The sequence below is a fragment of the Lacinutrix sp. MEBiC02595 genome, assembly GCF_053601555.1.
The window spans coordinates 56713-114383 of record NZ_JBSHNU010000222.1; the positions used below are offsets into that span (position 1 = coordinate 56713).

Consider the following 57671-nt stretch of genomic DNA (forward strand, 5'->3'; position numbering starts at 1 on the left):
CCCCAATTTAGAGGAGCAACTAATATGCGTTTTTTTCCTTTCATAAAAAACAAAGATAAGCATAAACAAGGCTCGTTATATTTCCTTAATTTTGCCAAAACATTAAATAATTGTGGGAAGTAAAAATAAACTGAAACGTTTTAAAGAAAACGAAACTTTTAAAAACGTATTTGAACCAACAAGAGAAGAGCTTGTAGATGCGCAATACCAATTAAAAGGAAACTGGTGTGCTACCTTTTTTAAAAATGATAACCCTTTGGTTTTAGAACTTGGTTGTGGTAAAGGGGAGTATAGTGTCGCTTTAGCTGAAAAATATCCAAACAAAAACTTTATTGGTATCGATATTAAAGGTGCACGTTTTTGGAGAGGCGCTAAAACAGCAATCGAAGAAAATATACCAAACGTAGCTTTTATTCGTACGCAAATAGAATTGGTAGAACATGTTTTTGCTGAAAATGAAGTCGATGAAATTTGGATCACTTTTCCAGATCCACAAATAAAATATAAGCGTACCAAACACAGAATGACAAATTCTGATTTTTTAAAACGCTATAAAACGATTTTAAAACCAGACGGAATCATGAATCTTAAAACCGATAGTGAGTTTATGCATGGCTATACTTTAGGTTTATTACATGGTGAAGGTCATGAAGTATTATACGCAAACCATAACGTGTATAAACAAGAAGGAAGTCCGGAAGAAGTAACCAGTATTCAAACCTTTTATGAAAGCCAATACCTTAAAGATGACAAAGCAATTACGTATATTCGTTTTAAAATAAAATAGTTTGACAATAACCATTACATTTTTTTTAGGATTACTTGTTGCTTTAGTTGGTGTAACTCCTCCTGGATTACTCAACATGACCGCTGCAAAAATTAGCCTAAAAGATGGGTATTCTAGAGGGATCACTTTTTCTATTGGAGCCTGTGTTATCATTGTCATTCAAACATATCTTGGAGTGCTTTTCGCACGCTATTTGAGTAATCATCAGGATGTTGTAGACGTTTTGCAACGGGTTGCATTTATACTGTTTGTATTGATAACTATATATTACTTATTAATCGCCAAAACAGAAGATAAGCCCAAAGCAGAACTAAAAGTGAAAAGTAAAAAGAGTAGGTTTTTTCAAGGTATGCTACTTTCTGCTTTAAATGTATTTCCAATTCCGTATCAAGCGTATATGAGTATAACGCTTGCTTCTTTTGGTTGGATGAGTTTTGAAAAAACCAGTATTTTTTCCTACGTCGCCGGAGCTGCAACAGGTAGTTTTGTAATCTTTTATATCTATATTTTCTTTTTCGATAAAATTAAAAGCAAGACGCTTACTTCGCAAAAAAGCATGAATTATCTTATTGGTACCGTAACCGGAATAATTTCTATTATTACCTTGTTTCATATTCTTAAAGATTTGTAATGCAGGAAAAGACTTTAAATTTTTTCGAAAAAGTATATGAAGTGGCTCGCTTAATACCAGATGGTCGGGTTACAAGTTATGGTGCAATTGCCAAATATTTAGGTGCTGCAAAAAGTGCTAGAATGGTTGGTTATGCCATGAATGGTTCTGGCGCAAAAGATGTTCCTGCACACCGCGTAGTAAACAGAAAAGGATTGCTAACTGGAAAGTTTCATTTTGACGGTACAAACCTCATGCAGCAACTTTTAGAAAACGAAGGTGTTACGGTTATTGAAAACCAAATTCAAAACTTTGAAACGCTGTTTTGGGATCCTGCAAAGGAGTTATAATTGTTTGTTTAGGTGTATTTTTATTTAAAATTATCAAAAATGAAGAAACTATTACTTTTCTTATTTGCTGCGTTATGTATTAATATCGCCGTATTCGCGCAATGTAGTATTAATCCATATATACAAGATAATTATGAGTTAGATGCGAAGTTGTTAACGCTCAGAGCTATTTTAGCAGATTCTTCAGATCCAGATTTTGATAATCCTTTTTTACCAGAAGAAAGAGTTACACCTTATTTAGAAAAGCTTTCTGCTATTTATGAAAACCCAAATAACGATCCAGAGATCGATATGCTTTTTAGTTATTTTAATTTTCATGCCAATCAAGAGATTAGCAACCCTATTGAATTTAAAACGCTAGTTTTTAATGTGCCTACCGCTTTACCTTGGGTAGAAAATTTTAAAAATACAGCGGTGTCTGGTGTTTCTCCATTAGACAACTTAATGAGTACATATCAATTTACAATAGATACTTTTATAGATTTCACCTCTTCCTCTAGCACTGCTTTTTTTATTAAAACGAATTATGATGTATTAAATTTATATGCCTTAATAGACGACTTTGAAGCTATAGATAATTTTAATTATGCGGAAGTTTTTTTACAAGATATAGGCGTTAGAACAAATTATACTGGTCAACCATATGGCATTGAGTTTTATGAATTTGGAGCGCCAGCTGGAGAATATCCTACTTCCGCTTGTGATATTGTTTATATGGAAAATACATTTCACTTTTCCGTTTTTGGAGGAGATTGTTTCTCTGGGTGTCAAGTTGGTGAAACTATAGCTAGTATAACCGTTTCCGAGGATTGCCAAGTATTAGCAACACCAACATTTGAAGAAAATATTTTTTCTTTTTACCCCAATCCTGCAAACAATTACATTAATATAACAAGCAATAATATTCAAGACGAAACTACGATTCGCATTTTTGATATTACAGGAAAGCAAGTTTTAAAGCAAACTTTAATAGAAAGCATTTTAGATGTTTCTATGTTGTATTCTGGCGTTTATATCATTAAAATCAATCAAAATAATAAAGAAGAAACCCAAAGATTGGTTATTAAATAATTGATAGCAGTACGCTACAATTTTGTGTTCCAGCATGTAACTTGTCATTATTAAAGCATGTAACAATCTATCCGTATTTCCTAATTTTTGTAAAATTCACAAAGAATAGCAAATCCTTGAGTAATAGCTTTTTCTAATAATAACACAAAAAAACTTCCAGCCGCAATCTTCCGTCTTACAGCAATATTAATTATATTTGCTGTTTAGAATAAATCTTAATAGAATTTGAAAGTTTTGTCTATAATATTAGACTCTATTTTCAATAGATATAAAATATGAAAATCAACAAACAAGACATATTAAAAGCATTAGAAACCATTTCTGCACCTGGCGAAGGACAAAACATGGTAGAAAGTGGAGCGGTAACCAACGTAATAACTTTTGGCGATGAGGTTGTTGTAGATATTACAATTACAAACCCAAGCTTACAAGCAAAAAAGAAAACCGAAGTAGAAATACTACAGACGATTCATAGATTAGTTTATGAAAAAGCAAAGATAACCGTCAACATCAAAGTAGAAGCACCAACAAAATCTGCTCCTAATGTAATTAAAGGAAAATCGATTCCTGGAATTCAAAACATAGTAGCAGTAGCTTCCGGAAAAGGTGGTGTTGGTAAATCAACAGTTACCGCAAACCTTGCCGTTACTTTGGCTAAAATGGGATTTAAAGTAGGAATCTTAGATGCCGATATTTATGGGCCTTCTATTCCAATTATGTTTGATGTAGTAAACGAAAAACCGTTAGCCGTAAATATAGACGGAAAGTCTAAAATGAAACCTGTAGAAAATTACGGCGTTAAAATTCTATCTATTGGCTTTTTTACAAAACCGGACCAAGCCGTAGTATGGCGGGGACCAATGGCAGCAAAAGCATTAAATCAAATGATTTTTGATGCCGCTTGGGGAGAATTAGATTTCTTACTTTTAGATTTACCTCCAGGAACAGGAGATATTCACTTAAGTATCATGCAATCTTTACCAATAACAGGAGCTGTTATAGTAAGTACACCGCAAAACGTAGCGTTAGCAGATGCTAAAAAAGGAGTAGCAATGTTTCAACAAGAAAGCATTAACGTTCCAGTTTTAGGAATCATTGAAAATATGGCTTACTTTACACCAGAAGAATTGCCAGAAAATAAATACTATATCTTTGGTAAACAAGGAGCAAAAAACCTTGCCGAAGATTTACAAGTACCGTTTTTAGGTGAATTGCCTTTAATACAAAGCATTCGTGAAGCAGGAGACATTGGTCATCCAGCAGCATTGCAAACGGCAACAGCTTTAGAGCAGGCATTCGAGAAAATTACGCAGAACGTTGTGCAAGAAGTGGTACGAAGAAATGATGATTTACCGCCAACCGAAGCAATTAAAATAACAACAATGGCTGGATGTTCAGCGGTAAAAAAATAGTAAATGACTACAGAAGAACTAAGATTAAATATAGAGAAAGCCTTAGATGAAATTCGTCCCTTTTTACAAAGTGATGGCGGCGATATCTCCCTACTTTCTATTGAAGATGATAAAGTGGTAAAGGTGCAGTTAGAAGGTGCTTGTGTTGGTTGTAGTGTAAATCAAATGACCCTAAAATCAGGTGTAGAAATGACCATTAAAAAGTATGCACCGCAAATAGAGCAGGTTATTAATATAGAAGCTTAGTTGGGCGTGACCGCAAGGGTCAGGCTTTCACTACTCGCTCTCTGCGAGGAGCTCAAACAAGCCGTTCAATCCTTCACGCAAACTGATAAAAGTCATGAAATTTGGCAACTAAAAACGAGTACTTTGCAAAAACAAAGTTGAATAATAATATATAATGTGTACTCCTGTGCGGTTTTTAAAACCGCACAGGTTTATGCGTATTAAAAGATACCCACTTTTGTGGGCATTTATATGATTAAAACAGATATACTTATAATAGGAGCTGGTCCAACAGGGTTATTCGCCGTTTTTGAAGCTGGCTTATTAAAATTAAAATGTCATTTAATTGACGCGTTACCACAACAAGGCGGACAATGCTCAGAGCTATATCCTAAAAAGCCTATTTATGATATTCCAGCATATCCAGAAATTCTTGCTGGCGATTTAACACATAAATTAATGGAACAATGCAAACAGTTCGAACCAGGATTTACACTTGGTGAACGCGCAGAAACCATAGAAAAACAAGAAGATGGTAGCTTTATTGTTACCACCAATAAAGGAACAAAACACCAAGCACCAGTAGTAGCCATCGCTGGTGGATTAGGAAGCTTTGAACCTAGAAAACCTTTAATACATAACATTGCACATTTTGAAGATAAAGGTGTGGAGTATATGATTAAAGAACCAGAATTTTACAGAAATAAGAAAGTAGTTATTGCTGGTGGTGGAGATTCGGCGCTAGATTGGAGTATCTTTTTAAGTGATATTGCAAGTTCAGTAACTTTAATACATAGAAGAAGTGAGTTTCGCGGACATCTAGATTCTGTAGAAAAAGTACAAGAACTTAAAAATGAAGGAAAAATAGATCTAATTACACCAGCAGAAGTAATTGGCATTTTAGGCGATAAAAAACTAACAGGAATAGTTGTTAAACAAGCAGAAAATATAGAAAAAGAGTTTGAGTTGGAATGTGATCATTTTATTCCGCTTTTCGGACTTTCACCTAAACTAGGACCCATTGCAAATTGGGGATTAGAAATAGAAAAAAATGCGATTAAAGTAAATAATGCATTAGATTACCAAACAAACATACCAGGAATCTACGCTATTGGAGATGTAAATACCTATCCAGGGAAATTGAAATTAATCCTTTGCGGATTTCACGAAGCAACATTGATGTGTCAATCTGCGTATCAAATAATTAATCCAGGAAAAAGGTATGTGTTAAAATATACTACCGTTGCTGGAGTAGATGGTTTTGATGGAACGCGTAAAGAATCACCAAAAGCAGTCGTAAAAAAGATTGAGTAACAAGTAAACAGTTTTCAGTAGCAGTTAGCAATGCTTGCTCGATTGCAAACAAAAGATATGCTAAAAGTTGTAAAATAATTAATTTCACCTCTGAGTTTTTCTGCGAAAACTCCGAGATTCTCAGTGTAATAATAAAAAAGAGGTTCCCACTTTCGTGGAAGGGAACAGGAAACATGGAACAAGATATAAACATAAAAATAACAGATAGAGATGGTGTAACACATGAAGTGCTTGCGCCAACAGATATGGCAATGAATCTAATGGAAGTCGTTCGTTCTTATGAGCTTGCTCCAGAAGGAACTATTGGTATTTGTGGTGGTATGGCTATGTGTGCTTCTTGTCAATGTTATGTGTTAAGCGAAACCGAATTGCCAGAAATGCAAGACGACGAAGAGGCGATGTTAAGCGAAGCATTTAATGTGAAAGAAAACTCTCGTTTAGGTTGCCAAATTCAAATGACTCCAGCAATGGAAGGTTTAGAGGTAGTACTTGCTCCAGAAAGTTAAATCCCTTCTAAAATAGGATTCTCCTAATCGGAAAACTTATGGTATAATCCATATAATTTGGAGTGCGCTGTTTGCAGATCAATGAATGGATTTCTGTCCTCTTAAAAATGCAATATGCAATAAGACCTAAACATGAGAATAATAGACATGGCAATGCTTGTGATGAACATGGTCATGAATACAAACTTATTTCCTGCATATGCAATACTCTTCATAAAGGAATAAAATCACGTAGTATCTTCAAAGTGAAGCGGTTACCGTAGTAATCGCAATTCACAATTTTAAAAACGCTCATTTTTATTTAGACTAGTTAAAAATAAGTTAAGTTTTTATTTGGATTTAGTCTAAATAAATATAGATTTGCAGCTTATTTAGAATTAAAATGAAAAAAATTATAGTTATTCTTCTAGTGTTAATTACAGCTAGAATGCATTCGCAAGTAAAACAAGACGCTGTAGCTTTAAGTCAGCTTAAGGAAGAAATTAAAAACGAGCTTAGAGAAGAGTTAAGAATCGAAGCTGCAACAAAAAAAGATCCGTTATTACGATGGAGTAACTTTAGTCTTAGAGGTTACGGAGTTGTAAATTACTACAATAACGACTACGATACAGATCCTACGCTAAAAGATAAATTTGATGCAGAGCGTTTAAACCTATACCTAGAGTATAAATTTACAGACAGAATAAGTTTAAAAACCGAAATAGAGTATGAACACGGTGGAACAGCTTCTGCTTTAGATTTAGACACGCAAGAAGAGTTTGGTGAATTCGAACAAGAAATTGAAACTGGTGGAGGTGTTAAGTTAGAGCAAGTACATATCAACTTTAAAATAAGACCATACTTTAATGTTCGTGCTGGTAAAATGAAAATGTATTTTGGCTTACACCAAAGTTTAGATACACCAGTACAGTATTTTACTACCACACGTCAGGAAATGGAAAATGCTATTATTCCTTTAGGTTGGTATGAAACAGGTATTGAGTTTTATGGTACTTTTGCAAAAAGGTTTAACTATAGAGCATATATCGTTAGTGGCTTAGATGCTTCCGGATTTTCTTCCAGAGGATGGATCAAAGATGGTTACCAACAACGTTTTGAAATGGCTAATGCAGCATCTTTAGCATTTTCAGCACGATTAGATTATAAATTTGGTACACATAAAGATACCTATGTTGGCATTGCGGCATATATTAATGATGCGGCAGCAAATAGACCTAAAGATGATATGAGCGAGAGTGCTTATGTTACCATTGTAGAAGGGCACGTTACCTATAACGAAAACAATTTAAGATGCAACGTAATCGCACTTTACGGAAACCTAGAAAATTCAAATATTGTTTCTCTTCGTAATGCAAATTTATCCAATAATTTAGGAGTAAAAAGAACACCTGTTGGTAAAAACGCTTTAGGGGTTTCAGCAGAAATCGGGTATAATATTCTGCCATTAATTAATACAAATACTACACAACAATTATTTCCTTTTGTACGCTATGATTATTATGATACCATGCAAGACGTAGAAGGAAGTATCATAGATAATCCGCGTTGGGAACGAAACGTCATTACTGGAGGAATGAACTGGTTTGTGCATCCGCAAATAGTTGTAAAAGCACAATATTCAGATAGAGAATTAGGTTCCGAAAACTACGATTTATCTACACTAGAATACACAGGAGAAAAACAACACGACAGAACCTTTTCAGCAGGAATAGGTTTTAAATTTTAATAAATATAACACACACACTTAATATGAAAAAAAGCAATTTATTTTTAAGCCTAGCCACATTAGCAGCCGTAAGTTTTACTAGTTGTAGTGATAATGAAGAAAATTCGGAAACTGTAGATCCTAACGCTGGAATATACACCGAAGTATTAACAGACTTAGCTATAGACGTAATTACAGAAACGTATAATAGTTTATATACTAATTCGGTAACATTAGAAACAGCCGTTAGTAATTTAACGATTGGAAATGAAACGGAATTAGACGCTGTAAAAGCAGCATGGCAAAATACAAGAGCGCCTTGGGAAAAATCGGAAGGCTTTTTATATGGTCCAGTTGATACGGACGGAATTGATCCAGCTATAGATTCTTGGCCTGTAGATGTTAATGCAATTGACAATATTTTAAATAGTACGAATGAAATTACTTCTGCTTTATTAGAAAGTAATAACGAAGCTAGAGGATTTCATACGCTAGAGTATTTTATTTGGGGATTAAATGGAAATAAAGCGGCTTCCGAATTAACAACAAGAGAACTAGAATATTTAGTCGCAGCAACACAAAACTTAAAAACAAAAACACAAGAATTATATTTTGGTTGGCTAACTTCGGAAGGGGATTTTGCTTCTAACTTTGTGAATGCAGGTGCATCAGGATCTATCTATACTTCTCAAAAAGGTGCTTTGGAAGAAATAGTAGAAGGTTTAGTGATTATTACAGATGAGGTTGCAAATGGTAAAATTGAAGAACCTTTAAATGGTAATAATGGAGGGGCAAAACCAGAAGCGGAAGAATCTCGTTTCAGTAACAACTCCAAATTAGATTTTGCTAACAACATTAGAAGTATTCAAAATATCTATTTAGGAGATTTCAATGGTAATAATGGAAACGGAATTACGAATGTGGTTGCTTTATCTAATGCAACATTAGATGCTGAGGTTAAAGTTGCAATAGCAGCTGCAATTGCAGCTATCGAAGCAATTCCTGGTACATTCACAGATGCGATTGTAAATAATAGAACAGCAGTACAAAATGCGCAAACTAAAGTAGCAGAATTACTAATTGTTTTAGAATCAGATTTAACACCGTTTATTACTAGTTTATAGAAGTAAATATAGTATTATAATAATTAGAAAGAAGAGTATGTATACGTGTATATTCTTCTTTTGCATATAACGTATTATTTTGAAAAGGAGTATTTATTTATTAGGATTACTAGTTTCTTCGTTTACATTTTTCACATCTTGTTCCGACAACGAACCGGAAAATTATGTGAATTTACCAAGCATTGAAAATCGTTTGTTGGCAGGAGGAGAAACCACTGTTTTTTTAACCTCTAGTAATGCTTTTAGTACGCCAGCAGCGAATTTAAATGGTAGTGATTTGGAGATGCACTTAGATGGTGATTTTCAATTCGAAGCTGCTTTTGTTACCGCGCCAGCAACGGTTAACGGAGGTATCGGTCCCATTTTTAATAATACGTCTTGCGTAAGTTGTCATCCTAAAGATGGTAGAGCAAAATTTCCGGATAATCTAAATAGTTTGTCTGGCTTTTTTCTAAGATCTAGTATTCCTGGAGAAACTGCAAATGGAGGTCCGGTTCCAGCGCCTAACTTCGGACTCCAAGTACAAAATCAAGCCATTTTTGGTTATGAACCGGAAGCAAAATTTCAAGTCCATTATACCGCGATTGTGGAAACTTTAGCAGATGGTACAGAAGTAATCTTACAAAAACCAGATTACATGTTGGTAGATGCGTACGTTGCTGTACCAAGTTCTATATTATTGTCGCCAAGACTTGCACCTCCAGTTTTTGGTTTGGGTTTATTGGAAGCAATTTCAGAATCTGAAATATTAATGCATCAAGATATTAATGATATCGATCAAGATGGTATTTCTGGTAAAGCAAACTATGTGTATGATGTTGTTTCTGGTACAACGCAAATTGGACGCTTTGGGTGGAAAGCAAATACCGCTACTATTTTAGAACAATGTGCAGGAGCCTATCTTCATGATATGGGAATTACAAGTGCTATGTTTCCGCAAGAAACAGGTTTCGGACAAACAAACGGAAGTGATGGTTTAGCAGATGATCCTGAGATTACCGAAGAAATTTTAAACCAAGTAGTATTTTATTGTCAAACACTAGCCGTTCCCGCTCCAAGAGATTTAGAAAATGAATCGGTAAGAAGAGGTTCTCTAATTTTTGAAGAGCTACAATGCGCTTCTTGTCATGTACCAAGTATGACAACTTCTAGTAATGCTATTTCCGCAATATCCAATCAAACTATTTATCCGTATTCCGATATGCTTTTACATGATATGGGAGAAGGTTTAGCAGATAATAGACCAGATTATTTAGCGAATGGAAACGAATGGAAAACAAGACCGCTTTGGGGAATTGGTTTAACACAAGTGGTTAATGGACATACCGATTTTTTACATGATGGAAGAGCAAAAAATATAACCGAAGCTATTTTATGGCATGGTGGTGAAGCATTAAATGCTAAAAATATGTTTAAAGAATTGGCTCCTTCAGAAAGAACAGACTTATTAAACTTTGTGAATTCGCTTTAGTGTTATTCCGTTTTGTAATCTATTAATTTTTTAGGGCCTTCCAATAGAACACGTACAATTTTTAGCGTACCATCTTCTGTAGTGGCAATTTGCCATTTGATTAGGGAGATTTCGCCATTTTCAATTTCAATTCCCGTAATGCTTCTTGGATGTACGCAACTACCATCATTAAAAAAAGCAATATCTCCAGGCGCCGGAAAACGTGGTCTGTGTGTATGGCCAACCACCGTAATTATGTTGTTGTTTTCTGTGATCCATTTTTTGGTTCTTCGTTCTACTTTAATAAGTTCTTTGTAGTTTTTTGCTGGTGTTGTAGGATCTGCAATGCCCATAACATTCAGGGGTTTCCAAAGTACTCGGACTAAAAATCGACTCCATTTCCAAAAGGTATAGTTCCACCAGTCTGCTTGATGGCCATGCGTTAAAAAAATTTCTTGTTGGGTTTCTGTATTTTTTAATATAATGCCTTCATGGTATTTAATACCACAAAAAAGTTCGACATCCTCACCAATTTTTTCATCAAAATAGGTAGAAAGATTTTTTTCCACATACTTCGGGTCGCGATATACCATATCATGATTTCCCCAAATCATATGCAATCTATTTTGCTCATGAAATAACTTCATAAGTAGGTATACATTTTTATGTGCTTCTAGTATTGGTGTAAAAGATAAGTTCTCCCAAAGTTCATCACCATCGCCAATTTCAGCATAACTAAATCCTTCGGCATAATAATTCTTTAAAGCATGAAAGTAAATGTTTCTATTATTCGCAAAATCATCTGCAAAACTATTATCTCCACGATGACAATCACTAAAAAGAATGAATTTGGAATCGTTATCAAAATCTAAAATCTTTGCTTCTTTATAAGCTCTGTCTAATCGTTTTTTTGCTGAAAACATGTAGCGTTTTTAAAGAGAACAATATATGGATTATTTTCTTTTAAATTTCCAGTGTGTTATGCTGATCGGTACTATACGTTTTTATGAAAACTATAGCTGTTTTTAAATGAGAAATAGGAAAATAGTTTACATGTACATAAAACGATTATTAATAAGATAGATAGTAAAGAGGATTTCTTTTTAAAAGGACTTTTAGTTTTTAGTCTTGCACAAATTATAAGGTCTTAATTATGAGTAGTAATCTTTAAATGTTATTTTTACTATATGAAAATAGCTATTAAAAGGTCTTTACATGCAGGATAAGAAATGGTATGTATTATATGTGAAGCGCAATCATGAAAAAAAAGTAGAAAAACTTATTAATGCTTGGGGTGAAGCCGTACTTGCATTTTGTCCAACGCGAACAGAGTTAAGAGTTTGGAGTGATCGAAAGAAAAAAATACAGGTTCCTTTGTTGCCTCGCATTATTTTTATTCATGCCACAGAAGAGACGCGAGCAAAAGTTTTTGATATTCCTGGAACTGTGAATTATTTATATGATCAAGGGGAACCAGGTGTAGTTAGAGACGTGGAAATTGAATTTTTAAAAAATAATTTGGAATCTCTTGATGTTAAATCACATACTTTAGAAGCGTTTACTCCGGGAACTACCCTATTTATGGATGATTTTGGATTAGATAATCAAAAAGGTCTTATTGTTAAATCTACCAAAAATAACCTTTGGGTTGTTTTGAAGTCGGTAGGATTTGTTGTAAAATTGCAGCTTAATTAAAAACGCCCAAATCTAAATAACCAACTGTTTAAAAGAGTATTACGATTATATCCAAATCATATCTAGTAAATTATTAATAAAATCTATTTTAGGTTTTTCTATATAATTTATGAAACTACTTAAATTCTAAATTCATGTTATTCTAATCCTAAAAACTGGAAGGTATTTCAGGATTAAGATACATCTTTTTTTTAACATGCAGTCACCCATTTTATTTTTTGTTCGTTACGGTTATATTATACCTCAAAGAGAAGTATTTTACTTTTCTTTATAATTCTAATGACAACTTGCAATGGGACAAGTAAGGGCGAAGCCACGTCAATTTGTTATTATAGTATAGTATTTCTTCTAGTTCTAATCAGATATAGCTATTATTATGATTTCAGATTATTTACCAACGAATCACGAGGAGATCACCGCCTTGTTACACAATTATAAAGGAATCGCAGTGGTGTGTACTGCAGCTTTTTCTTTAATAGTTACTCTAATAGTAATGCCTAAAGTGGTAGCGATAAGCAAAGAGAAAAATTTAACAGCGCTGCCAGATGGTAGAACGTCTCATAAAGGCATCGTTCCCACACTTGGTGGCGTTGGTGTGTTTACGGGTTTAGTACTTACTATTAATATTACAGCTATATTATTTGCAAACTATGGCCAACTTATTGACTTATTAATTTTTAATGCTCTAGTATTGTCCCTATTATTAGTGGGGATTTTTGATGATATTATGAAGATGGCACCTCGAAAAAAATTGGGGTACCAGACCGCTATAGCTACGGTATATGTTATTGGAACAAATGTTCATATAGATTCGTTTAAAGGATTGTTTGGTTTAGGAGAGTTACCTGCAGTGCTTGCCATAATTTTTTCAGTTTTTGTAATTGTTTTAGTTATTAATGCCTACAATTTAATTGATGGTATAGATGGATTAGCAGGAGTATTAGGAGTTTTGATTTCTAGTTACATGGCTGTTGTTTTTTATTATAGTGGTTACTTTTTTTATAGTTTAGTGTGTCTCTCGTTGGTAGGTTCTTTACTCGGGTTTTTAGTATTTAACTTTTCGCGGCATCGCAAAATATTTTTAGGCGATACAGGTTCTATGATCGTTGGTTTTTTACTGGCTATTGAAATCGTTACCTATTTGAGTGTGAGTGCTTACAATACGGAGTTGTTGTTGTTCAGAAATGCTCCTGTTATTGTTATGGCTTTATTATCTTATCCTTTATTTGATACCTTGCGTGTGTTTTGTATCCGGATATGTAATAAGCGTAGTCCGTTTTCAGCAGATAGAAAGCACATACATCATCGTTTAATAGATTTAGGTCTAAAACATAAATATGCTACACTAATTATAGCGCTTTATACCATTATAATTACAGGTTTGGCATTTTCTCTTAACCATTTACCAATAAATGCAGCATTTGCTATTACGCTTCCTATAGGAATACTACTTTTACTATCCCCTTTTATGGTAAAAATAAAAGTAGGTAAACTGAAATGGGTGGTGCCTACATTGTAAAGGGACAATAAAGAAAGGATTAACAAGGTTATTACAATATATCCATAAAAAATAAAAACCCGTTAGATTACGGTACTTATATATATGAAAAAAATAGCACTAATTACCGGCGTTACAGGGCAGGATGGCGCATATTTGACAGAGTTCTTATTAAAAAAAGACTATATCGTACACGGTATTAAACGTCGTAGTTCGTTATTTAATACCGATAGAATTGATCACCTGTATCAAGATCCACACGTGGATAACCGTAATTTTATTTTGCATTATGGTGACATGACGGATAGTACCAATTTAATCCGAATAATTAAAGAAGTACAACCGGACGAAATTTATAATCTAGCAGCAATGAGTCATGTTGCTGTATCTTTTGAAATTCCCGAATATACTGGTAATGCAGATGGTTTAGGGACTTTACGTATTTTAGATGCAGTACGATTATTAGGATTAGAGAAAAAAACGCGTATATATCAAGCGTCTACTTCCGAACTGTACGGAAAAGTGCAAGAAGTACCACAGACGGAAACTACACCTTTTTATCCACGCTCCCCATATGCAGTTGCAAAAATGTATGCCTACTGGATGACGGTCAATTACCGAGAAGCATACGGTATGTTTGCTTGCAATGGTATTTTGTTTAATCACGAATCTCCTTTACGTGGAGAAACTTTTGTAACCAGAAAAATTACTAGAGCAGTTGCTAGAATAGGATTAGGGTTGCAAGATCAATTGTATTTAGGAAACCTAGATGCGCAACGCGATTGGGGTCACGCCAAAGATTATGTACGTATGATGTGGATGATTTTACAAGCAGATGAAGCAGAAGATTGGGTAATTGCAACTGGTAAAACGACTTCTATTCGTGATTTTGTCAAATTTGCATTCCAACACATTGGTGTAGAATTAGAATTTACAGGAACAGGTGTGGATGAGGTAGCAACTATCAAATCAAGTACAAATCCAGACTATCTATTAGAAATTGGTAAACAAGTACTAGCGGTTGATCCAAGATATTTCAGACCTACAGAAGTAGACTTGTTAATTGGAGACGCAACTAAAGCAAAAGTGAAATTAGGATGGACACCCAAAATTGAGTTGCACGAATTAATTGAAGATATGATGACGTCCGATTTGAAACTCATGAAAAAAGACAGATATTTAAAAGAAGGTGGTTATCAAACGCTAAACTATTTTGAATAATAGGGTACACCTTCAAAAACAATAAGACATGACAAGTACGCTTTCAAAAGATACTAAAATATATATCGCAGGTCATAAAGGGATGGTGGGTTCTGCTATATGGCGCGCATTAACAGCAGACGGTTACACCAATATCATAGGTAAAACTAGTAAACAATTGGACCTACGTAATCAAGAAGCAGTCACAACCTTTATGGCAACCACAAAACCAGAAGTGGTTATTGTAGCAGCAGCAAAAGTAGGCGGGATTTTAGCAAACAGCCAATTTCAATACCAGTTTTTATTAGAGAATTTACAAATACAAAATAACCTGATTGATGCTGCGCATACCAATGCAGTGCAAAAATTAGTGTTTTTAGGCAGCTCTTGCATCTATCCAAAATTAGCCAAACAACCACTAAAAGAAGCGTATTTACTAACAGGACCATTAGAGCCGACGAACGAAGGCTACGCGATTGCAAAAATAGCAGGCGTAAAACTCTGTCAGCATATAAAAAACCAATACAATAAAGATTTTGTAAGCCTAATGCCTACTAATCTATATGGTACAAACGATAATTTTGATTTAAAATCCTCGCACGTATTACCAGCTATGATTCGTAAGTTTCATGACGCTAAAAACAACAACAACGCAACAGTAACGCTATGGGGAAGTGGGACACCAATGCGCGAATTTTTATACGTAGATGATTTGGCAAAAGCAGTTGTTTTTGCCATAGAAAACAAGCTGTCAGACCATTTGTATAATGTCGGGACAGGAACAGATGTAACCATTAAGCAGTTGGCGGAAACGATACAACGTATTGTAGGACATACAGGAGAGATTGTTTGGGACAGTACCAAGCCCGATGGAACACCTAGAAAATTAATGGATGTCACCAGAATGAAAAATGCAGGATGGCAATACACTATAGATTTAGAAGAAGGTATTAAAAAAACCTACGATTGGTTTCTGTCTAATAAATCCTCTTATAAAGAAGTCAAATTATAAAAAATAGTACTATTAGTATGCATACCCAAATAGATAATATCCAGAATTCTTCCGTTTTAAAACCTAAAAAAATCACATCCATATGTTGTATTGGTGCTGGTTATGTTGGTGGACCAACGATGGCGGTTATGGCTCAAAAAAATCCAGATATCAAAGTTACCGTGGTGGATCTTAATGCACAACGTATTGCAGATTGGAATGATAGCGATGTAACCAAATTACCCATTTTTGAACCAGGATTAGATGTAGTGGTTCAGGAAGCTAGAGGACGCAATTTGTTTTTCTCTACCAATGTGGAAGATGCGATTGATGAAGCTGATATGATTTTTATTTCCGTAAATACACCAACCAAAACCTATGGCGAAGGGAAAGGGATGGCAGCAGACTTAAAATATATCGAGCTGTGCGCCAGACAAATTGCAAAGGTTGCAACTACAGATAAAATTGTAGTCGAAAAATCAACACTACCAGTAAAAACAGCACAAGCCATAAAAAGTATTTTAGACAATACCGGAAACGGAGTCAAATTTCAAATATTATCCAATCCAGAATTTCTAGCAGAAGGTACCGCAATGACCGATTTGGCAAATCCAGATCGCGTATTAATTGGTGGAGACCAAAGCCAAGAAGGACAACAAGCTATGCAAGCCCTAGTAGACGTGTATGCTAGTTGGGTACCAAAAGCACAAATATTAACCACCAATATATGGTCGTCTGAGCTATCTAAATTAGTAGCTAACGCCTTTTTAGCACAACGGGTATCGTCTATAAATGCCATTTCGGAGTTATGCGAAGCTACAGAGGCTGATGTAGAAGAAGTTGCCAAAGCCATTGGGATGGACTCGCGTATAGGATCAAAATTTTTAAAAGCCTCCGTAGGTTTTGGAGGCTCTTGTTTTCAAAAAGACATTTTAAACTTAGTCTATATTTCTAAATCTTTAGGCTTACAAGAAGTCGCAGACTATTGGGAGCAGGTTATTATAATGAATAATCACCAACGTAACCGCTTTGCAAAAAACATTGTTTCTACCTTATATAATACCGTATCCGGAAAAAAAATAGCCTTTTTAGGATGGGCGTTTAAAAAAGATACTAATGACACCAGAGAATCTGCAGCAATATACGTCGCAGATAAATTAATAGACGAGCAAGCCAATATTAGCGTGTATGATCCTAAAGTGACTGCCATACAAATGCAATCGGATATGAATTATTTAAATACCAGAACCGAAACCCAAAATAGCACCTATCTAAACACAGAAAACAACCCTTACGATGCTGTCAAAGATGCACACGCTATTGCCGTGCTAACGGAATGGGACGCGTTTAAAACCTACGACTGGCAACGCATTTATGATAGCATGAGTAAACCCGCGTTTGTTTTTGATGGACGAAACGTATTAGATAAAGATGCTTTGGAAGCGATTGGGTTTCAAGTGAAAGTGATTGGGAATTAATAGAATAAATAAAGGAGTATTAAATCTTGCCTCATAATAAATTTTAAATGCCCAACAAAACAAAAGTATATTTTGAAAATCTAAATACTTTAAGATTTATAGCAGCGTTTTTAGTAATAATTCATCATATAGAATACCGTAAATTTTTATTTAATGTAACACCAAATTTATGGGTTGATAACAAACCAATAAGATTGATTGGTAGTTTAGGAGTAGTGCTGTTCTTTGTTTTAAGCGGGTTTCTTATAACTTATTTGCTTTTTGTCGAAAAAAAAGTCACAAAAACTATTGATATAAAAAAGTTTTACATTCGGCGAATATTAAGAATATGGCCTTTATACTTCTTTCTAATTATAGTAGCAGCTTTTATTTTACCTTATATAGGTTATTTTGAAATACCAGGTTTTGAATCGGAAATGGTGTCTGAAAATTTTGTTTTCAAATTGATACTTTATGCCTTTTTTTTACCAAATTTAGCATTGACCTTATTAGGCGGGATACCATACGCAACAATGGCGTGGTCTGTAGGTGCTGAAGAACAATTTTATTTAATATGGCCGGTATTAAACAAATATATCAGAAATAAATGGAAGTTGATGTTCAGTGTTATTAGCATATATTTAATCATTAAGTTGGTATTGAAATTTATAAGAGCAAATCCATTTTTTAATGAAGTTGACAAGTTTTGGGAAGCTGCCCCTATTGATTGTATGGCAATAGGAGGCCTTTTTGCTTTGATTTTGTTCGAAGAGAAAAAACACACACAATATATTAGGAAATTATTATTTACGAAAGTAACACAGTATAGTGTTTTGTTTGTCGTATTTGTTTGTATTGGATTTGGTGTTTTTATTCCGTTTTTTCAAAAGGAATTCTATTCTATTTTATTTGGTATTTTGATCATAAACTTTGCAGCAAATGACAATAGAATATTTTCAATGGAAAATAAAATCACAAATTTTCTTGGAAGAATATCTTATGGTTTATATATGTTTCATTTAATTGCAATAACTATTGCGATTAAATCAAGTCAGTATTTCAACTTTAGTAACTTTATAATTTATCCAGTAACTTTTATTTTATCTATATTATTTGCTTCGATTTCTTATTACTATTTTGAGCTAAAATTCATTAATAAAAAGAAAAAATATTCACCTATTTTAAGTGGTGATAATGCGAAATAATTTATTGATAATAATATTGCGTTAAACTGTACTTTTGATGTTTATAATTTAATTATGACTACTTACAAAAAGAGAATACAATCTAGAAGTAAATTAAAGTTTATTTTAGGAATCATTACGAGATTAAAAAAACACATAATCAATCGTTATATAAATTGGTTAGCAAAAAGAAAAGGAGCTATTATAGGTGAAAATGTTACACTTAATTATAAGCTCGCAAAAAAAGCAAATTCAAATTTAATCGTAGGAAATAATACTTCTATCCAAACTGATTTAATAGATTTAAGAGCAAAAGTAATAATAGGAAATAATGTTATCATAGGTGGGGGCGCTGAGATTTTAACATGTAGCCATAATGTAGATTCCATAAACTGGGAGTTTAAGCCATACGGAATAACAATTGATGATTATGTTTGGTTAGCCACTAGAGTTTTTGTTTTACCATCTTGTACGCATATAGGTAAAGGTGCTGTTTGCGCTGCGGGTTCTGTAATTGTTAAAAATGTAGAATCTCTAAGTATAACTAGTGGTAACCCTGCAAAGCATTTAAGGTTTAGAACACAAACTCATACGCATTTAATAGTTGAATCATTATTAGGAAATGATTTGTCGACTTATATTAAGACTTACTTAGCAAAATGAGTACAAATCCAAATATATTTAAGAATGTGATTTCTAGTGTTTTTTCTAAGTTTTCACAAACTATTTTACGAGTCATACAAATCCCTTTATTGATATATTTTTTAGGTGTTGATGATTTTGGTAGATGGACTGTTTTATATACCATCCCTTCTTGGTTAACATTGGCGAATTTTGGTTTTGGAACCGTAGCTTCTAATCAAATAACTATGCTAGTTGCTGATAATAAATTAACAGAAGCTATAAAAACGTATGCCTCTACTTTTTTTTTATTATTAATTATCTTTATAGTTGGCTCGCTATTGACGACCTTAATAATCCCAGTGGTAAATTGGGATTTATTATTAAAAACGAATAATATAGCATCTAGAAATACCGAATTTAGTCATGCAGTTATATTTATGTCAATTTCCGTGTTTTTATCTTTTTTTTATGGTCTTTTAGGAAGTGCCTTTAGAGCAAAAAGAAAAATGCACCGTCAAATATACATATCCACTTTGCTTCCCTGGCTTAATTTAGGAGCAATGATTATTTCTTTAAGCATCACAAAAAGATTTGATTATTTATCATTTGCACTACTCTTTTCAAATATAATCTATGCCATAATATTTTACTCTTTAAGTAAAAAAACATTCCCGAGTCTAGTTTTGTCAGGAAAATATATTGATACTAATTTGTTTAAGTTGTTATTTAAAAAAGGCATTGCATTTCAAGCTATGCCTTTAGGTAATGCTTTAAATATCCAAGGTAGTATTATTATTATTCAATTTATATTAGGTCCTGCTGCTGTGGCTCTATTTAGTACCCTTAGAACACTTATTAATATTATTAAACAAGTCATAGATATCATAAACCAATCTACTTGGTCAGAATTAAGTTATTTAATTGGTGAAAAAAATTACATCAAGGCTTCAAAAATACATGCGTTTGGAATTAGTGTTGCCATAATAATGGCAATATTAGGCTGTATATTTTTATTATTTTTTGGAGAATTTATCTATAATATTTGGACGGATAATCAAATTACCCTTCCTTTTATGTTATTACTAACAATGTTAGCTTCTATTCCTTTAAATGCCTTATGGGTTACAAGCAGCGTCGTTTTAATGGCCTCTAATAATCATGAGAAGTTAGCTAAAACGTATATACTAGTTTCTTTAATTACTTTTGCTCTAACTTTAATTCTAACTTATTTTTACCACCTAAATGGGGCAGCTTTTTCTATGATTATTTTTGAGCTTCTTTTAGTACCATTTGTAGTAAAAAACTCTATTATAATTACTAATGATAATTGGATTAATTTTAAAAAAGAAGTTATTAAATCATTCAAAGTAATACCGGTATTTATATTTGCTAAACTTAAGCTGCGTTAAAATGAATATGCTTTTTGTGCACCCTCCCGAAGGAAATGCTTTAGAATTATTTAAGGCATTTGAACTATTAGATAATACAACAATAGAATTTTTATCAAATAAAAAAGGGAAGATCTTTACTTTTATAGATAAGGTTAAGTTTAAATTGAAATTGCCTTCTGATAAGTATAATTATAACAAATTACTTTTAACTAAAAACTTAAGTCAAATAGATGTCATATTTATAGTCAAGGGTGTTATGATTTATCCTAAAGTTTTAAAAAAAATAAAAACGAGTTATCCGAATCTAAAATTAGTAAGTTTTTCTTTAGATGATATGTTTGCTTGGCACAATAGAAGTATTTACTACACCTTAGGATTAAAGTATTATGATTTAGTATGTACAAACAAAAGTTATAATATGACAGAATTGAAAACTTTAGGTGCTAAAAAGATGTATTTCTCTAATAATGCATATTCAAAAAATATACATTATCCTATTTATAAGGAAAATAGTAAATATGCACATGATGTGTTATTTATTGGGACATTAGAAAAACAACGTTTTGAAAGCATGAATTTTTTAGCAAAAAATGGTATTCAAGTTCATGTATATACGGATTCTTTTGATAATGTAGAATTTGCAAATCATGATTCAAATTTAATAATACATAAAGGCGGATTGTATTATGATAATCATTGCGAAGCTATTACTAACTCAAAAATTACTCTTTGCTTTTTACGTAAAATAAATAGGGATTTACAAACAACACGTAGTGTTGAAATTCCGGCTTGCGGTGGTTGTATGTTAGCAGAAAGAACAGAGGAGCATTTGAGATTGTTTGAAGAAGGTACAGAGGCTGTTTATTTCAATACAGATTTGGATTTACTTAAAAAAACACAATATCTTTTATCTAATGATTTGGATAGAGTTCAAATCTCAAAAAAAGGAATTCAAAGATGTGAGATTAGTGGTTATTCATACCAGCATTTAGCGTCAAATTTAATTAATCAAATTAATCAATTATAATGAAGGTTTTAATATCTGTAGTAGGCAGGTTCCATGCATTCGATTTAGCTAAACAGCTACAAAAGCATAATCTCCTTTATAAAATAAATACGACTTACCCAAAACATATAACAGCGCAATGGGGTATCGATAAGGATAAAATATCAAGTAATATTGCATTAGAGTTAATTAACCGTTATGTAAAAAGGTATGTGCCTAAAGTATTAAAAAAACGCATAAATACTTTTGTAAATAAGCGTCAAGCAAAAAGCAACATTAAGTTGTTAAAAGATGTAGATATCTTTATAGGTTGGAGTGGCTCTAGTTTAGAAGCACTAATAGAAGCAAAAAAGAGAGGCGTTATTACAATATTAGAGCGTGGTAGTAGTCACTATAGTTATCAAATGGATATCTTAACTAAGGAATATAAAAAACACAATAAAAATTTCTCTCCCGATTATGATACCTGGAAACGCGAATTGTTAGAATATGAATTAGCGGATTATATATCGATATCCTCTATTTACGTAAAAAGAACCTTCATTGAAATGGGGATACCAGAATCTAAATTACTATTAAACCCGTATGGTGTTGAAATCACTAATTTTAAACAAATTCCCAAAACAGATGCTACTTTTCGAGTTGTTTATGCTGGAGGATTTACTTTTCAAAAAGGAGTTGAATATTTATTAAAAGCTTTTTACGAATTAAACCTACCCAATAGTGAATTAATTCATTTAGGATCAGTAAATAATGAAACACAAGATCTTATTGAAAGGTATAAAAAAGATAACATTAAATTTTTAGGTCATCAAAAACAAGATGAATTATACAAATACTACTCACAAGGAAGTGTTTTTGTTATGATGTCCATTCAGGATGGTTTTGGTATGGTTTTACCTCAAGCTATGGCTTGTGGTTTACCCATTATAGCTACTAATAACACTGGGGGTCCGGATTTATTAACGGCTAACGGAGAAGAAGGTTATGTTATAAATATCAGAGATGTAAATGCTTTAAAAGAAAAATTACGTTATCTGTATAATAACCCCGAAGTTTGCATAACTATGGGGCAAAAAGCTAAAACCAGAGTTAGTCAAGGCTTTTCTTGGGATGATTATGGCACGCGCTATTTTAACAATTTAAAAGAAGTTTCAAAATAACATTGAAAATTAATTTTAAAATATACGTTTTTTTGAAAACAGCAACTTGGTTACTGTTTAGCATTTACCTACTATTTGGTTTAGTTGTGTTGGAGCATAATTATTTAAAATACACATTACTTTTATGTATTCCAATAATTAGACTAACGGTTATTGAGTATATTAATAAATGGTATAAATTGGGGCGTCCTAAATTATTAGATTGGTTTCGTTTAGCGACATTATTGTCATTAGTATTGCCTCTTTTAGGTATGATTTACACTTTAGATACAACAGATACAACGTTGGTGTTTCAGGCTATTTTAATAGAAAATCAATATGCTTTGGATTGTATTTTTGCAATATTAATAGGTTTGTTGGCTATTTCTTTTGCCGAATTTGCAATAAAATTAGTGCCAATTAACATAAAAAGGAAAAGAGAAAAACAGACGGTGTTTAAATTAAAAAAATATAGTTTGTTTGCAGTGTCAGCAATAGTTGTAATGTTAGCCAACGTGTTTTTAGTTTTGGGTGATATAATAGGTTTTGGAAGTGCTGGAGTAGACCTAAATGCTAGTTTTTTAGTACAAATACTAAATATCCTTTCTTCAATTTTTTTAGTAAGTATTGCCTATTTTAAGTTTTTTAACTTTTATCCAAAAAAGAACATTACTTTATTATTATATGTTTGTCTTACTTTATCTATAATTGAAGGGTTTTTATCGGGTATGAAAGAGAATGTTATTGTACCACTACTTTTGGTTTTAGTACCTTATTTTTTGGCGGGTAATAAACCTAAACTAAAGCAAGTATTAATACCTGTATTTATACTGTTATTTTTATATCCATTAAATAATAATTATCGTTCTGCTTTAAGTTTGTATAATAGTAAGCCTGTTGCTTTTTATCAGGCATTGGACAAAACGTTTTCTAGCGAGATATTTTCGGATAAAGAAGAAGAATATAGTATTACAAGTCGTTTTCAGGGCTTTTTACCATTTTTATATGGTGTTTCCATTGAAGAGGATTGGCAGTCTTTTAAATATTTAAATAGATATGTCTACTTACCTGTAGCTTGGTTTGCTCCAAGGTTTTTAATACCTAGTAAGCCTATGGCAAATACAGGTAATGAATTGTATAAAATAATGCGTAATACAGATGTTACATCTGTTTCTATTACGCCTACGACTTACGGTTGGTCTTATCTGGAAGGTGGTTATTTACCTATGTTTTTAACCTTTTTTATTTATGCTTTTATAATTTGCTTATTGGAAGGGAATTTATATTTAAATAATTTGGTGCCTATTATAATTTACACAGTACTATTAACAGCAATGATAAAAATTGAATCAGATATTTATTTTAGGATTAACTCTGTATTACAATTGCTTTTTATAGTCTTCATTTTTAAAAAAGTGTTTCTAAAAAAAATGAAAATCGTACAGTATGCTAGTTAATTACATTTTTCGAAGTAAAGATAGTGGCGGACATAGTATTGAAGAGCTTTTTGCATCTGTAAGTAGTGCATTGCCCAAAGAGGTTGAGGTTAATATGGTGCAGTTACCTTACGCTGGTGTGTCACTTAAAGCAATGGTTTTAAATATTTGGCATGTTATAAAGCTAAAAGGTATAATTCATATTACTGGAGATGTACATTACATTGGTTTAATTCCTTTAAAAAAAACAGTATTAACCATACACGATGTTAATTCAATTGTAAAAGGTTCGGCTTTAAAAAAAATTATATTTAAAACGTTTTGGTTTACATTGCCTGCTTTTTTTGTAAAAAAAATAACAGTAATATCTCAGTTTTCAAAACAAGAAGTTTTACAAGTTATTCCTTGGGCAAAACAAAAAATTAAAGTGATTTACAATCCAGTAAATCCTATGTTTGCTGCTACTCCAAAAATTTTTAATCCAAGTAATCCTACTATTTTACATATTGGGACAAAAACTAATAAAAATCTAGAAAACACGATTAAAGCTTTACAAGATATACCTTGCACTTTAGTTATTGTTGGTGCTTTAAATACACATTATAAAACACTTTTAAAAACAACAGGTGTAACGTATGTAAATTATAATAATTTATCCTTTGATGCTATTGTAAAGTGTTACCAAAACTGTGATATTGTAAGTTTTATATCCTTGTATGAAGGTTTTGGGCTACCAATTATTGAGGCTCAAAAAACAGGACGCGTTGTAATTACAAGTAACAAAGCGTCTATTCCAGAAATAGCTGAAGATACAGTACATTATGTAAATCCGTTAGACGTTGACGCGATCCAAAAAGGGTTCGAAAAAATTATAGCAGATAATAATTACAGGGAAGCTTTAATAAATAAAGGATTTAAAAACGTAACCCGTTTTAATTTAGATAACATTACAAAACACTATTTAGAAGTGTATAAAACAGTAGTAAATGCAAATTAATCACGTTATAACCTCAATAGATATTACAACTGGTGGACCAGCAAGAAGTGTCACGCACTTAATTGCAGCCATGTTAGGTGTTGATAAATCATTAGCTATTGGATTGGACACTTTAAAAAGTGAAACTCCAATTACAACTACTTTTAATACGGTTAATAGTGGGATTAGATTTCATGCTTTTGAGAAATTACAACGCTCTAAAAGTTTAGTAAATAGTTTAAAACAATCGGATGCTACTTTATTACACGGTCATGGGTTGTGGCAAATGCCAGTGCATCAAATGGCTAAAATAGCACGTCAAAAAAACATACCGTATATTATTACGCCAAGAGGCATGCTGGAGCCTTGGGCGTTAACACAAGGTAAATTAAAAAAGCAATTGGCTTTACAGCTGTTTCAGTATAAAGATTTAGAAAAAGCCACCTGTTTGCATGCTACCGCACCAATGGAAGTGGACAGTATTAGGGCGTTAGGTTTAAAAAACCCTGTAGCCATGATACCCAATGGTATTAATTTGGAGGATTTTCCGAAGCAAAAACCAACCAAAGCAAAACAACCGTTTAGACTGTTGTTTTTGTCTAGGATTCATAAAAAAAAGGGGATTGAAAATTTAATCGAAGCGTGGCAACAAGTAAGCACTGGATTAAAACAAAATTGGGTTATTGATATTTACGGTAATGGCGATCAAGCATACATTAATAGCTTAAAAGAAAAAATAAAAGCTGCTAATTTACAAGATCAAATTAGTATTAAATCGCCTGTTTTTGATGACCAAAAATTAAAAGTATTTAGAGAAGCTTCGATTTTTGTGTTACCAACTTTTAGCGAAAATTTTGGGATAGTAATCGCAGAAGCTTTAGCCAGTTATACGCCTGTAATTACTACAAAAGGCGCACCTTGGCAAGAATTAAACACGCACGATTGCGGACAATGGATTGATGTTGGTGTTGCGCCATTAGTGGATGCGCTTAATACCATGATGGCAAAACCACCAGAAGTATTGCAACAAATGGGCGCAAATGGTAGGCAATTAATTGAGCAAAAATATAGCATGCAAGCAGTTGCAAAACAAATGTTAGCGTTGTACGATTGGATTTTAAATAAAGGAGAAACACCTGATTTTATAGATGTAGTATGAGCAAAGTAGATTTATCACAATATAAAAACAGTTTAAGTCGCAAAAACCAAATAGCACGGTTGTTGTGGACTATGGTTTGGTTTGTTTTTGCAAGACCATTACCACGCAGTATTGGTAATACTTGGAAATTGTTTTTATTACGTCTGTTTGGTGCAAAAGTACACGCAAAAGCAGTGGTGTATTCTTCGGTTAAAATTTATGCACCTTGGAATTTAGAAATGCACGCATATGCGTGTTTAGCGCCAGAAGTGGATTGTTACAATGTTGCTAAAATTACTATTGGTGCGCATACTACGGTGTCGCAAAAAACATATTTATGTGCCGCATCGCATGATATTAGTAAATCAAATAACCCTTTAATTGTTGCCCCAATAATTTTAAAAGACCAATCTTGGGTTGGTGCAGCTGCTTTTATTGGTATGGGTGTTACAATTGGTCAAGGTGCTGTAGTTGGTGCAACAGCTTCAGTGTATAAAGATGTTGAACCTTGGGCTATTGTTGGTGGTAATCCAGCAAAATTCATTAAAAAAAGAAATCTAAATAATGAATAAAGCTTCAATTACAGTTATAATATTAACGTTTAATGAGCAAATTCATTTACAACGCTGTATAGACAGTGTCAAAGATATTTGCCAAAATATTGTTGTTGTGGATTCATTTTCAACAGACAATACGGAACAAATTGCAATTAAAAATAATGTTCAGTTTGTTCAGAACAAATGGACTAATCATGCAGTTCAATTTAATTGGGCATTGGCTAATGTTAATATTACGACAGATTGGATTTTACGTTTAGATGCAGATGAATATTTAACGGTAGCGCTTCAAAAAGAAATTCAAAAGAAATTATCAAGCATTCAAACACCAATTAACGGTATTGTGTTGCCTTTAAAACGTGTTTTTTTAGGCAGACATATAAAACGTGGTACAGGTGTAATAAAGTTATTACGATTGTTTAGAACAGGTTTAGCAAAATCGGAGTCTCGTTGGATGGATGAACATATTGTATTGTCAAAAGGTCAAACCATAGATTTTTCTGAAGCTTTTGCGGATGATAATTTAAATAACCTTAGTTGGTGGACGCAAAAGCATGTTGGTTATGCGATAAGAGAGGCAATTGATTTATTAGATATTGAATTGGATCTAATTCCAACGCATAAAACGGAAGGCAGTTTAAGTAAACAAGCTTCAAATAAAAGAGCTTTAAAAAAGAGCTATTCCAAAAAACCATTGTTTTTACGCGCATTTATTTACTTTATTTATCGCTATATATTTCGACTTGGATTTTTGGAAGGAAAAGAGGGTTTTTTATGGCATTTTTTACAAGGTTGGTGGTACAGGACTTTAGTAGATGCTAAAATTTATGAAATTAAAAAAGCATGTGGTTCTGACCCAATAAAAATAAAAAACTATTTAAAAGAACAGTATAGTATTAGTCTTTAAGATTTAATCTTTCGGATTTAGAAACAATTCAAATGAAAATTTCAATAATAACAGCAACCTACAACAGTGGTGCAACTATAACCAGTTGTATGGCGTCTGTATTGGCACAAACGTATCCAAATATCGAGTATGTAATTATTGACGGAAACTCCACAGATAATACCATTGCTACGGTAAAACAAATCCAATCGGAAGCGCCCAACGCTAATATCGTCATTCAATCTGAACCCGATAAAGGAATTTATGATGCCTTGAATAAAGGAATAGCTTTGGCGACCGGAGATGTGATTGGTTTTGTGCATTCCGATGACTTGCTAGCTAATCCAAAAACCCTAGAGACCATTGCGACTATTTTTAAAAACCAAACCGTGGATGGTGTGTACGGCGATTTACAATATGTTAATAAATCGGACATTACTAAGGTGATTAGGTATTGGAAAAGTGAAGTATTTACAAAACGCTTGCTTAAAAAAGGGTGGATGCCCGCACATCCTACGTTATTTTTAAAACGTGACGTGTATAAAAAACATGGCCGATTTAATTTAACCTACAAAATAGCAGCAGATTACGACTTTATTTTACGCGTGTTTAAAGATGATAGTTTGGCGTTTAGTTACTTGCCAGAAGTTATAACAAAAATGAGAGCTGGTGGCGCAAGTAACCGCAGTCTAAAAAATATCCTTATAAAATCGAAAGAAGATTATAAAGCAATTACCACTAATAACATAGGCTCGATTTGGACCATATTACAAAAAAATGTGTCTAAATTAAATCAGTTTTTTAAGAAAGACTAAACGAAAACTATTACTATTTATTTACAGTAAGACTGTTTATGTGTTATTTAGTTACTATTTTTGCCGCCAAATTCAAGTGTAACGTATTGTTTTATACTTTTTTATAAGTTGGTTTAAAACATAAAATAGAAGTACCCCCAAATAATAAATTACTTAATCTAAAAAAAAAGAAACCATTACCCATGAGTATACCACAAAAATTAAAAGGGCTTTTACTAATCCTATGTGCTGTATTTTGCAGTAGTTGTGTGAGTAATAAAGAAATTTTATACTTTCAAGATGCCGATACCTACAAAGAAACTAAAATCGAGTATCGCGAAAACACTATTCAGCCTAACGATATATTGTCTGTAACCATAAGTGCTGCTATTCCAGAAACAGCCATTCCGTATAATCGTATCACGAGTACTAATGCCGCGTCTAATACTAGTTTAGAAATGCTAAAACTGCAAGGGTATTTAGTAAACCCAGATGGAACCATCTCTTTACCAGTGTTAGGTAAAGTGGTCGCAAAACAATTAACCAATAGTCAATTAGAGACTGCTATAGGTAATCAATTAGAAACAGGAGGGCATTTACGTAATCCTATAGTAACCGTACGTTTGTTAAATGCAAAAGTAACCGTATTAGGAGAGGTTCAAAGTCCAGGGACATTCACGTTTACAGAGCAATACTTAAGCGTGCCACAAGCTTTAGGCTATGCAGGAGATTTAACTATTAATGGTCGTCGTGACGATCTGTTACTTATTAGAGAAGTAGACGGCATCCGTAAAATTAAGCATGTGAATTTAACCACTGCCAATTGGATGGATGATGCAGAATACATGCTAAAACCTAACGATGTGTTAGTAGTACAACCTAATCGTGCTAAAGTGAAAACAGCAGGATATATAGGTAATGTTACCACTATTGTTGCTATTGCTTCCTTAGTGGTAAGTGCCACTATTTTACTGACTAGATAATCCCTATTTATGAATACGCAATTAGAATACGACTCAGAAGACGAGCAATTAGATATTAAAGGTATTGTTAACCGTTATCTAGCATATTGGCGTTGGATTGCTTTATGCGCCATTATAGCGGTAGTAGTAGCATTTTTATATTTACGGTACACACCAAATAGTTATACAACCACAGCAAAGGTTAAGATTTTAACGGATAAAGAGGCTACAGATTTTGCCTTAGATTTAGATAAACTGTTAGGTAAAGGGAATGTAAACCTAGAAAACGAACGTGCGGTTTTACAATCGTTTCGCTTAAATCGACAAGTTGTAAACCAATTAAATTTACAAGTCGCTTACTTTAAAGAAGGTCCTCTTAATCAAATACCAGTATTTGATGCTCCATTTAAAGTGGTATATGTACCAAATTTAGTTAATGAAAAAGCACTACTGGATTTTAAAATCACCGTGTTATCCAGAGGTTATATGCTGATGAATATGGATACAGAGGAAACCATAGAAATACCAACCTTTTATTTTAATGCACCTACCACAAGCTTTCCATTTAAAATAACACCAATAGATACCGAAACTATAATGCCTGGGGAAAACCCAGTATATACGGTTGTTATTGCTAGCGAAAGTAATGCGGCGCAAAATTTAGTTAAAAACATAAGCGTCGCGCCAGATGGTAAAAACAGTGATATTTTAGTGTTGAGCTTGAAAGCAACCAATAAAGTGCAAGCACAAACTATTTTAAACACGCTTATTGAAGCATACACGGCAGATGGGATATTGGACAGGCAAGAAGTATCCAAACGCACGATATCTTTTATAGACGAACGTTTTAAATACTTAACAACCGAGTTAGATTCGATTGAAGGCGCTAAAGGAAGCTATAAGCAAAATAATAACTTAAGTATTTTTGAAGCAGATGCAGCTTCGGTTATTGAAAAAAAATCGATTAAAGAGGAACAATTATTTGAAGTAGAAACACAAATTTTGTTAGCGGATGTGTTAGCAAAAAGTATGATGAATTCAGGAAATGTGAGTTTATTACCAGCAAATATTGGTTTAAATAGTGGTGCAGTTAACACCTTAGTAAGTGATTATAATACGGCGGTTTTAGAATACAATAAATGGAAAGCTAGTGCTGGAGATAATAATCCTAAAGTCAAAATATTAAAACAAACTATTGTAGATCTTAATAATAATATTGGAAGTTCTTTAGTCGGTTACAGAAGCCAATTAGAACAATCGTTAAAACAAAACAAACAGGCACAAGGTGTTGCACAACAGTCCTTCAAAACATTGCCTAATAAAGAAAAAATACTGCGAAGCATTGAGCGTCAACAATTACTAAAAGAGAATTTGTATGTATTGTTATTGCAAAAACGTGAAGAAGCAGCAATAACTATGGCTGTGACCTCTGCCAATGTTAAGGTGATAGATTATGCCATTACCAATTCGATTCCTGTAGCGCCAAAACGTAAAATAGTGTTATTAGGTGCTTTATTAATGGGATTAGGATTGCCAATTGGCTTGTTATATTTAAAGTTTTTAACCAATACAAAAATCTATACAGGGAAAGACGTAGAAGCAATAAATGCGAATAACCCTATTGTAGGTGAAATACCTGTAATTACGAATGCAAAAGAGGTGTTGAAAACAACTTCTGGAAACTCACAAACTGAAGAAGCCTTTAGAACATTAGTGAATAATTTAAACTTTACACTAGGGAAGCAACAAGGTTTGGGAGGACAGGTTATTGGAATTACATCCTCAGTAAAAGGAGAAGGTAAAACAACGGTTGCATTTAATGTTGCAAAAACCTATTTTACACTAAAAAAGAAAGTACTATTGGTTGGGGCAGATTTAAGAAATCCCCAATTACATACGCTAATTAATGAGTCTAAAAATACAGGAGGATTATCTAATTATTTAAGTGATACAACCTTTAAGTGGGATGAAGCGGTATTGAATATGAATACAGGTAGCAAGGATTTTGATTTGTTATTATCTGGTCCAATTCCTCCAATGCCAACAGTGTTATTATCTAGTACGCGTTTTCAAGACTTTATAAGAGAAGCACGATTGCAATACGATTACATTATAATAGATACAGCACCAACCTTGTTAGTTGCAGATACATTAACCTTTATTAATGATATGGATTTTACTGCTTACGTCGTGCGATCTGGTATCACAGAAAAACCACTTGTAGAGTATTCTAAAAAATTAGTAGATCAGAAAAAGATAAACAATATGGGATATATCATTAACGATATCGATCATAAAGGATCTTATGGATATGGCTATAATTATGGTTACGGTTATGGTTATTCTGCCGAAGCACCTAAAAAAAGTTGGTATCAATTCTGGAAGTAAATAAGGAAAGTTATCAATGCGTAGTCTCCAAAAAAAATCCAACTGCTAAAGAGGAATATGAAGGGTGTTAATAAAAATATATTGAAACAACAACGTCTTATTATCACTGTTTTTACCATATGGTTTGGTATTAGCACACAAGCACAAACAGAGGTGAAGTTTAATGTGGCATCGGCAGTTTTGTTAATGCCTAATTTTGGTATTGAAATACCTTTAAGTGACCATTCTAGTGCGCAACTAGATGTTTTAGGCGCTTTTTGGGATAGTTTTCAAGGAGTTCCCTTGCAGGTTATTCAAGTATTTCCTGAATATCGCTATTATTTTAAAGAAAACAGAAGGAGTTTTTTTATAGGAGCACATGTTGGTTTTGCTATGTTTACGTTACAAAAACCAAAGGGTTTAATTCTTTATGATCACTATCAAGATCCGGATACGTATCCAGATTTAGGAGAAGATAACTATACTTCTGGAAGAACTACATTTTATGGATTGACTACAGGATACAAGAAAAAATTTAATGAACGCTGGGGATTAGAATTATTTTTGGGAGGTGGCTTATCACAAACCAATTACAAAGGTTACGAGGGTTTAACTAGAACAGATGTTGATGAAGAAAATTATAGAGACTTTAATGGTAGTGGTGAAGTATTGTTGTATCGTGGCGGTATTATGCTAATATATATGTTAAAATAAATAAAATGGACTCGTAATCTAATAGTAACGATTATCTCTTAAAAATTTGGAGAAGGCTAAAAATAAATAAAAAAAACGCTTCTAAAAGAAGCGTTTTTTTTATTTATTTAGAGTGGAATAATCAAATGTCGCTCAATATACTTCCGCAACAACCCCATAAGAGTAGAATAATCAAATGTCGCTTAATATACTTCCGCAACAACCCCATAAGAGTAGAATAATCAAATGTCGCTCAATATACTTCCGCAACAACCCCATAAGAGTAGAATAATCAAATGTCGCTCAATATACTTCCGCAACAACCCCACAAGAGTGCAATAATCAAATGTCGCTCAATATACTTCCGCAACAACCCCATAAGAGTGCAATAATCAAATGTCGCTCAATATACTTCCGCAACAACCCCATAAGAGTGCAATAATCAAATGTCGCTTAGCGACCTATTTGAAGGCGTTTAGGCCAGTAACATCCATTCCTGTAATTAGTAAGTGAATATCGTGCGTACCTTCATAAGTAACCACGCTTTCTAAGTTCATCATGTGTCTCATAATAGAATATTCGCCACTAATTCCCATACCACCTAACATCTGTCTAGCGTCACGAGCAATCGTTAAAGCCATATCCACATTATTTCGTTTCGCCATAGAAATTTGTGCGGAGGTAGCGGTTCCATTCTCACGCATCACACCAAGACGCCAAGCTAATAACTGTGCTTTTGTTATTTCGGTAACCATTTCTGCTAATTTCTTTTGTTGTAATTGAAACTGTCCAATTGGCTTACCAAACTGAATACGCTCTTTACTGTAACGTAAAGCAGTATCGTAACAATCCATGGCAGCACCAATCGCTCCCCAAGCAATACCAAAACGAGCAGAATCTAAACACCCTAAAGGAGCGCCAAGACCAGATTTGTTTGGTAATAAGTTTTCTTTTGGCACTTTTACGTTGTCGAAAATTAATTCGCCAGTAGCACTCGCACGAAGAGACCATTTGTTATGTGTTTCCGGCGTAGTGAAACCTTCCATGCCACGTTCTACAACAAGACCATGAATACGTCCGCTTTCATCTTTTGCCCAAACGACAGCGATATTACAAAAAGGTGCATTAGAAATCCACATTTTTGCACCATTTAAAAGATAATGATCTCCCATATCTTTAAAATTGGTAACCATTGCGCCCGGATTACTACCATGATCAGGTTCTGTTAATCCAAAAGAACCAATCCATTCTCCCGAAGCTAATTTTGGTAAGTATTTATTGCGTTGTTCTTCGTTTCCGTATTTCCAGATTGGGTACATCACTAAAGACGATTGTACAGAAGCTGTACTACGAACTCCAGAATCACCACGTTCTATCTCTTGCATGATTAAACCATAAGAAATTTGGTCTAATCCAGCACCTCCATATTCTTCCGGAATGTAAGGTCCGAAAGCGCCAATTTCGGCCAATCCTTTAACTATTTGTGTTGGGAATTCTGCTCTTTGCGCATAATCTTCAATAATAGGAGAAACATCACGTTTTACCCATTCTCTTGCGGCATCACGAACTAATTTGTGCTCTTCGGTAAGTAATTCATCAAGGTTGTAATAATCTGGTGCTTCGAATAAATCGGCTTTCATTCTAATTATGATATTTTAAGCTTCTAATTTTTGAGAATTACCCAAAATAGAAGGCGTTATTTTATAAGTTTAACAAAAGTAACGAAATCGTTTTCATTGCCAAATATAAATATCACATTTTAAGATAAAAATCTTTCGTCAAATTTATGTAGTCTTCTGTGTATTGGTGTCTTGCGGTTTCTATAATGAGTTCTTCTTTCTCTATATCGCTTTCGCGGAAAGAAAATTCTAAAAGACTTCGTTTAATTTCGGAAGTAGACGAACCCTGAACATGTAAAATTCTATTCGGAAATAATTTGGACTGGGAAGCCAACGCTATAAAATTTGCTTCTTCCTTAAACGGAATAATAACCGAGAAAATACCGTCTTCTATTAATAAGGAAGCAACACTTTCTACTAAATGATCAAAAGGCATGGCATCTTGAAACCTTGCTAAATCACGTTGTACGTTTTCAGTTTTAAAGTCTTCGGAATAAAAAGGAGGATTTGATATAATCAAATCATATTTATCTTCAATCTCTTCGGTGAACTCTTCTAAAGCAGCGTGATAACAAAAAAGGCGGTCTGCCCAAGGTGCATTTTCAAAATTATCAACACATTGTTCATACGCATTTTCATCAATCTCCATCGCATCTATAACTTCTGCTTGACTGCGTTGTGCCAACATAAGAGACAGAACACCTGTTCCTGCTCCAATATCCAGAATGGCAAAAGGGTTTTGTTTTACAGAAGTCCAAGCACCAAGTAATACCGAGTCTGTACCAATTTTCATAGCACATTGATCTTGATTTACTTGAAATTCTTTAAATTGAAAAGGTTTGCTCATAATAAAAGGCCTTCCTTTTGGGAAGGATTTAGGATGGGATTATTCTTCTAAATACAAATCAATCAATCCTTCAGGGGTTTCCACAAGAATTACTTTATTTTCTTTATCCACTTTTTTAATAAAATGGTCGTTCATCGGAATTAAAATTTCAATACCATCTCTATCTATTTCAAAAAGAGCCTGTGCTGTGGTGTCGTTAATTCCTGTAATAATTCCAACATCACCAAAGTTGGTGTCTTTTACAGTAAAACCTATAATCTCATGAAAGTAGAATTTATCACCTTCTAGTTTTGGTAGAAATTCTAGAGGTAAATATAGATTACTCTTTAATATGGCATCTGCATCTTCTTCTGTGTTTACGTCTTCAAACTTGATACGTAATAATTCCGATTTATGTAATTGTGCATTTTCAATAAAAAAAGGAATAAGGTTTCCTCTTAAATCTATAAAAACAGATTCTAAACCATCATAAATATCTGGTTCATCTGTATCTAGTTTTACTAGAATTTCACCTTTAAAACTGTATTTTTTTACAATTTTACCTAGAAAAAAACAATCTTCTTTTTTCATAATAATGCAATTATTTTGTCACACTGAGCGCAGTCGAAGTGTTTCGTACTAGTATAACATAAAGGTTTCGACTGCGCTCCACCTGAAATGGATTGAAAAGTGGAGTGTTTATATATGTAATAAACAACATTATTTCCAATAAAAAACTCCAATACAATTGTATTGGAGTTTAAAAGTATAAAAAATATTTTTTTTATTCTTCTTCGTTAGATGCTTCTTCTGCAGGAGCATCTTCTGTAGTTTCTTCTACAACTGGAGCTGCTGCTGCAATTCTAGCTTCGTTAGCTGCTTTTTCAGCTTCAAAAGCTTTCGCTTTTGCATCTGCTTCCACCTTAGCTAAACCATCTGTTTTTGCACCAACTTTACCTTCTTTTTCTTCTAACCAAGCAGTAAACTTCGCTTCTGCTTGCTCTTCTGTTAAAGCACCTTTAGTTACTCCACCTTTTAAATGTTTTTTTAACAAAACACCTTTGTAAGATAAAATAGCTTTCGCTGTATCTGTTGGTTGTGCACCATTTTCTAACCATGTTACTGCACCATCAACATTTATTTCAATAGTTGCTGGGTTAGTATTTGGGTTGTAAGCACCTAATTTCTCTAGGTATTTACCATCTCTTTTCGCGCGAGCATCTGCTGCTACGATCCAGTAATAAGGTTTTCCTTTTTTACCGTGTCTTTGTAATCTAATTTTTACAGGCATAATAATTAATTCATTGAGGTTCTCGACCTCTGGTTATTAATAAGTGTGCAAAGATACTATAAATAATTTATATTCAACTTTTTATATTAATCATTTTTTTATGCTATTTTTATGCTCTCAAATTATATAAAATTTATGAAAAAGATATTCCTATTTGTTATTTCCGCTTTATTTATGGTGAGTTGTGGTGAAGAACTTGAATCTAATACGCCAGCTTTACAAGGTAAAAAAGATGGTACGTTATGGAAAGCAGATTATTATAGTGCTGAAATTAATAGTAGCGGACAGTTAATCATTAACGGAGGGAGAGGAAGTGAAATCGTTACCTTAAAAATGGGAGCGGCTGTTGGTACTTATGTTTTAGGAGAAGGAAGTGCTAGTGAAGCTGTTTTTACAAGTATTCAAGATGTGATGCATTCTACAAATAATGAGCCAGATGAAATTATTCAAATTTATCCGGCGGATGGGGAAATTGTAATTACAGATTATGCAGATTCTGGTAATAAAGTGTCGGGTACATTTTGGTTTAATGCATTTTCGGACTCTGGTTTGAATAAAGTGAATTACAGTCAAGGAGTTTTTTACCAAATCCCAGTTTCTGGAGGTGGAGGTTCTACTGTTGTTGCTTGTGATGATGCGGTTGCTGCTACCGAAGCGGCTTTAGTAATTTATAATGCTACAGATAATACTAGTTCCAATTATCCTCCTGCGTGTAATGCGTATAAAGCGGCATTAATGCAACAAATTACTAGTTGTGGTGATGATACAAATACTTTACAAGATATTATAGATGGTTTAGATTGTACACTTCCTTGTGATGTAGCTACCGCTAATACCGATGCAGCTTTTGCAATTTACGATGTTACGGATAGCTCAAGTGCTGATTTTGCTTCCGTGTGTAATGCGTATAAAACAACATTAGAGCAACAAATTACTAGTTGTGGTGATGATACAAATACCTTACAAGATATAATAGACGGTTTGGATTGTGGTGTAGGTACAACTCCTGGCGTATGTCAAACCTGTTCTATCACTTCATTTCCAGATACAGAATATTGTGATAATGGTGATGGGACAATGACGGTGTCTATTGCTGGAGCTCCGGGATCTACTTTAGATGTTCCAGGAGGTTCTTTTAGTGCTTATATGCAAGCACTAGAAGGGGCAGGGTATTCTTGTAACTAAAAGATTTAAAATATATATTTAAAAGCGCAATCCATTTGGTTGCGCTTTTTTTTGTTTAAAACTGTTTATAACTTTCCGCCGCTAAAAGGGCAATTTTTCGTAATTTTATCGTTCTCATTTATTCAGAAGAAAACACCTTTATGTACTTAATTTTTGATACCGAAACTACTGGTTTACCGAAACGTTGGGACGCTCCAATTACCGATACCGATAATTGGCCTCGATGTATACAAATAGCTTGGCAACTGCACGATGCTATGGGAAACTGTATCGAAAGTCAGGATTATTTAGTACAGCCAGAAGGATTTAATATTCCGTATGATGCAGAGAAAATTCATGGTATTTCTACCGAACTAGCACAAGAACAAGGTGTGCCTTTAGCAACCGTTTTAGAAAAATTTAATGAGGCTTTAGGTAAAACGAAGTTTGTTGTTGGACAGAATGTAAAGTTTGACCTGAATATTATGGGAGCGGAGTTTGTTCGTGGAAACGTAGTAAATCCATTACAAGAACTTCCTGTTTTAGATACCTGTACCGAACATACCGCAAGTCTGTGTGAGCTTCCAGGTGGTAGATACGGTAAATTTAAATTACCAACCTTAACCGAGTTGCATCAGTTTTTATTTGATGCTCCTTTTGGTGAAGCGCATAATGCAACTGCCGATGTCGAGGCAACCACGCGTTGCTTTTTTGAGTTAGTTAGAAGAGAAGAATATACACAAGAACAGTTAGATGTTCCCGATGATTATTTTCAGAAGTTTTCCGAAGAGAATCCAAAAACCATAGCGTTAATAGGTTTAAAACATATTAATCTGAAGCGCGAAAGTGCTAAGATTAATGAGCGATTACAAAAAGCACAAGCGACAGATATTTCTTCCGAAGAAATAAAAGAAAATATAGCGAGTCTGCAAACTGTAGATTTTACGCATTTGCATAATCATTCGCAGTTTTCGGTATTACAATCTACTATTAGTGTTCCAGATTTAGTGGCTTCCGCAGCAGAATATAATATGTCTGCAGTCGCACTTACAGATCATGCGAATATGATGGGGGCTTTTCATTTTGTGAAAGCGGTAAACAATCATAATAAAAGTGTAAAAGCTAAAAATGAAGAAGCTGTAGCAAGAGGAGATGCGGCAACATTAAACGAAATGAAACCCATTATTGGTGTGGAGTTTTTTGTTTGTGAAGACCATTTAGATAAAACTAGAAAAGATAATGGGTATCAAATTGTACTTATTGCTAAAAATAAAAAGGGGTATCACAATTTAGCCAAATTATCGTCGCATGCCTTTGTAAATGGATTTTACTATTTGCCAAGAATTGATAAAAAACTGATAGAAGAATACAGGGAAGACCTTCTTTGTTTAACAGGGAATCTTTATGGTGAGGTACCAAGTAAGGTTTTAAATGTAGGAGAAAATCAAGCGGAAGAATCCTTATTATGGTGGAAAGAACTGTTTGGTGATGATTTATATATAGAGTTAATGCGTCATAATCAAGATGACGAAAACAGAGTGAATCCTGTTTTAATTAATTTCGCTAAGAAGCACGATATTAAACTCGTAGCTACCAATAATACCTACTATTGTAAAAAAGGAGATGCGAATGCACACGATATTTTGCTGTGTGTAAAAGATGGTGAAAAACAAGCGACTCCTATTGGTAGAGGACGTGGTTATAGATATGGAATGCCAAATCAGGAATACTATTTCAAGTCTCCTGATGCCATGAAAAAATTGTTTAAAGACGTTCCGGATGCGATTTCAAATATACAGGAAGTTGTAGATAAAATTGAACCTTTTCAGTTGGCTCGTGATGTATTATTGCCGGCGTTTGATATTCCAGAAGAATTTGTTTTTGAAGAAGACAAAGCCGATAACGGAAAACGTGGTGAAAATAAATTCCTTAGACATTTAGTGTATGAAGGTGCTAAAAAGCGCTATGGCGAAGAACTTTCAGAAGAAGTTGTAGAGCGTTTGGATTTTGAGCTTAGCGTTATTGAAAAAACCGGATATCCTGGGTATTTCCTAATTGTAGAAGATTTTATCCGCGAAGCCAGAAATATGGATGTTTCTGTTGGTCCTGGTCGTGGTTCGGCAGCAGGTTCTGTGGCAGCATACTGTTTAAAGATTACCAACATTGATCCTTTAAAGTATAACTTGCTTTTTGAGCGTTTCTTGAATCCGGATCGTGTAAGTATGCCGGATATTGATATCGATTTTGATGATGAAGGTCGTGGTCGTGTGATGGATTACGTTATCGAGAAATACGGAAGCAATCAGGTGGCGCAAATTATTACCTATGGTACGATGGCTGCCAAATCTTCTATTCGTGATACTGCACGTGTTTTAGATTTACCATTATTTGATGCGGATAGAATAGCTAAGTTAATTCCTAATATGTCTAAATTAGGAAAGATTTTTGGAGCCGACGAAAAGAAGCTGAAAAGCATGTTTCGTGCGGAAGATTTAGAAAAAGTAAATGAACTTTTAAATATTTCGGATGGAGATGATTTACCTGCCGAAACCGTAAATCTAGCAAGAACACTAGAAGGTTCGGTTCGTAATACCGGAATTCATGCCTGTGGTGTAATTATTACACCAGATGATATTACCAAGTTCGTTCCAGTTTCTGTAGCAAAAGATTCTGGTTTATATGTCACACAATTTGATAACTCGGTTGTAGAAGATGCCGGACTATTAAAAATGGATTTCTTGGGGTTAAAGACTTTAACTTTAATAAAAGATACCGTAAAGATTGTAAAGGCAAAACATGATATTCTATTAGATCCAGATAGTTTTCCTTTAGATGATGTAAAAACCTACGAACTCTTCCAAAGAGGAGAAACCGTTGGTGTTTTTCAATATGAATCGCCAGGAATGCAGAAGCACCTTAAAGATTTAAAACCAACGGTTTTTGAAGATTTAATTGCCATGAATGCATTGTATCGTCCTGGTCCAATGGAATATATTCCTAGTTTCGTAAAACGTAAACATGGAGATGAAGAGATAGAATATGACCTTCCAGCCATGGAAGAATATCTAAAAGAAACCTACGGTATTACAGTATACCAAGAGCAGGTAATGCTACTTTCCCAAAAGCTAGCAGATTTCACGAAAGGGGAAGCCGATGTACTGCGTAAAGCGATGGGGAAAAAGCAAATTGCGGTTCTAGATAAGATGAAACCAAAGTTTATTGAGCAAGCAAGTGCGAAAGGGCATGATGCCAAAAAACTAGAGAAGATCTGGAAGGATTGGGAAGCCTTTGCAAGTTACGCCTTTAATAAATCGCATTCCACATGTTATGCTTGGATTGCCTATCAAACCGCATATTTAAAAGCACATTATCCTGCAGAATATATGGCAGCGGTACTTTCAAATAATATGAACGATATCAAATCGGTTACCTTCTTTATGGAAGAATGTAAACGTATGAAATTAAATGTTCTTGGTCCAGATGTCAATGAAAGTTTCTATAAGTTTTCTGTAAATCAAGATTATGCCGTTCGTTTCGGAATGGGCGCAATTAAAGGGGTTGGTCATGGTGCTGTAAAAACCATTGTAGATAATAGAGAGAAAGAACCCTATAAGTCCATTTTCGATTTAGCAAAACGAATCGATTTACGTGCAGCCAATAAAAGAGCTTTCGAAAACTTAGCATTAGCAGGAGGATTTGATGGTTTTGGAGATGCGCATAGAGCGCAATATTTTCATGATGAAGGCGACGGCATTACCTTTTTAGAAAAAGCCGTAAAATATGGTGCAAAACACCAAGAGAATGAAAACTCAGCACAGGTAAGTTTGTTTGGAGCCGCTAGTGATGTGCAAATAGCAGAGCCCGAAATTCCGCCATGTGAAGAATGGGGAACCATGGAGAAACTAGCGCAAGAAAGAGAAGTAGTAGGTGTTTATATTTCGGGACATCCTTTAGATGACTTTAAAACAGAAATGAAAACCTTCTGTAATGCCAATATTTCGTTATTTAATGATCTAGATACTTATGTAAATCGCGAACTTACTTTTGGTGGTGTAGTTAGAGATATACAACATCGCGTAAGTAAACAAGGGAAAGGTTGGGCGATGTTTACTATCGAAGATTATACCGATAGTTTTGAGTTTCGAATGTTTGGGGAAGAGTATCTAAAATTCAGACATTTTTTAATGCAAAACAATTTTGTGTATGTGAAAATATTTATCCGTGAAGGTTGGGTGAATAAAGACACCGGAAAGAAAAGTGATCCTAGAATGCAATTTAATAGTTTTCAGCTGTTGCACGATGTGATGGAAACCTACGCTAAAAAGCTATCTATTCAATTAAATATTAAAGAATTAGAAGTCGAAAAAATTAGAAAACTAAAGGAGTTATTACAAATGCATCCTGGAAATCAAGCGTTAAATTTTGTGGTTTATGATAATGCCGAACAAATAAAGCTTCCTATGATTAGCCGAAAACAGAAAGTAAAAGTAAGTCAAGAATTGTTGAATGAATTAGATGATCAACAGGTGTATTATAAGTTGAATTAGAACGCGCGCAAAGGATGGATGCGGCATCCTTTTTTGCTATTAAAAGCAAAAAAGATATAGTGGAAAGCCTGGTTTATGCGCCCAAATAAAAAACGAATATAGACATAACCAATAAAGCGATAAATAGAACAAATTGGCAGTTTGTAAGCTTTGGCAAAATTTTTGACTAATATTGCATATTAACATGAAGTAAAACTCAATTAAAACATAAAATTATGGCATTAGAAATCACAGATGCAAACTTTGAAGAAACAGTATTAAAAAGTGACAAACCAGTAATGGTTGACTTTTGGGCAGCTTGGTGTGGACCATGTAGAATGGTAGGACCAATCATTGACGAAATAAGCACAGAATACGACGGTAAAGCAGTTGTAGGTAAGTTAGACGTAGATGCAAACCAAGAATTTGCAGCCAAATATGGTGTGCGTAACATACCAACGGTTTTAATTTTTCAAAACGGAGAAGTTGTAGGTCGTCAAGTAGGTGTTGCTCCAAAAACTGCGTATGCAGAGGCAATCGATGCGCTTTTATAGTATATAAAGTAAAAGAAAAGATAAAAGGTTTGCTGTTATGGCAAACCTTTTTTAGTTTAGGGCTATTATAATTATGGCGTTTTTTCGTTTGCAAAAAAAGCAAAAGAAAACCAGGCTTGGAGTTTATCCTGAGCGGAGTCGAATGGGCTAAATCTTTTTATTTGACTACTTCTCGACTAGTTATACTAGCTACCTTCAAACAAAATATATGTTGTTTGAAGGTAATGCTCGAAGAGACAAATAAAAAGGATATCGCTGCAATCCTTAACGCAAACCACCTCGACTTTATGCTTTTGTATAAAGCCACTCCTTCTTAAAAAAGGAGGAGAGTAACACATATAAAATGAACTTAAGAGACGAACTTAATAAAGCTGGCGGATTTAAAAACCTGGAACTCCTTGCCAAGCAAGTGGTAGAAGGTTTTATTTCTGGTATGCATAAAAGTCCGTTTCACGGCTTTTCAGCAGAATTTGCAGAACATAAAATTTACAATCAAGGTGAAAGTACTAGACATATTGATTGGAAGCTTTTTGCAAAAACAGATAAGCTATACACCAAACGTTATGATGACGAAACGAATCTGCGTTGTCATATTATTCTAGATAATAGTAGTTCTATGCATTATCCTGAAATGCAAGATTTTTCTATTAACCATTTAAATAAAGTGGCTTTTTCTGCATTAGCGTCTGCATCATTAATGCATATGTTAAAAAAACAACGGGATGCAGTAGGATTAAGTATTTATAGTGATGCGTATGATTTTTATGCGCCAGAAAAAGGAAGCGAACGTCATCATCAAATGTTGCTAGGTCAACTTAGTGATGCGGTAGTTACAAAGGCGCTAAACAAGAAAACCGAAACGTACAACTATTTACACCTAATAGCTGAAAAGATGCATAGAAGGTCTTTAATATTCCTTTTTACAGATATGTTTCAAACTAGTGAAGATGAAGTGAAGCTATTTGAAGCATTACGCCATTTAAAGCATAATAAACATGAAGTAGTGTTATTTCATGTATTTGATAAAAAGAAAGAGCTAAGCTTCGATTTCGATAACAAACCAAAGCGTTTTATGGATGTGGAAACTGGAGAGTACATAAATTTATACTCAGAAACGGTAAAAACCAATTATGAAAAGGCAGTTTCAGAATATTTTGATACCCTAAGATTGAAATGTGGTCAATACAGAATAAAATATGTGGAAGCAGACATAAATAAAAATTTTGATAATATACTGACAACCTACATGATAGAGCGACGGAATTTTATTTAATGATTTTTTTTAAAAAAAAACCTTAAAAAATGTTTGAAATACTAAATAAGCAATGTATATTTGCACTCGCAATAAAGCAACGGTCTGGTAGTTCAGTTGGTTAGAATACCTGCCTGTCACGCAGGGGGTCGCGGGTTCGAGTCCCGTCCAGACCGCGAAAATTGCTAAAGCTTCTCTTCGGAGAAGCTTTTTTTAGCAATACCATTTAGTTGTGTTGTTTGATAGATGTTAAAGTCTATCAATGGTTTAAGTAGTTAAACCGATGGAAAGCTTTCCTTTTTCACTTGTGAAATTGTGAAGCTTTTTTATTTTAAAGCATTTTCTATTTCTATATAAAATCTTAAACCTGAATGCCTTCATTCGGGTTTAAGATTTTATCATTAGTCAATTTACGTTCTAGAATAATGCAAGTCTTCAAGTATGGAACTACAAAATATGGAGGTATTTATAAAGCTCTATTTCAAAGTCTCCCAAGTAAAAGAAGCTAGTAAATTAGATTTTTTTTGTTTAAATATATTGTGTTGTTTGATAGGTGTTTAGGTCTATGGAGTGGTTTACATAATGAAACCAATACATAGCCTTCTTGTTTTACTTGTGAAATTGGGTTGCTTTTGGATTTTAAATACTTTTTTTGCACAATATAAATATAAATTGTACATTTGACCGACGAAATAAGCGTTTTGTCGTATTTTTTGTTTTCTTAATTTAGTATTTCTATATATTTGATAACCTTAATTGGATTTTTCAAAAAATTAGAAATCAACCTATTAAGGTTCTTTAATTCATTTTATTTATTCCCTCAATAAATTCAAAATAGATTTAGTGTCTACTTTGTTTTTTTACAGTAAGTTTTCTATTTCTCTTGTATAAAGATATTTGCCTTAGCAGATGCTTTGTATAAAGTATATATAAAAGATTATTAACTATAAAATTAAATAAAATGAAATCCCTAAAAATTACAGTATTAGTAGCAGTAGTATGTGCAATCTTCGCATCTTTAACTCCACAAGACAAACCAGCTCACGAAAAAGATAAAAATAGCGAGACTATTGTAAAAGTGACTCTTAAAAAAGAAAAAAAAGGAATTAAAATTCCACAACAAAGTTAAAATATATTATTTTTAAAAAAAGGGTGTTTCTAAAGAGATATGGAAACCCCTTTTTTATTTAGCTATTTATTTATTTTGAATGCTGTTTAATTAAAAAAGTATAAATTTGATTTAATACATAAATAAGTCATTGAATAAACTTTTACTTTTTATCATTACAGTGCTGTATGCATCTAATTTATTTTCTCAAAATAAAAAAGTAGATAGTATTGTTATATTACGAAATCTTGCGAATAACAACGAGATTGAAGTTGATATGCGTTTTGAATATGCTAGAAAAGCGATTAAGAATTCTATAGTTACCAATCAGGACTCTACGGTGTTAACTAGCAAAAGGGTGCTCTCTTACCTGTTTCTTATCCATGGAGACTATGATTCGTTATTTAAAATTAATCATGAAAATTTAAAATTAGCAACTAAAATACAAGATTCTATAGCGCTTGCAAATACAAACAATATTCTTGGTTTGTATCACCATATCAATGAGAAGCATGATAGTGCTTATTACTATTATTTTAAAGCCGTTAAATTATTTGAATCTTTAGAGGATATAAAGAATCAAGGAGAAGTATTAGCCAACATGGCAGATATACAAGAAACGGAAAGAGATTATATAGGTTGTGAAAACAATGCTATTCGATCCATTGCTTTAATAGAACAGTTGCCTGAGAACGATTATAACCTAGAAACCTTATGGTACGCAAATAATCTAATAGCAATAGTTTCTGCCGAATTAGAACAGTATGAGAAGGCATTAGAATATTATAATAAAACACTTGCTATTTGTGATAGAATGAAGGATTCTTACGAGAAAAGATTGTTTTCTAATATCAATATAGCTGCTTTGTATAGAAGAAAAGGAGATTATATTACAGCAGAAAGACTTTATGAAAAGTTATATAAAGATACTACTGTTTTTGAGTATGATCCAACTTCTTATTCTATAATTCTGTCTGGATTGGCTAATGCAAAATTTATTAATAAAACAGCTAGCAATAGCGAAGTGCATCAATTATTTAATAAAGCGTACGCTATTAGTAAAAAAGAAGCCGATGATGTTGGCCTTTTATCTATTAGTATGGATGTATCCGAATTTTATTTAGAAACTAAAAATCTAGATAGCGCTAGATATTATGTAGATAATGCGTATCAAATTGGTAAAGAATTAGTAGCAAATGAAACGATATTAGAAGCACTTCTATTAAAATCGAAAATTGAAACAGGAGAAAAAGTTAAAACAAGTCTAGATGCCTATATAAAATTAAGCGATAGTTTACAAAAAGCAGAACGCTCTATTAGGAATAAATTCGCAAGAATAGATTATGAAACAGATCAAATAAAAGCAGAAAAGGAGCAAGTTTCCAAAGAACGATTTTTGTTTTTATTGCTCTCCATAGGTTTGTTTGTAACGCTTGCTCTATTGTATGTGGTAATTACACAACGCTCTAAAAATAAAGAATTAAGGTTTGTTCAAGAACAGCAAGAAACGAATGAAGAAATTTATAATCTCATGCTTTCACAACAAGATAAAATTGATGAAGCTAGAAGTACCGAAAAGAGAAGAATTTCTGAAGAACTTCACGATGGTATTTTAGGAAGACTTTTTGGAACTAGGCTGAGTTTAGATAGTTTAAATAGGAGTACTACCGAAGATGCTATGAAGTCTAGAGAGAATTATATAGATGAGTTACAAGCTATCGAGCAGGAAATTAGAAAAGTGTCTCATGAGTTAAATACCGATTTTGTTTCCGGGTCCGGTTTTGCAGATATTATTAAGGCATTATTAGAAACGCAAACAAGAGCTTATGAGTTAGACTATAAGCTTATCCACAGTGATTCTATACATTGGGATAATGTTACCAATAAAACTAAAATTCATATCTATAGAATATTACAAGAATCCCTTCAAAATATATATAAACACGCTAATGCTTCCTTAGTAGAAATTAGCTTTAGTATAAAAAATAATGTAATTTGTATCGCAATTTCAGATGATGGTTCTGGTTTTGAAGTAAGCAAATCCAAAAAGGGAATTGGTATTAAAAATATTACCTCCAGAGTCAAAGAAATTAAAGGAGTATTAAAAATTAAATCGCAAATAAATAAAGGAACAACCATTACCATTAAAATTCCAATCTAGCAAAAACGCCCTAACTGAATGCAAGAAATAATTAAAATATTAATGACAGATGACCACCCTATGATTATAGAAGGTTATCAAAACACACTGTTAGCGACCAAAAAAGAAACCCAAGAATTGCAAATAGATATTGCAAATACCTGCGATCAATCTATTGCGTTAATGCAAAAGTCTAAAGAGGAGGAAAGTCCTTATGATATTTTGTTTATGGATATTAGCTTACCTCCTTCGTCTGACGGAACCATAACTTCGGGAGAAGACCTTTCTAAATACGCTAGAGACCTTTTGCCAGATGCTAAAATTGTTATCCTTACCATGTTTAACGAGCCATATAGAATACATAATATCATTAAAGAAATTAAACCGGAAGGTTTTGTTATAAAAAGTGATTTAACTTCTAGAGAATTGGCTAGTGCATTTCAGGCCGTTTTAAATAATCCTCCATTTTATAGCACCACGGTTACCAAATATTTAAAAACAGCTTTAGAATCTGAAATTGAAATAGACGACATTGATCGAAGAATTTTGTATCTACTTTCTCAAGGGATAAAAACAAAAAGCTTAACAAAACATCTTGGTATTTCTACTAGTTCTGTTGAAAAAAGAAAAAAGAGCTTAAAAGAAGTTTTCTCTATCACAGATAGCCAAGATGAAACCTTACTAAAGGAAGCTAGAAATAAAGGTTTTCTATGATTTTTGTGCGAATTATCTTTTTCTAAATGTTAATTTTTGAAATTTATTCATTTTTTTGAAACCTTCAAAGTCTTGAAAAGCTTGAATAGTGTGGTTTTTCCGTAAGTCAATTACGGTTTTTCCGTAAGCGTGTTCTGTATATTATATCTATCTTAGTACTATCAACAACGCATAGTTAGTTAATCCCCTCAGATAAAATTATGTTGATTATAGCATGAACTAAGTCTTATAATTTCATTTTTATGAAATTGTAAGACTTTTTCTATTCCCACGTGTTTGTTAAAAGCTGAAAATACTGGCTTTATATTCCCAAAAAGTCATAATAAAAAATCCAAAGTAAACGATAGCAACAATAAACTTTAAAAAAGTTCCTGTTAAAAAACCTAAAAAAGAACCAAAAGCCGCTTTTATGGCAGTTTTAGAATCTGCTTTATTAAGTAGTTCTCCTATAAGTGCACCAACAAAAGGCCAAATTATAATACCAAAAACACCAAATATTGGAAAAAATATAGAAATCAATAAGCCAACAGTAGTACCAATCATGCCCATTTTACTTCCTCCAAATTTTTTAGTGCCAAGCGCAGGTATGATATAATCTAAAGCAAAAACAAGTAGTGCTATTATTAAGGTAATAACCAAAAACCACTGATCATTTGGTACCGCTGTGGTAAGATGTAAAAGTAAAAGTCCAATCCAACTCATTGGTGGGCCAGGAAGCACAGGAAGAAAACTACCAACGAGTCCAATAATTATAAATAGAAAGCCCATAAAGGCTAAAAATATATCCATGTATTTTTTCTTATAAGACGAAGATAATTAAACAATGTTACATTTTTGTAACTAAAAAATTAGTTCAAACTAAAAAATTAGTTATATTTGTATTGTTGAACTAAAAAGTTAGTTATAAATATGAAGCAACTTACAAAAGCAGAAGAAGATATAATGCAAGTACTTTGGCACCTTGAAAAGGCGAATGTAAAAGCAATAATTGAAGAGCTTCCAGAACCTAAACCAGCGTATAATACAGTATCCACAATTGTTAGGATTTTAGAAAGTAAAGGCTTTGTAGATTATGAAAAAAAGGGAAAAGGACATATTTATTTCCCATTGCTTCAACAACAGGAATACAGTAATCAATCTATAAATAAATTAGTAGATAATTACTTTCAAGGCTCTTTTAAAAGCATGGTTTCTTTTTTTATGAAAAAGAACGATATAAGTTTAAATGATTTAGAATCGGTACTTAAAGAAATAGATAAACAAGAATAATATGTTGCACTATATATTACAAACCATCGTTTTTCAATTGCTGTTTTTAGTAGTTTATGATCTGTTTTTAAAAAGAGAAACCTTTTTTAATTATAATAGAATATATCTGTTATCCACGGGATTGCTTTCTTTGATATTGCCTTTTATTCAAATGGAAAGTTTTAAAAATATAGTTACTCAAAAATATAGAATACTACTTCCAGAAGTCATTTTAGGTGATGCTAATAATGTCAATGCAATAACGGTTGTAAATCAAGATGTGTATGCGATTTGGAATTATATTTTATACATAGGGATCTGTATTGCAGCATTCGTATTTGCTTATAAAATCATTCAAATAATACGGTTGATTATTGATAATCAGAGATATAAAAAAGGGAATTTAATAGTTGTAAGATTAAAAGAAAGTAATACCGCTTTTTCCTTTTTTAATTATGTGTTTTTGGGTGAAGATATTGAAGAGAAAGACCATGATGCAATTTTTAAACATGAGCAAATTCATGTACTACAAAAACACACCTTAGATTTATTGTTTTTTGAAATATTACGAATTCTTTTCTGGTATAATCCAATGGTTTATATGTATCAAAATAGAATAGCAAACGTGCATGAGTTTATTGCCGACAAAAAAGCAGCTAAAAACAATAACAAGAAATATTATGAGAATTTATTATCGCAAATTTTTAATGTGAAACAAATCTCATTAGTCAATCCATTTTTCAAACAATCATTAATCAAAAAACGAATCGTTATGTTACAAAAATCAAAATCAAAAAAGAGAAACCTTATCAAGTATGCTATGCTATTGCCAGTACTTGCGTGCATGTTAATTTACACTTCCTGTTCACAAGAAGAAGGAACAGCAGTACCATTAGATCAGGATATGGAGCAAGTGGTTGAAAAATTTAGAAACCAATTACAAACAGAAAATAGTACATTAACAAAAGCAGAGCGTCTGGAACTAGCAGAATATATTATTGACGAATTTAAAGCCAATGTTGAAGATAATGGTAAAACAAGTTCTGGAAGTATTAGTGCATCTAGCATTACTAGCAGTGATGAGGTCCCTTTTTCCGTTATAGAAAACGTTCCTGTTTTTCCTGGATGTGAAGGAGAAGTAGATAACAAGGAAAGAAAGAAATGTATGGCTGGAAAAATTAGCAATTTTGTAAACAAGAACTTTAATATAGGTTTAGCGCAAGAATTAGGATTAAAATCAGGGAAACACAGAATTAGCGTTCAGTTTATAGTAGATAAAAACGGGGATGTAGTCGATGTAAAAGCAAGAGCACCACATCCAAAATTAGAAGTAGAAGCGATTAGAATTGTAAGCTTATTACCTAAAATGAAACCGGGTATGCATCTGGGTAAAGCGGTGTCGGTTCCTTACGGATTTCCAATACAGTTTCAAATAAATGAATAAACTTCTTTCCTTTTTTTGTCTATTTATAATTTTTAAAACGGAAGCGCAAACTTCGGTTTTAAAAATTGCAGATAGTTTATATGTTTATGGTAATTATTCTCTTGCTATAACAAATTATAAGCTACATAAAAAACAACAAGAAGTATCTTATAAATTAGCGCAAGCATATCAAGCAATAGGGAACTATGAGGAAGCTTTAAAATATTACAAACGAGATGCTCTTTTTAGTCCAGAAAATCAATTAGCGAAATATCAATATGCTAAACTATTAGCAAAAACAAAAAAATTTAATGCAGCATCTGGTTTGTTTTATGAGCTTATAGATTTAGATTATAAAAATCCAGAGTATCATTATCAACTAGGTTTAGTTTTAGAAAAATTAAAAGATTCTTCTAGTCAGAATAGATTTTATAGTGCGTATCAATTAGATAGCACGCACCAAAAAGCTATTTATCAATTGGCTAAGTTTCAGCTTAAAAATAAAAATTATGCACTTGTAGAAAAGTATACCAATATTGGACTACAAGCATATCCTAATAATGCAGAGCTTATCAGTCTAAAAGCGCAAAGTTATTATAGCCAAGAAGAATATAGAAAGGCAATAGAAAGCTTGGTTCGATTAATTAATTTAAACGAAACTTCTTTATTTATATATGAAAAATTGAGTTTTAGTTACGCTAAAATCGATGCTTATGATAAAGCAATAGAACACCTTTTGATTGCTTTAGAAATGGAACCTCAAAATGCTTCAAATGTATTTATATTAGGTCAAATGTATGATAGGAAAGGAAATCCTGAAATAGCAGAAAAGTATATGAAGCAGGCTCTGGATTTATTCGATATTCCATTGGATGATAAATTTATACAGTTAGCGGTTGTACTCAATCAGCAAAAAAAATATAAGGAAGCTATAGCTATTTTAAATACGGTGATACATGAAAATCCAGGTAATATGCGCGCATGTTTTTTTATGGTAATGGCAAAAGATAAGTATTATAAAGATGTAACAGCCAAGTTAGAAGCCTTTCAAGCCTTTGAAAATAGTTTTCCTAACAATATATATTCTTCCATTGTAGAACAGCGAATATCCCAATTGAAGTCCGAAGAATTTAATACCATAGAAAATTAAAATTGTAAAATTGTGTTTTTATACTATCCAATATTGGATAAAGGTACTTCATCGTATTTTCGTGCATTTCCTTTGTTTTTTTTATAATTCGGAATTTTGTAGCGTTAAAATCTATTTTTTTTATTTATTTCGTAGAATGAGAAATAAGGTACTATTTATAATTGGGCTGTTATTTTGTACAATAACGGTGTCTTCGCAAGTAAATTTAAATTGCCAGCAAACGTGTGTTGTTGAAAAAACAGAATATACAGGAGCGCTTTTAGGCGTGCGATTAAAACCAAATTGTGGAGATAAAGGAGCTTATATTGCTGAAATAGTAACTAATTCTGCGGCAGACAAATCTGTTTTAGAAGTTAATGATTTGATATTGTATGCAGAGGATATAGAAATAAAGTTTCCTAAGCACTTTATAGACATTGTTGCAAAAAGCAAACCATTTCAGGAAATTCATTTGGTTTATGAAAGAAATGCAAAGGTATATTCTACACAAGTAGTTTTAGACGCCAAAACTTCAAAAATAGTAAAACAAGAAGTGTGTTGTGATACTTTTAATTTAAAGGAAAGCATAGCGATTTATCCTAATCCTGCAGTTAAAAACCTACATGTAACCTTTAAGGAAGCCGTTCAAGAAAACTATACTTTTGAAATTTTCAATTTAAATGGAGTCCGTTTTTTTAGCGAAGAAAACGCCAAATTAAATAACAACCTTACAAAAGCTATTTCTGTAGAAAATTTAGAAGATGGTGTGTATGTTTTAAAGATCCAACAAGGTTCTAACGCGCACTCTAGTATGTTTGTGGTTAAGAAATAATCACATTTAATTTATAAATTGTACATTTCGGTTTTCTTTAACATATGCAAAGGATTCTGCTTTTTTTATTGTTTTTAGGAGTAACTTCCTGTAACTATTTTAATGTGAAGAAAACATCTTCAGAAGCTATTCTTGAAGAAGAACTACAAACGTTTAACTGGAATGAAGTGGACGTGTACCCAAGTTTTGAAACCTGTACTACTTCTTCAGATCAAGAAAACAAGAAAAAGTGTTTTCAAAATACCTTAACCGAAGCTATTTATAAGCATTTAGCTGCAGAGAAAATAGTAGTGACGCAAGACATTCAAGATACTATTTTAGTGCATTTTCAAATCTCTGAAACTGGCGAGTTACATCTTATGGATGCGAAAATGGATTCTGTAACGATTCTAGAAATCCCCAATATGAAAGTTTTATTACATCAAAGTTTAGATTTTCTTCCGGAGATATATCCCGCAATTAAAAGAGGACAACAAGTAAAAACGCAGTTTACACTTCCTATTAAAATTCAAGTAGATTGATTTTTTAATTCTTGAAATTGAAATTCGGAAGGATTTTTAATACCTAATCGCTAGCTTTTTCATCAACCTTAAAATTTCTACATACAACCAAACTAAAGAAACTAAAAGGCCCCAAGTGGCAAGCCATTCTTTACTTTTTGGAGCGCTATTTTTTTGTCTTTCTATATATTGAAAATCTAGAAGTAGTGTTAATGAAGCTACAATTGCAGCAATAACATTAAATGCAATAGCGATTAAAGAAGTCCCCCAAATAAAGGACTGAAATCCAAAAAAGTTTAAAATCCAAGAAATAATATATACTAAAAATATACTGGAAGCCGCGGTGATAATAATGCTTTTTAGTTTTTGTGTAACTACTATAATTCTAGTTTGATACAGCAAAAGTATGGTAAAAAAAGTGATGATAGTAACACCAATTGCCTGGTAAGGCATATTCGGAAATTTGGCATGCGCAAAACTACTTATTCCTCCTAAAAAGAAACCTTTGGCAATGGCATATAAAGGCACCAAAAAAGGAGCCCAATTGTGTTTGTAAGATATAATAACGCTAATAATTATAGAAGAAATTATTCCGCCATAAAGAAACCATTGCATGTCAAAGCCAGCACTGTAAAGACTCCAAACATATACGGTGATTACTGCAATAATAGCGATGCAAAAAAGCGATTTAATAACAATACCAGAAACTGTCATTTTAGGAGCAGACGATTTTTTATCCTTCCAAAAGTAATTAGAAAAAGCAGGATTGGATGTTTTATCTAAACGCATAGTGTATTCATATTTCGTGTAAAACTACAAAATATAAAGGGGAAAACAGTTATTTGCTGAAAGCCCTACCTTTCCATTTATAATTAGAAAAAATGGAAACAAAAACAACGTAAACACTAAAAAAGGGATATAGAAAACAGCTGAATAAATAAGACGATAAAAAAGATTCTTGATGATAAAAACGAACCGTTTTAAACAACAATAAAAAGTCGATACTACACTTGATTAAAAATAGATATAAAAGTATTTTAAAATTAAAAACACCAGCAATACTAACTGTCAATGCAGCAATAAGGGAAGCATTCATTAGTAAAACAATTAGCCCGGCTATTTTAGCAAAACTATTTTTATAATTAGCAGATTTTGAAGCCCAACGTACACGTTGCGAAATTAATTTGCTAATCGTTTTTTCAGCTTCGGTAGTTACAACTGCGTGTTCACATTTTAAATAATGTACTTTTTTAGCATCTTGTTTTACAGCCTTTTCCAATAAGAAAATATCATCTCCACTTGCAATATTCGTGTTCCCTTGAAAACCGTTCACCGTTTTAAAAAAATCTTTTTTATACGCTAAATTTGCGCCATTACATAAAAAGGGTTTGTGTATCCCAAAACCACCAATGGTTGCACCTTGAAGGCTTAAGAAATCTAGTAATTGAAAGCGATCTAAAAATGAATTTACATGGCTATACGTGACGGGAGCAACTATAAAATTCGCATCGTTTTTCTGTATAAACGCATCTAAAGTATCTAGCCAAAATTTGGATACAATACAATCTGCATCTGTGGTAAGGATCCAATTGTGTTTCGCAATTTGTATGGCAGAAGTGATAGCATCTTTTTTAGGTGAATTACTTTTTCGTTTGTTCTTAATAATCTTTATTTTAGTTCGAGTGTATTTGTCGGCAGATAAATGGGTGTCGAGAATGTTTTTAATAACTGCAACCGAGTTATCTTCAGAAGCATCATCTATCAAAATAACTTCAAATAAATGTTTCGGGTATTTTAAGGCTGCAATAGATTTTAAAAGTTTCGGTAAATTTTCAGCTTCGTTTCTAAACGGAATTAGTATAGAAAACATAGTTTTAACTTCTACATCTTCCAAAGAAAAAGGCTTTACTTTATCAAAACCAATGGCTAAACTTCCTATTAAAAATAAGTAAGCAATGGTAATAGCAACAAATAGTAAAAGGATCATTCTGCTTTGTTTTTTGGAAGTTTAAAGGTAAGCACATAAAAGCTCCCAAGTATACTTGGGAGTACGAAATTTAAAATCCACATGAGTAGAATAATACTTAGAATGGTAAATGCATCGATACCAATTTTGGTAAAAATATAAACAGCTACACTTCCTTTAATAATAACGTCTAATATAAATATGGAAGGAATTACAGACGAAATTAAATACATACTTGTTATGGCAATCATGGCTTGAAAATACGAAAGGCCAACACCAAAAAGATCAAGTAAAAAATAAAATTGAAACGAAAAAACCAAGTATCTTAAAAGCGATACTATAAAACTGGACACTATTATTTTTCTTGCAATATTTTTAACGAAACTTTTTACTTTCTCTATAGAAAACCCTTTTATTTTAAAACGTTTTTGTTTTAACCCTAAAACAGAAAATATAGAAATAACGGCTATAATAATTAAGAATCGCGGTACTCTTGAAAAGTTAAAATCGACCGGATATGCTATGGCAAAATAGTACAAACCAAAAATACCAAAAAGCAAGGTGATGGACATTTGCATCATGTTTCCAATAAAGTTTAAAAGGACAACCCGTTTTCTGTGTTCAGTAGTAAAATATAAAGCTTTAGCACCATAATCACCTATTCGATTTGGTGTTAAAAGTGACGCTGTTAAAGCACCTAAACTTTGTTTTAAGGCTTCATAAAAAGATATTTTTTTAATAGAAGATACTAAAATTCGCCATTTTGAAATTTCTAAAAACCAATTAAAAATGCTTATAAAAAGTAAAAAAATCACGTTTTTTAAAGAGAAAACATTGTTTTGGTTCGAAAAAGCAACAAATTCGTTGAAGTCTAAATCGTTGTTTGTGGTTAGTTTATTATAAATAAAATAAAAAGCACCAATTACAATACTTAATTTAATAAGTACAAAAAAGAATTGTTTAGTTTTGTATGGTAATGTTCTATACATGATGTGCTAAAATGCGCAAATTAAAACAATATTGCCTTATGATAATACCAATTCAAATATTTAAGTCCGCCATATTCTTTGTACTACTAAGTTTTATATCGTTTTCTGGATTTTCACAAAGCGAAACAAGCACTTGGAAGGCACAATTTGCTGTCGGAATTAATAGTCCGAGTCAAAGCGCATTTGTTTCTACCTTTGAAGCAAAACCTATAAATTTCCCAACAGTTCATATGGGCTTACAACGTATGTTTAGCAGAAACCTTGGCGCTAAATTAGACTTTGGTTATAACCGACTTTCTAATGCAAGCAATTCACCAGAATTTAAAGTAAACTACTCTAGAGTTAATGTACAGGCGGTTTATGACCTTGGTAGTTTTATTCGATTACCGCAAAACTATGCTATTATAGCCCATGCCGGACCAGGATTTACTTTTGTAAAACCATTAGGAGAGTATACAGATAATAAAGAATCCTTTTTAAATGCAATGGCTGGTTTGGAGTTTCATTACGGAATTTCCCAAAGCCTTTCTTTGTTTTTAGACACTTCTTATATTTATGCCTTTAGTGGTGATTATGATAATATTGGTGATGGATTTGGAACTTTTAACGGAAACCTTTTAACAGCAACTATTGGTATTTCTATTTCATTAAGTGGTTGTTATTATTGTGAATAATGAGCGAAGACAGAATTATTTTAGGAATAGATCCAGGTACGACCATAATGGGTTTCGGACTAATACGAGTACGGAACAAGAAGATGGAATTCTTGCAATTAAACGAATTAGATTTAAAGAAATATAAGGACCATTATCTAAAACTGAAACTTATTTTTGAGCGTACTATCGAATTGATTGATACACACCATCCGGATGAAATTGCTATTGAAGCTCCTTTTTTTGGGAAGAACGTACAAAGTATGCTGAAGCTTGGTAGGGCGCAAGGAGTTGCAATGGCTGCAGGTCTTTCCCGTGAAATACCAATTACCGAATATCTACCAAAAAAGATAAAAATGGCAGTTACCGGAAATGGTAATGCGAGTAAAGAACAAGTTGCAAAAATGCTTCAAAGTTTGTTAGGTTTAAAAACCTTGCCAAAGAATTTAGATTCTACAGATGGTTTGGCTGCTGCAGTTTGCCATTTTTATAATTCAAATAAAGTTACGGTTGGTAAAAGCTATTCTGGTTGGGATGCTTTTGTAAAACAGAACGAAGATCGTGTGAAAAAGTAGTTGCATAGAATCGTTTTTAATTTGTCTTTCCGCACCGGATGCGGAATCTATTTTTAAATAAATTATAACCTAAAACCAAAAGTTATCTCAGGCATATACATACACATACCATTTTGCAAGCAAGCGTGTCATTACTGCGACTTCCATTTTTCTACTTCTATGAAGAAGAAAGACGAGTTAATAGATGCACTAATTTTAGAGTTAGAACTTCGTAAAAACGAATTGCAAGATCAAGAAGTAGAAACTATTTATTTTGGAGGAGGAACACCGTCATTACTTACTAATGAGGAATTAGTTTTGTTAATAGAATCGGTATATAAGAATTACAAAGTTTCTGCAAATCCGGAAATTACGCTAGAGGCAAATCCAGACGATTTAACCGAACAGCGAATTATAGCATTATCAAAAACACCAATCAATAGATTGAGTATTGGTATTCAGTCTTTTTTTGAAGACGATTTGAAAAGCATGAACAGAGCACATCATGCAGAAGAAGCAGAAAAGTGTCTGGAATTAGCAACGCAATATTACGATAATATTACAATTGACTTGATTTATGGGATTCCAGATATGCCTCTTGATAAATGGAATGCAAACTTACAAAAGGCATT

At 32.9% G+C, this 57671-nt stretch carries 55 protein-coding genes and 1 tRNA gene (2 of these 56 only partly in view); 46 read left to right on the top strand and 10 right to left on the bottom strand.

Annotated elements, in window-relative coordinates; translation table 11 throughout:
- On the bottom strand, positions 1 to 44 hold the beginning of the coding sequence (locus tag ACVCZW_RS10110) for a glycosyltransferase (RefSeq protein ID WP_452232336.1). It extends 1009 nt beyond the left edge of the window; only the first 44 of its 1053 coding nucleotides appear in the window; the start codon lies at positions 42 to 44; its stop codon lies off the left edge, out of view.
- A 68-nt stretch (positions 45 to 112) separates the two neighbouring features.
- Between ACVCZW_RS10110 and trmB the strand changes: the two genes are divergently transcribed.
- The 11 genes from trmB (at position 113) to ACVCZW_RS10165 (ending at position 10575) form a co-directional block, all read left to right on the top strand.
- Positions 113 to 787 carry a tRNA (guanosine(46)-N7)-methyltransferase TrmB gene (gene trmB, locus ACVCZW_RS10115; protein WP_452232337.1) on the top strand — a complete coding sequence of 225 codons (675 nt, stop codon included), beginning with the start codon at positions 113 to 115 and terminating at the stop codon, positions 785 to 787.
- 1 nt (position 788) lies between these two features.
- Entirely contained in the window at positions 789 to 1418 is a 630-nt protein-coding gene (locus ACVCZW_RS10120; RefSeq protein WP_452229264.1) for a LysE family transporter, read from the top strand.
- Positions 1418 to 1747 (top strand): MGMT family protein, encoded by a 330-nt coding sequence (locus ACVCZW_RS10125; protein ID WP_452229265.1) that lies wholly within the window; start codon positions 1418 to 1420, stop codon positions 1745 to 1747. The genes ACVCZW_RS10120 and ACVCZW_RS10125 overlap by 1 nt, the downstream gene beginning before the upstream one ends.
- Positions 1748 to 1786: 39 nt before the next feature.
- Entirely contained in the window at positions 1787 to 2818 is a 1032-nt protein-coding gene (locus tag ACVCZW_RS10130; RefSeq protein WP_452229266.1) for a T9SS type A sorting domain-containing protein, read from the top strand.
- 275 nt (positions 2819 to 3093) lie between these two features.
- A complete protein-coding gene (locus ACVCZW_RS10135) occupies positions 3094 to 4230 on the top strand; it encodes an Mrp/NBP35 family ATP-binding protein (protein ID WP_452229267.1) in 1137 nt (378 codons plus the stop codon).
- A 3-nt stretch (positions 4231 to 4233) separates the two neighbouring features.
- A complete protein-coding gene (locus ACVCZW_RS10140; RefSeq protein ID WP_203460079.1) occupies positions 4234 to 4476 on the top strand; it encodes a NifU family protein in 243 nt (80 codons plus the stop codon).
- A 231-nt stretch (positions 4477 to 4707) separates the two neighbouring features.
- Positions 4708 to 5769 carry an NAD(P)/FAD-dependent oxidoreductase gene (locus ACVCZW_RS10145; protein ID WP_452229268.1) on the top strand — a complete coding sequence of 354 codons (1062 nt, stop codon included), beginning with the start codon at positions 4708 to 4710 and terminating at the stop codon, positions 5767 to 5769.
- 173 nt (positions 5770 to 5942) lie between these two features.
- On the top strand, positions 5943 to 6275 hold the full coding sequence (locus ACVCZW_RS10150) for a ferredoxin (RefSeq protein WP_452229269.1): 333 nt from the start codon (positions 5943 to 5945) through the stop codon (positions 6273 to 6275).
- Between the two features lie 382 nt (positions 6276 to 6657).
- Positions 6658 to 8001: an autotransporter outer membrane beta-barrel domain-containing protein gene (locus tag ACVCZW_RS10155; protein WP_452229270.1), complete on the top strand. Its 1344-nt coding sequence runs from the start codon at positions 6658 to 6660 to the stop codon at positions 7999 to 8001.
- A gap of 23 nt (positions 8002 to 8024) precedes the next feature.
- Entirely contained in the window at positions 8025 to 9104 is a 1080-nt protein-coding gene (locus ACVCZW_RS10160) for an imelysin family protein (RefSeq protein WP_452232338.1), read from the top strand.
- Between the two features lie 79 nt (positions 9105 to 9183).
- Positions 9184 to 10575 carry a di-heme oxidoreductase family protein gene (locus tag ACVCZW_RS10165; protein ID WP_452229272.1) on the top strand — a complete coding sequence of 464 codons (1392 nt, stop codon included), beginning with the start codon at positions 9184 to 9186 and terminating at the stop codon, positions 10573 to 10575.
- Between the two features lie 2 nt (positions 10576 to 10577).
- Here ACVCZW_RS10165 and ACVCZW_RS10170 read toward each other — a convergent pair whose 3' ends face one another.
- Positions 10578 to 11477 carry a metallophosphoesterase gene (locus ACVCZW_RS10170; protein ID WP_452229273.1) on the bottom strand — a complete coding sequence of 300 codons (900 nt, stop codon included), beginning with the start codon at positions 11475 to 11477 and terminating at the stop codon, positions 10578 to 10580.
- A 292-nt stretch (positions 11478 to 11769) separates the two neighbouring features.
- Here ACVCZW_RS10170 and ACVCZW_RS10175 point away from each other — a divergent pair, with 292 nt between their 5' ends.
- From ACVCZW_RS10175 to ACVCZW_RS10265, 19 genes are all read left to right on the top strand, one after another.
- On the top strand, positions 11770 to 12249 hold the full coding sequence (locus tag ACVCZW_RS10175; protein ID WP_452232339.1) for a UpxY family transcription antiterminator: 480 nt from the start codon (positions 11770 to 11772) through the stop codon (positions 12247 to 12249).
- 376 nt (positions 12250 to 12625) lie between these two features.
- On the top strand, positions 12626 to 13768 hold the full coding sequence (locus ACVCZW_RS10180; protein WP_452229275.1) for an MraY family glycosyltransferase: 1143 nt from the start codon (positions 12626 to 12628) through the stop codon (positions 13766 to 13768).
- 84 nt (positions 13769 to 13852) lie between these two features.
- On the top strand, positions 13853 to 14968 hold the full coding sequence (gmd, locus tag ACVCZW_RS10185; RefSeq protein ID WP_452232340.1) for a GDP-mannose 4,6-dehydratase: 1116 nt from the start codon (positions 13853 to 13855) through the stop codon (positions 14966 to 14968).
- 28 nt (positions 14969 to 14996) lie between these two features.
- The gene (locus tag ACVCZW_RS10190) at positions 14997 to 15959 is read left to right on the top strand and encodes a GDP-L-fucose synthase family protein (RefSeq protein WP_452232341.1); all 963 of its coding nucleotides are present in this window, start codon (positions 14997 to 14999) and stop codon (positions 15957 to 15959) included.
- Positions 15960 to 15976: 17 nt separating this feature from the next.
- Positions 15977 to 17416 (top strand): nucleotide sugar dehydrogenase, encoded by a 1440-nt coding sequence (locus ACVCZW_RS10195; protein WP_452232342.1) that lies wholly within the window; start codon positions 15977 to 15979, stop codon positions 17414 to 17416.
- Positions 17417 to 17463: 47 nt separating this feature from the next.
- Positions 17464 to 18600: an acyltransferase family protein gene (locus ACVCZW_RS10200; protein ID WP_452232343.1), complete on the top strand. Its 1137-nt coding sequence runs from the start codon at positions 17464 to 17466 to the stop codon at positions 18598 to 18600.
- Positions 18601 to 18654: 54 nt separating this feature from the next.
- Positions 18655 to 19242, top strand: a complete 588-nt coding sequence (locus tag ACVCZW_RS10205) for an acyltransferase (protein ID WP_452232344.1) — start codon at positions 18655 to 18657, stop codon at positions 19240 to 19242.
- The gene (locus ACVCZW_RS10210; RefSeq protein WP_452232345.1) at positions 19239 to 20612 is read left to right on the top strand and encodes a lipopolysaccharide biosynthesis protein; all 1374 of its coding nucleotides are present in this window, start codon (positions 19239 to 19241) and stop codon (positions 20610 to 20612) included. Before ACVCZW_RS10205 ends, ACVCZW_RS10210 begins: the two co-directional genes overlap by 4 nt.
- Position 20613: 1 nt before the next feature.
- Positions 20614 to 21621 carry a CgeB family protein gene (locus ACVCZW_RS10215; RefSeq protein WP_452232346.1) on the top strand — a complete coding sequence of 336 codons (1008 nt, stop codon included), beginning with the start codon at positions 20614 to 20616 and terminating at the stop codon, positions 21619 to 21621.
- On the top strand, positions 21621 to 22763 hold the full coding sequence (locus ACVCZW_RS10220; RefSeq protein WP_452232347.1) for a glycosyltransferase family 4 protein: 1143 nt from the start codon (positions 21621 to 21623) through the stop codon (positions 22761 to 22763). Before ACVCZW_RS10215 ends, ACVCZW_RS10220 begins: the two co-directional genes overlap by 1 nt.
- Before the next feature lie 32 nt (positions 22764 to 22795).
- Complete coding sequence (locus ACVCZW_RS10225) at positions 22796 to 24199, top strand: hypothetical protein (RefSeq protein ID WP_452232348.1); 1404 nt, start codon at positions 22796 to 22798, stop codon at positions 24197 to 24199.
- A complete protein-coding gene (locus tag ACVCZW_RS10230; RefSeq protein ID WP_452232349.1) occupies positions 24189 to 25175 on the top strand; it encodes a glycosyltransferase family 4 protein in 987 nt (328 codons plus the stop codon). The genes ACVCZW_RS10225 and ACVCZW_RS10230 overlap by 11 nt, the downstream gene beginning before the upstream one ends.
- Positions 25165 to 26313, top strand: coding sequence for a glycosyltransferase (locus tag ACVCZW_RS10235; RefSeq protein ID WP_452232350.1), 1149 nt, complete (start codon positions 25165 to 25167; stop codon positions 26311 to 26313). The genes ACVCZW_RS10230 and ACVCZW_RS10235 overlap by 11 nt, the downstream gene beginning before the upstream one ends.
- Entirely contained in the window at positions 26310 to 26864 is a 555-nt protein-coding gene (locus tag ACVCZW_RS10240; protein WP_452232351.1) for a putative colanic acid biosynthesis acetyltransferase, read from the top strand. The genes ACVCZW_RS10235 and ACVCZW_RS10240 overlap by 4 nt, the downstream gene beginning before the upstream one ends.
- Positions 26857 to 27756, top strand: coding sequence for a glycosyltransferase family 2 protein (locus ACVCZW_RS10245; RefSeq protein WP_452232352.1), 900 nt, complete (start codon positions 26857 to 26859; stop codon positions 27754 to 27756). Before ACVCZW_RS10240 ends, ACVCZW_RS10245 begins: the two co-directional genes overlap by 8 nt.
- Positions 27757 to 27788: 32 nt before the next feature.
- Positions 27789 to 28550, top strand: a complete 762-nt coding sequence (locus ACVCZW_RS10250; RefSeq protein WP_452229287.1) for a glycosyltransferase family 2 protein — start codon at positions 27789 to 27791, stop codon at positions 28548 to 28550.
- Between the two features lie 182 nt (positions 28551 to 28732).
- The gene (locus tag ACVCZW_RS10255; protein ID WP_452229288.1) at positions 28733 to 29512 is read left to right on the top strand and encodes a polysaccharide biosynthesis/export family protein; all 780 of its coding nucleotides are present in this window, start codon (positions 28733 to 28735) and stop codon (positions 29510 to 29512) included.
- Positions 29513 to 29521: 9 nt separating this feature from the next.
- Positions 29522 to 31879 (top strand): GumC family protein, encoded by a 2358-nt coding sequence (locus ACVCZW_RS10260; protein ID WP_452229289.1) that lies wholly within the window; start codon positions 29522 to 29524, stop codon positions 31877 to 31879.
- A gap of 81 nt (positions 31880 to 31960) precedes the next feature.
- A complete protein-coding gene (locus ACVCZW_RS10265; protein WP_452232353.1) occupies positions 31961 to 32572 on the top strand; it encodes a DUF3575 domain-containing protein in 612 nt (203 codons plus the stop codon).
- A 440-nt stretch (positions 32573 to 33012) separates the two neighbouring features.
- Here ACVCZW_RS10265 and ACVCZW_RS10270 read toward each other — a convergent pair whose 3' ends face one another.
- The 4 genes from ACVCZW_RS10270 to ACVCZW_RS10285 form a co-directional block, all read right to left on the bottom strand.
- A complete protein-coding gene (locus ACVCZW_RS10270; RefSeq protein WP_452229616.1) occupies positions 33013 to 34191 on the bottom strand; it encodes an acyl-CoA dehydrogenase family protein in 1179 nt (392 codons plus the stop codon).
- A 112-nt stretch (positions 34192 to 34303) separates the two neighbouring features.
- On the bottom strand, positions 34304 to 35017 hold the full coding sequence (locus tag ACVCZW_RS10275) for a tRNA1(Val) (adenine(37)-N6)-methyltransferase (protein ID WP_452229617.1): 714 nt from the start codon (positions 35015 to 35017) through the stop codon (positions 34304 to 34306).
- Positions 35018 to 35056: 39 nt separating this feature from the next.
- Positions 35057 to 35587, bottom strand: coding sequence for a ribosome maturation factor RimM (gene rimM / locus ACVCZW_RS10280; RefSeq protein ID WP_452229618.1), 531 nt, complete (start codon positions 35585 to 35587; stop codon positions 35057 to 35059).
- 193 nt (positions 35588 to 35780) lie between these two features.
- On the bottom strand, positions 35781 to 36287 hold the full coding sequence (locus tag ACVCZW_RS10285; protein WP_452229619.1) for a 30S ribosomal protein S16: 507 nt from the start codon (positions 36285 to 36287) through the stop codon (positions 35781 to 35783).
- A 135-nt stretch (positions 36288 to 36422) separates the two neighbouring features.
- On the opposite strand from ACVCZW_RS10285, the gene ACVCZW_RS10290 reads away from it, so the two are divergent.
- From ACVCZW_RS10290 to ACVCZW_RS10325, 8 genes are all read left to right on the top strand, one after another.
- Positions 36423 to 37472, top strand: a complete 1050-nt coding sequence (locus ACVCZW_RS10290; RefSeq protein ID WP_452232354.1) for a DUF6252 family protein — start codon at positions 36423 to 36425, stop codon at positions 37470 to 37472.
- A gap of 140 nt (positions 37473 to 37612) precedes the next feature.
- Entirely contained in the window at positions 37613 to 41998 is a 4386-nt protein-coding gene (gene dnaE, locus ACVCZW_RS10295; RefSeq protein ID WP_452232355.1) for a DNA polymerase III subunit alpha, read from the top strand.
- 215 nt (positions 41999 to 42213) lie between these two features.
- Positions 42214 to 42531 carry a thioredoxin gene (trxA, locus tag ACVCZW_RS10300; RefSeq protein WP_452229622.1) on the top strand — a complete coding sequence of 106 codons (318 nt, stop codon included), beginning with the start codon at positions 42214 to 42216 and terminating at the stop codon, positions 42529 to 42531.
- A 343-nt stretch (positions 42532 to 42874) separates the two neighbouring features.
- On the top strand, positions 42875 to 43804 hold the full coding sequence (locus ACVCZW_RS10305; RefSeq protein ID WP_452232356.1) for a DUF58 domain-containing protein: 930 nt from the start codon (positions 42875 to 42877) through the stop codon (positions 43802 to 43804).
- An 81-nt stretch (positions 43805 to 43885) separates the two neighbouring features.
- Positions 43886 to 43959: transfer RNA gene (locus ACVCZW_RS10310), tRNA-Asp, on the top strand.
- Between the two features lie 785 nt (positions 43960 to 44744).
- Positions 44745 to 44912 (top strand): hypothetical protein, encoded by a 168-nt coding sequence (locus ACVCZW_RS10315; RefSeq protein ID WP_452229624.1) that lies wholly within the window; start codon positions 44745 to 44747, stop codon positions 44910 to 44912.
- Positions 44913 to 45042: 130 nt separating this feature from the next.
- Positions 45043 to 47052 (top strand): ATP-binding protein, encoded by a 2010-nt coding sequence (locus tag ACVCZW_RS10320; RefSeq protein WP_452229625.1) that lies wholly within the window; start codon positions 45043 to 45045, stop codon positions 47050 to 47052.
- 18 nt (positions 47053 to 47070) lie between these two features.
- Positions 47071 to 47745: a DNA-binding response regulator gene (locus ACVCZW_RS10325; protein ID WP_452229626.1), complete on the top strand. Its 675-nt coding sequence runs from the start codon at positions 47071 to 47073 to the stop codon at positions 47743 to 47745.
- 279 nt (positions 47746 to 48024) lie between these two features.
- On the opposite strand, the gene ACVCZW_RS10330 is transcribed toward ACVCZW_RS10325, so the two are convergent.
- Positions 48025 to 48534 carry a DUF456 domain-containing protein gene (locus ACVCZW_RS10330; protein WP_452229627.1) on the bottom strand — a complete coding sequence of 170 codons (510 nt, stop codon included), beginning with the start codon at positions 48532 to 48534 and terminating at the stop codon, positions 48025 to 48027.
- A gap of 120 nt (positions 48535 to 48654) precedes the next feature.
- On the opposite strand from ACVCZW_RS10330, the gene ACVCZW_RS10335 reads away from it, so the two are divergent.
- From ACVCZW_RS10335 to ACVCZW_RS10355, 5 genes are all read left to right on the top strand, one after another.
- Positions 48655 to 49014, top strand: coding sequence for a BlaI/MecI/CopY family transcriptional regulator (locus ACVCZW_RS10335; protein ID WP_452229628.1), 360 nt, complete (start codon positions 48655 to 48657; stop codon positions 49012 to 49014).
- A 1-nt stretch (position 49015) separates the two neighbouring features.
- Complete coding sequence (locus tag ACVCZW_RS10340; protein ID WP_452229629.1) at positions 49016 to 50437, top strand: M56 family metallopeptidase; 1422 nt, start codon at positions 49016 to 49018, stop codon at positions 50435 to 50437.
- Positions 50430 to 51566 (top strand): tetratricopeptide repeat protein, encoded by a 1137-nt coding sequence (locus ACVCZW_RS10345; protein ID WP_452232357.1) that lies wholly within the window; start codon positions 50430 to 50432, stop codon positions 51564 to 51566. Before ACVCZW_RS10340 ends, ACVCZW_RS10345 begins: the two co-directional genes overlap by 8 nt.
- Before the next feature lie 136 nt (positions 51567 to 51702).
- The gene (locus tag ACVCZW_RS10350; RefSeq protein WP_452229631.1) at positions 51703 to 52377 is read left to right on the top strand and encodes a T9SS type A sorting domain-containing protein; all 675 of its coding nucleotides are present in this window, start codon (positions 51703 to 51705) and stop codon (positions 52375 to 52377) included.
- 44 nt (positions 52378 to 52421) lie between these two features.
- Complete coding sequence (locus ACVCZW_RS10355; protein ID WP_452229632.1) at positions 52422 to 52898, top strand: hypothetical protein; 477 nt, start codon at positions 52422 to 52424, stop codon at positions 52896 to 52898.
- Positions 52899 to 52934: 36 nt separating this feature from the next.
- On the opposite strand, the gene ACVCZW_RS10360 is transcribed toward ACVCZW_RS10355, so the two are convergent.
- The 3 genes from ACVCZW_RS10360 to ACVCZW_RS10370 are packed head-to-tail and all read right to left on the bottom strand — an operon-like array spanning position 52935 to position 55832.
- Positions 52935 to 53666: a Bax inhibitor-1/YccA family protein gene (locus tag ACVCZW_RS10360; protein ID WP_452232358.1), complete on the bottom strand. Its 732-nt coding sequence runs from the start codon at positions 53664 to 53666 to the stop codon at positions 52935 to 52937.
- Between the two features lie 49 nt (positions 53667 to 53715).
- Positions 53716 to 54864, bottom strand: coding sequence for a glycosyltransferase (locus ACVCZW_RS10365; RefSeq protein ID WP_452232359.1), 1149 nt, complete (start codon positions 54862 to 54864; stop codon positions 53716 to 53718).
- On the bottom strand, positions 54861 to 55832 hold the full coding sequence (locus tag ACVCZW_RS10370) for a lysylphosphatidylglycerol synthase domain-containing protein (protein ID WP_452232360.1): 972 nt from the start codon (positions 55830 to 55832) through the stop codon (positions 54861 to 54863). The genes ACVCZW_RS10365 and ACVCZW_RS10370 overlap by 4 nt, the downstream gene beginning before the upstream one ends.
- A gap of 38 nt (positions 55833 to 55870) precedes the next feature.
- Here ACVCZW_RS10370 and ACVCZW_RS10375 point away from each other — a divergent pair, with 38 nt between their 5' ends.
- The 3 genes from ACVCZW_RS10375 to hemW all read left to right on the top strand — a co-directional run.
- A complete protein-coding gene (locus ACVCZW_RS10375) occupies positions 55871 to 56506 on the top strand; it encodes a cell envelope biogenesis protein OmpA (RefSeq protein ID WP_452229636.1) in 636 nt (211 codons plus the stop codon).
- Positions 56506 to 57060, top strand: coding sequence for a crossover junction endodeoxyribonuclease RuvC (gene ruvC, locus ACVCZW_RS10380; RefSeq protein ID WP_452232361.1), 555 nt, complete (start codon positions 56506 to 56508; stop codon positions 57058 to 57060). The genes ACVCZW_RS10375 and ruvC overlap by 1 nt, the downstream gene beginning before the upstream one ends.
- An 84-nt stretch (positions 57061 to 57144) precedes the next feature.
- Positions 57145 to 57671 carry the 5' end (the start) of a radical SAM family heme chaperone HemW gene (hemW, locus tag ACVCZW_RS10385; protein ID WP_452232631.1) on the top strand. 625 nt of this gene lie beyond the right edge of the window, so the window shows 527 of its 1152 coding nt (coding positions 1–527); its start codon is at positions 57145 to 57147; its stop codon lies off the right edge, out of view.

Excerpts from the sequence above, each read along its gene's own strand:
- ACVCZW_RS10290 (WP_452232354.1), top strand. The coding sequence starts at position 36,423 with ATGAAAAAGATATTCCTATTTGTTATTTCCGCTTTATTTATGGTGAGT.
- ACVCZW_RS10140 (WP_203460079.1), top strand. The coding sequence starts at position 4,234 with ATGACTACAGAAGAACTAAGATTAAATATAGAGAAAGCCTTAGATGAA.
- ACVCZW_RS10330 (WP_452229627.1), bottom strand. The coding sequence starts at position 48,534 with ATGGATATATTTTTAGCCTTTATGGGCTTTCTATTTATAATTATTGGA.
- ACVCZW_RS10230 (WP_452232349.1), top strand. The coding sequence starts at position 24,189 with ATGCTAGTTAATTACATTTTTCGAAGTAAAGATAGTGGCGGACATAGT.
- ACVCZW_RS10220 (WP_452232347.1), top strand. The coding sequence starts at position 21,621 with ATGAAGGTTTTAATATCTGTAGTAGGCAGGTTCCATGCATTCGATTTA.
- ACVCZW_RS10285 (WP_452229619.1), bottom strand. The coding sequence starts at position 36,287 with ATGCCTGTAAAAATTAGATTACAAAGACACGGTAAAAAAGGAAAACCT.
- ACVCZW_RS10275 (WP_452229617.1), bottom strand. The coding sequence starts at position 35,017 with ATGAGCAAACCTTTTCAATTTAAAGAATTTCAAGTAAATCAAGATCAA.
- ACVCZW_RS10235 (WP_452232350.1), top strand. The coding sequence starts at position 25,165 with ATGCAAATTAATCACGTTATAACCTCAATAGATATTACAACTGGTGGA.
- ACVCZW_RS10210 (WP_452232345.1), top strand. The coding sequence starts at position 19,239 with ATGAGTACAAATCCAAATATATTTAAGAATGTGATTTCTAGTGTTTTT.
- rimM (WP_452229618.1), bottom strand. The coding sequence starts at position 35,587 with ATGAAAAAAGAAGATTGTTTTTTTCTAGGTAAAATTGTAAAAAAATAC.
- ACVCZW_RS10125 (WP_452229265.1), top strand. The coding sequence starts at position 1,418 with ATGCAGGAAAAGACTTTAAATTTTTTCGAAAAAGTATATGAAGTGGCT.
- ACVCZW_RS10245 (WP_452232352.1), top strand. The coding sequence starts at position 26,857 with ATGAATAAAGCTTCAATTACAGTTATAATATTAACGTTTAATGAGCAA.
- ACVCZW_RS10215 (WP_452232346.1), top strand. The coding sequence starts at position 20,614 with ATGAATATGCTTTTTGTGCACCCTCCCGAAGGAAATGCTTTAGAATTA.
- ACVCZW_RS10150 (WP_452229269.1), top strand. The coding sequence starts at position 5,943 with ATGGAACAAGATATAAACATAAAAATAACAGATAGAGATGGTGTAACA.
- ACVCZW_RS10315 (WP_452229624.1), top strand. The coding sequence starts at position 44,745 with ATGAAATCCCTAAAAATTACAGTATTAGTAGCAGTAGTATGTGCAATC.
- ACVCZW_RS10255 (WP_452229288.1), top strand. The coding sequence starts at position 28,733 with ATGAGTATACCACAAAAATTAAAAGGGCTTTTACTAATCCTATGTGCT.
- ACVCZW_RS10360 (WP_452232358.1), bottom strand. The coding sequence starts at position 53,666 with ATGCGTTTAGATAAAACATCCAATCCTGCTTTTTCTAATTACTTTTGG.
- ACVCZW_RS10340 (WP_452229629.1), top strand. The coding sequence starts at position 49,016 with ATGTTGCACTATATATTACAAACCATCGTTTTTCAATTGCTGTTTTTA.
- ACVCZW_RS10190 (WP_452232341.1), top strand. The coding sequence starts at position 14,997 with ATGACAAGTACGCTTTCAAAAGATACTAAAATATATATCGCAGGTCAT.
- ACVCZW_RS10270 (WP_452229616.1), bottom strand. The coding sequence starts at position 34,191 with ATGAAAGCCGATTTATTCGAAGCACCAGATTATTACAACCTTGATGAA.
- ACVCZW_RS10130 (WP_452229266.1), top strand. The coding sequence starts at position 1,787 with ATGAAGAAACTATTACTTTTCTTATTTGCTGCGTTATGTATTAATATC.
- ACVCZW_RS10260 (WP_452229289.1), top strand. The coding sequence starts at position 29,522 with ATGAATACGCAATTAGAATACGACTCAGAAGACGAGCAATTAGATATT.
- ruvC (WP_452232361.1), top strand. The coding sequence starts at position 56,506 with ATGAGCGAAGACAGAATTATTTTAGGAATAGATCCAGGTACGACCATA.
- ACVCZW_RS10345 (WP_452232357.1), top strand. The coding sequence starts at position 50,430 with ATGAATAAACTTCTTTCCTTTTTTTGTCTATTTATAATTTTTAAAACG.
- ACVCZW_RS10145 (WP_452229268.1), top strand. The coding sequence starts at position 4,708 with ATGATTAAAACAGATATACTTATAATAGGAGCTGGTCCAACAGGGTTA.
- ACVCZW_RS10325 (WP_452229626.1), top strand. The coding sequence starts at position 47,071 with ATGCAAGAAATAATTAAAATATTAATGACAGATGACCACCCTATGATT.
- ACVCZW_RS10370 (WP_452232360.1), bottom strand. The coding sequence starts at position 55,832 with ATGTATAGAACATTACCATACAAAACTAAACAATTCTTTTTTGTACTT.
- ACVCZW_RS10135 (WP_452229267.1), top strand. The coding sequence starts at position 3,094 with ATGAAAATCAACAAACAAGACATATTAAAAGCATTAGAAACCATTTCT.
- ACVCZW_RS10200 (WP_452232343.1), top strand. The coding sequence starts at position 17,464 with ATGCCCAACAAAACAAAAGTATATTTTGAAAATCTAAATACTTTAAGA.
- ACVCZW_RS10350 (WP_452229631.1), top strand. The coding sequence starts at position 51,703 with ATGAGAAATAAGGTACTATTTATAATTGGGCTGTTATTTTGTACAATA.
- ACVCZW_RS10240 (WP_452232351.1), top strand. The coding sequence starts at position 26,310 with ATGAGCAAAGTAGATTTATCACAATATAAAAACAGTTTAAGTCGCAAA.
- dnaE (WP_452232355.1), top strand. The coding sequence starts at position 37,613 with ATGTACTTAATTTTTGATACCGAAACTACTGGTTTACCGAAACGTTGG.
- ACVCZW_RS10355 (WP_452229632.1), top strand. The coding sequence starts at position 52,422 with ATGCAAAGGATTCTGCTTTTTTTATTGTTTTTAGGAGTAACTTCCTGT.
- ACVCZW_RS10160 (WP_452232338.1), top strand. The coding sequence starts at position 8,025 with ATGAAAAAAAGCAATTTATTTTTAAGCCTAGCCACATTAGCAGCCGTA.
- ACVCZW_RS10170 (WP_452229273.1), bottom strand. The coding sequence starts at position 11,477 with ATGTTTTCAGCAAAAAAACGATTAGACAGAGCTTATAAAGAAGCAAAG.
- ACVCZW_RS10175 (WP_452232339.1), top strand. The coding sequence starts at position 11,770 with ATGCAGGATAAGAAATGGTATGTATTATATGTGAAGCGCAATCATGAA.
- gmd (WP_452232340.1), top strand. The coding sequence starts at position 13,853 with ATGAAAAAAATAGCACTAATTACCGGCGTTACAGGGCAGGATGGCGCA.
- ACVCZW_RS10205 (WP_452232344.1), top strand. The coding sequence starts at position 18,655 with ATGACTACTTACAAAAAGAGAATACAATCTAGAAGTAAATTAAAGTTT.
- ACVCZW_RS10305 (WP_452232356.1), top strand. The coding sequence starts at position 42,875 with ATGAACTTAAGAGACGAACTTAATAAAGCTGGCGGATTTAAAAACCTG.
- ACVCZW_RS10155 (WP_452229270.1), top strand. The coding sequence starts at position 6,658 with ATGAAAAAAATTATAGTTATTCTTCTAGTGTTAATTACAGCTAGAATG.
- ACVCZW_RS10365 (WP_452232359.1), bottom strand. The coding sequence starts at position 54,864 with ATGATCCTTTTACTATTTGTTGCTATTACCATTGCTTACTTATTTTTA.
- ACVCZW_RS10250 (WP_452229287.1), top strand. The coding sequence starts at position 27,789 with ATGAAAATTTCAATAATAACAGCAACCTACAACAGTGGTGCAACTATA.
- trxA (WP_452229622.1), top strand. The coding sequence starts at position 42,214 with ATGGCATTAGAAATCACAGATGCAAACTTTGAAGAAACAGTATTAAAA.
- ACVCZW_RS10180 (WP_452229275.1), top strand. The coding sequence starts at position 12,626 with ATGATTTCAGATTATTTACCAACGAATCACGAGGAGATCACCGCCTTG.
- ACVCZW_RS10195 (WP_452232342.1), top strand. The coding sequence starts at position 15,977 with ATGCATACCCAAATAGATAATATCCAGAATTCTTCCGTTTTAAAACCT.
- ACVCZW_RS10375 (WP_452229636.1), top strand. The coding sequence starts at position 55,871 with ATGATAATACCAATTCAAATATTTAAGTCCGCCATATTCTTTGTACTA.
- ACVCZW_RS10335 (WP_452229628.1), top strand. The coding sequence starts at position 48,655 with ATGAAGCAACTTACAAAAGCAGAAGAAGATATAATGCAAGTACTTTGG.